Source organism: Deminuibacter soli, from assembly GCF_003412455.1.
In the GTDB taxonomy this organism is placed as follows: Bacteria; Bacteroidota; Bacteroidia; order Chitinophagales; family Chitinophagaceae; genus Deminuibacter; species Deminuibacter soli.
This window is the reverse complement of sequence record NZ_QTJU01000011.1, coordinates 1-57,671: the sequence shown is the minus strand read 5'-3', so window position 1 is coordinate 57,671 and position 57,671 is coordinate 1. Positions and strand designations below refer to the sequence as shown.

Sequence of the window (57,671 nt, the reverse complement as noted above, 5' to 3'; positions counted from 1 at the left end):
AACAACTCATAAAAAAGCCCTCCGTTTTTAAGCGGGGGGCTTTTTTATTTAGTGGCGGCCATGGCCGTGGTCATGATCATGATCATGATCATCACGATCCCAATGGTTGTTGTGATCGTTGCGGTCGTTGCGTACAACCGTACGGTTATACATCGGGTGACCTTTTACCACATAATACCTTTGATCGCGGCTATCGCGGATAACGGGCTGTCTTCCGTTCCAGTTCCTGTATCGTGCGTATTGTGCTTTGTACCTGTTATCGTGCAGGTAAGGTTCACGTTCATTGATCACCACTTTATAACCCCTGTACAAATCGTAGTTGCGATAAGCAGGAGGCAGGGCTGAAGCCCTTACCCAGCGGTTGTTTTCGTAATAAATAAAACGTCTTTCAGGTACATAATAATATGCATCGATATCGGGCATGTAGTAATAGTCTACATGATCATAACCCGTAGGTCCCCAAACAGGCTGGTTGCCTATATTTACATTTACGTTTACGCTAACCTGTGCAGCAGCAGTATTATAATACACCATTCCGCTCATCATTAATCCGGCTATCAGTATCATCTTTTTCATACAAACAGATTTATGCCTGTATAGATTCAAAACAGATGCCAGCAGCATTACAAAATGTTGCTGTAATGTGAAAGCGTGAAAGGCAGGGGCTTTTAGCGGTGAATGCGGGCAGAAGAGCGGTGAATTGGTGAGTGGGATCACTGGTGAATAGTGAATCGGCAATAGTGAATGAACGGAGCGGAGATTTTACTGTAGCGAATATCGTTGCGGTGAGGACACCCGCAACTGCTTTATAGGTTGGTATCCGCTAAGATGGTCTCGACTGTCGACTGTCGATTCTCGATGGCGGCTTTCTCACTCACCACTCACTACTGTCGATTTCTTTGTAAAACGTTGCTGTATGATCATGGCCAGGGAGGCCGACAGGATACCTATCACCATACCTGCACCTGCATCGAGCGGGAAATGTTGTGCCAGGTAGATGCGCGAGTAGGCTACCAGTATGGCGTATAAGAAGCCCACTGCTACCCACCAGGTGCCGGGTATCAGCAAACACAGGAACAGGTAAATGGTGAATGCAGTTCCGGTATGTCCGCTGGGGAAACTGGAAATGGTATGTACCTCTACAAACGGAACCGTATGTATCAGGTTGGTTTCATGAATAGCCCTGATGGGGCGCGCTTCGCCGGGGCGTATCCAGTGTTTGCCTATCTGCGTAAATGCAGTGCTTAATAAAAATGCGGCAATGGCCATGGGTAAGAACTGCTTTTTCTTAAGCACAAACAGCAGCACCAGTAATACGGCAATCCATACCAGTCCGTCACCCATGTAAGTCCATGCAGCAAAGAAATAATCTGCCACTATACCGAGGTTGGTATTCAGCCATAGAAAACATTCATTCTTGCCAAGTATGGCCGAGGCACTCAGGGTAAACATGGCCAGCATGGCTGTTAACTGAATGCCTTTTTTGAAAGCGGCTATATTAAGGTGTTGCATGTTGCTGCAAGATAACGGTTGTGGGTGATTCAAAAATATCGTGCGCCTCTGCCTTTATTTCCAGGTGCAGGTGCAGCTGCAGTGAATCGAAGAATTCCTTCCTGCTGATCACGAGCGCCGAGGGGTTTGCTTCCAGCGCTTTGCGCAACGAATCGATGGTATGATAACGCGGAATAACGCCAGGCATATAAAAGTTATAACCGGGATTGTACAGCTGGTAACTCAGCACCGGCTGGTGTTGTACCAGCGCCAGCGTTTTGCTTACCGGGTTTTGCCTGTACAACACAGGATACACAATATGCAGTCCCAGCATGTTGAATGCAAAAAAGGCAACAGCAAGTGCTTTTACCAGCTGTGTCCAGGTGGCATTGCGTTGTTTTATAATGAGCCATACTATAAAGCCAACCGGCACCACCAGCAGCAGCAATGCCACACTGCTAACCGATGCAGCAGCCGGTTCGCTGCGGATAGCAAGGTATCCTGCCACAGGCACAATGGCTAAAAACACGGCGATGATGTATACGGGGTATTTGCGTGAACTGATTTCACCCGTGAGCAATGCTGCTATAAAATGCCCGATCATCACCGCTGCAAAGGGATAACAGGGCATAGGATAATTAGGCAGTTTGGTGCTGGATATGCTGAAGAATATCACGAACACGGCAAACACAATTCCGCCAAACTGCGGCAGGCTGCTGTTAAAAACTGTGTGCCCCTTCTTTACCAGTTCACCTGCAAAGCTCATAAAGGGCAGCAATCCCACGGTAACGAACAATAAAGGCAGCAGGAAAAAGCCGCCATGCCCTTCCTGCGGATCAGCGAAGCGGTTAAGGTTATGGTCAATAAAAAAGCCTTTGGTCCATGCACCATCTGTAGCCCGGAATACGGCAATGTACCAGGGCAGTGCAATACAACACAGCAGTATAAATGCCGGCACCAGGTGCCAGGTGCGCAGTGGTGCCCATCGCTTTTTGATGATTACCCAGCTGCCGATACATAAGCCCGGCAAAGCCAGTGCTACCGGCCCTTTCGCCAGTGTGGCCAGTGCAAAGGCAATAGCTGCAATGTATAGCTGTTTGCTATTGTTTTCCTCTATCCAGGTGTAGGCGCTGAACAATCCGAGTGTGATGAATAAAATGAGGTAGGGATCCGGAACGGATAACCTGAACTCGAATAAGTAATGCGGACTGGCCACCAGCACCAATGCTGCACACAATGCGGTGAATGCATTGCTGTGGCGTTTGGTGTAACCGTAAGTAACTAACATGGTGGCAATGCCTGCCAGTGCGGAAAAAAAACGTGCTGCAAACGCGGTGTAGCCGAAGATGCTGTAAGCGGCCATCATAAAAAAATAGTGCAGCGGTGGTTTGTCTGTGCGCAGTGCGCCGTTAAAAGTGGGTACCACCCAATCGCCCCGTTGCAGCATTTCGCGTGCACATTGGGCGTTTTTAGCCTCATCTAATATATAGATGGGTGTTGCGCCAAGGTTAACCAATAATAGAAAAGTCAAAATTCCTGTCAGTAATAACCATTGCTTCTTTGATCTGTCCTCCCCCATTTCCTGTCTGTTTAAGAAGCAAAGTTACAAAACTGTTAGTTTTTCCCGCCCATGCCGGTGTTCCCACCGGCATGATGTGTTCAATGTTGGCTGTGAGGACACAGCCAACGGCAGTTGCTAACTCATCACCATTTCGCGTGCATTTTCCAGTGCAGCGGTGGTGGGTTTTTCGCCGCTGAGCATCTGGGCTATGGTGAGTATGCGCTCTTCTTGCGTAAGCTGGCGGATATTGGTGGTAATGGCGTCGCCCCTGGTGCCTTTGTACACAAAGAAATGCGCATCTGCCTTGCCGGCAATCTGCGGCTGATGCGTAATACAGATAACCTGGCGGGCATCAGCCAGCTTTTTCATGATAATACCCACCTGTTTGGCGGCTTCACCTGAAATGCCGGTATCAATTTCATCGAATATCATGGTGGGCAGGTCAATGGATTGCGCCACGAGCGATTTAATGCACAACATTAAACGACTTAATTCCCCACCGCTGGCCACTTTGCGGATAGGCTCAAAGCGGTTGCTTTTGTTGGCGTCGAACAGGAAGTCTACCTGGTCCATGCCATAAGCGTGCAGTGCGGTGTCGGTAACAGCCACTTTCAGGCGTGCATTGGGCATACCTACCTGTGCGAGCAGGGCATTCACCTGCTGTTCCAGGGAAGGTGTTTGCTGTTTGCGGGCGGCAGAGAGGGCGGTGGCCTGGCGCTGTGCTTCGGCGAGCAGGGTGGCTACTTCTTTTTCTTTCGCGGCAATGGCGTCGTCTATATTCAGTACAGCCTGTAATTTCTGCTGCAGTTCGTTTTGTAATTGCAGCAGTTCGGCAGTGGTTTTCAGTCCGTGTTTCTTGAGCAGCTTATAACCCAGGGCCAGCCTGTCGTTGATGGTCTCAATGCGTTTCTCGTCAAACTGCACGGCATCGTTCAGGCGGTCTACTTCACCGGCTATGTCCTGCAGTTCAATGTGCGCGCTTTGCAGGCGAACGGCAATGGCGGCTACATCGCTGTGGTAATCTTTAAACTGCAGCAGCTGGCTGCTCATTTGTTTAACCAGGGTGAGTATGGGCTGCTCGCTTTCTTTCAGGTCGTAGTACACGCGGTTGAGCGTGGTTTTGATGCCTTCTGCGTGGGTAAGCAGCTGCAGTTCCTGTTCAATGTTCTCCAGCTCGTTTTCTGCAAAGGCGGCTTCTTCCAGCTCGCTGTACTGGAACTGGAAATAGTCCAGCTCTTTGTTGAAGTTCTGCTTCTGTTCCTGCAAGCCAGCGAGCTGTTGCTGTTGCTGGTGCCATTGCTGGTAGGCGCGTTTATAGGTTTGTACTGCTGTTGCCTGTCCGGCCAGTGCATCCAGCACCGTACGTTGAAAATCGGCGTCGCCCAGTTCCAGGGTGTCGAACTGCTGGTGCAGATCAACCAGCAGGGAAGCCAGTGCGCGCAGCTGCTGAAGGGTAGCAGGCGTATCGTTGATAAAAGAACGTGATTTGCCGTTGGCAGCAATTTCCCTGCGTATGGTAAGTTCTGCTTCTTCTTCCAGGTCATTGCTTTGCAGGAAAGCGGCGATAGCAGGTTTACCGGCTACCATAAAAGTACCTTCAACAAAACATTTGCTGTCTGCCTGCATCAGTACCGAGGTGTCTGCACGGTCGCCCAGTATCAGGCTCAGTGCGCCCATCAAAATACTTTTACCTGCACCGGTTTCACCGGTTATGATATTCAAACGCCCGGAGAAGTCGATGTTGAGTTCATCGATAATGGCGTAATTTTTAATGTGCAAACTTTTGAGCATAACAATTTCAGTGGCCAAATATAAAGCATCGCGCATTCGCGCGATGCTAATTTGAAAATTTGAAAGTGTGGTAATGTGAAAATGGAAAGCCGGTGTGAAGGGATCATGGGTGAATAGTAATAGGCAATTGTGAATGACCAGGGCGAAGATTTTTTACCGGAGCGGAGTTAGTTGCCGGTGAGGACACCGGCAACGGCGTATTATGTCCGCGGCTGCTTGCGCAGCGCGGACGAGTTTGCTGCCGTTGGCTGTGTCCCCACAGCCAACCTGGTGAAGCCACATCATGCCGATGAGAACACCGGCACGGCCAGCAGCAATAAGATCCGCTTCCATCAACGGCTCGCTTAAATAGTCTCGATGTGTCGATGTCCCGATGATCGAAATAGTACCCGCTAAGTTTATTCACTATTGCCTATTCACTATTCACCGGCTTTTGTTACTCACGACTGACTATTCACGGCGTCATTGCCCCTTGCACCGCGCAATGCCTGCCTTGGCTTTCTGGTCGAGGGAATCTTTGTATTCGTGGTCATCCATGTCCAGGCATTGCTGGTAAAAAGCCATGGCCATGGCTTTTTTGCCCTGGCGCTCGTACATATAGCCCAGTTGCAGGGCGGCGCGGGCGGCGAAGTATTCGGGGCGGTGTTCGCCGAGTTTAATGGCTGCCAGGTAGGCTTGTATGGCGGCTGCATCATGACCCATATCGTCGTAAATGCGGGCGAGGCGGTAAGCGAATTCGAGTTGCTCTTCGGGTTTGGCGAAGTATTCGGTGTTTTTACCTTCCAGTATGGCCAGCGCTTCTTTGTTGTAACCGCCATCGCTCAGCAGGCGGGCTTTCAGCAACAGGGCATTGGGCCAGGTATTGTTTTTGGCTTCGCGCTGCGCCTGTTTGTCGGCATCGGTATCGGTAGCGCCTTTTTTCAGGATCAGTGCACGGGCGTTTTCTGCAGCTGCGGTATTGCCCTGCAGGTAGTAACACCAGCTTAATTTCTGGTATACATCTTTCACATAAAAGCGGCCCTTGAAATGGGTGAGGAATCTTTCAAACGAGCGAATGGCATCGGGCAGTTCCAGGTGGCGCATGCGTGCGTAGCCCAGTTCAAAATCCCATACGGAGGTGGCCATGTATTCGGCTGAGGGGTTGCGGAACAGGATTACCTGTTTGCCGTATTCATTTCTTTTGTTGTTGATGCCCAGGTTGGCGGCCATGTAGGCAAACAGGTGGTTGTTTACCACATCAAGTTTGTTGCCGGCGATATATTGTAACACCTCGTCGGGTTTGTTCTCGATGTAAAACACCAGGTAGCAGTAGTAAAACTGGGCTTCGTTTAGAAACTGTTTGGCCTGCGGATCGTTGCTGTTGAGGAAGCTGCGGAAAATCTGCATGCCGTCTTTAATGGAGCCCTTCATACCAAACAGGCTGGCGAGCCATTTGTACCCGTTGGGAATAGTGCCTACGGCTACCTGCAGGGGGCCATAAATAAGATCGTTGGGGGCAAAGGAGGGAAATGCCTTGCGGTTGTCTTTAATGAGCGAGAAACCACGCCTGAAGTCCCAGCCTGCGCTCCAGCGTTCGCCGAACTTGATGGCTACTGCTGCCTTTTGTAAGGTAACAATGGCGCGGCAATAGCGGTAGTAGGGGGAGCTGTCGGGCCCTTCGGCCAGTTTATCGAGCCTGGTATCGAAATGGGGTTTGCGTTGTTCGTACTGGGTGGGATCTTCATTAAAAAACAACTCGAAAAAGTCGATATAGTTTTCGAGGAAATCGGGGATGAGGTTATCGGGGTTCTGGCGGCGCGCTTCGGTGATGGTGGATTGCGCTGCGGACAGTTTAAGACTGGTGACTTCATTATACGCTTTCTGGCAGGTGCTGTTAAAGTCGAATACTTTCTCTGCCAGGCTATACAGCGGGGAGCAGAAAAGCAGCAGCACGCACAAAATCCTGGTCAGCTGTTGATTCATAGGCCGAAAATAAAAAAGGGCACTGTATTACAGCACCCTTTGAAGGAATTTTATCAATGATTATTTGATTTCAATTGCGTTGTTCAGCTCGTCGTCAACGAGGATACGTCCGCAGTTTTCGCAAACCATTACTTTTTTGCGCTGGCGGATTTCGCTCTGTTTCTGAGGAGGAATTGCATTGAAGCAACCACCGCAGGCATCCCTTTCAACAGGCACTACAGCGAGGCCGTTACGGTAGCTTTTGCGGATACGGTCGTACGAATATTGCAGGCGCTCATCCATAGCCTTGCGTGCTTCGGCAGCGAGATCGTTGAAATGGTTTTCTTCTTTCTCCGTGTCTGCAATAATTTTCTGCAGTTCACCTTTCTTGTGCGTCAGTACGCTTTCTTTGGAAGCGATCTGTTTTTTAGCATACTCCAGGGCCTTGGCTTTATCGGCCAGTTCTTCGTTTGCGTCGCGGATATGTTTTTCGGCCAGTTTACCTTCGAGCTGCTGCATCTCAATTTCTTTGTTGATGGCTTCAAACTCGCGGTTGTTTTTTACGGCCTGGCTTTGTTTCTCGTATTTCTTAACCAGTGCATCCGCATCTTTAATGGCATTTTTCTTTTGTTCAATGAACTCAGTAATACCATTGATCTCTTCCTCAATACGCGTTCTACGGCTGTTTAAACCAGCAATCTCATCTTCCAGGTCACTCACTTCCATTGGAAGCTCTCCCTTCAAAATCTGGATTTCGTCCAGTTTGCTGTCTATTTTCTGCAACCTAACAAGGGCTGAGAGTTTTTCTTCTACAGAAAAGTCTTTAACGGTAGCCATATATATGTTTCAAGTTTCAGGTTTCAAGTTACAGGATGGCGCTTGCATATGCAGCCACCTGAATTATCTGTTTGATTGCCAGGAGCACCTATACGAAATAGTGGACAGGGTTAGTGGCAATTTCGGATTTAAGGACGGCAAAGGTAGGGAATTTTGCCAGCAAAATGTCAAACAGTAAATCTATGGTAAATTGTTCGCTTTCCCAATGCCCGATATCTGCAATTACCAACCGGCTGTTGGCATCAAAAAATTCATGGTACTTAACATCAGCTGTAACGTATACCTGCGCACCTGCTGCCAGTGCCGCGCCTGTTAAAAAGCTGCCGGCCCCGCCGCACAGGGCTACTTTTAATACCGGGGTGCCCAGTAAGGGGGTATGGCGTATCACCTGCAGACCAAATGCCTGTTTCAGCTGCTGCAACAGCCCGGTTTCGGTGCTTACGACAGGCAGTTCGCCAATAAGGCCGCTGCCAATCTGCTGGTAATCATTGTTAAGCGCCACAATATCATAGGCCACTTCTTCGTAGGGGTGTGCGGTGAGCAGGGCCTGTATAATGGGTTGCTGCAACACCGCCGGGAACACCAGTTCCAGTTTCAGCTCTCGCTCGGTATGGCGCTGGCCCTGTTCACCCACAAAGGGGTGGGTGCCTTCGCCTGCCTTAAAAGTACCATCGCCTTCGGCAGAAAAGCTGCATTCGCTGTACTGGCCAATTTGTCCGCCCCCGGCTTTGAACAGTGCATTTTTCACCTGTTCGGCATGGGCTACCGGTACAAAAGTGTACAATTTTAACAGGGTGCCTTCCTTCGGCACCAGGATGCGGCGGTTGATAAGCCCTATTTTATCAGCAATACGGGCATTTACGCCATGCAGTACATTATCGAGATTGGTATGAATGGCGTAGATGGCCACATCGGCTTTGATAGCGGCAATAATGGTTTGCTCCACGTAATTTCTGCCGGTGATCTTTTTCAGTCCCTTAAAAATAATGGGATGGTGCGCCACCACAAGGTTGCAGCCGCGGCGAACAGCTTCGTTTACAACGGCTTCGGTAACATCGAGTGTGCAAAGTGCGCCGGTGCATTCCCAGCCGGCAGACCCGGTTAGCAGCCCGGCATTGTCGTACGATTCCTGGTAAGCCGGCGGGGCCAGCGTTTCCAGTTCCCTGATGATGTCAGCAATTTTCATGGAAGCAAGATAAGCAGCGATAGCGAGAATCGAGAGGCGACAGTCAAGATGACCGGAGCGGGTATTACTCGTGAGGCGTCAGTCGTGAGTGATTGAAGCGGGTCCAATTTTCGAGCATCGACAGTCGACACGTCGAGACTATCTAAGCGGGTATGTTTACTATTGCCGGAGGCGATTTTTTGCAAACAAGCTCGCAACCTGAAGCTGTCTCGCGCCGTGGTTAAAGTGTGCCGCCACGCCCGCCGCAGGCGGTATGCCCCCACAAGCTTGCAGCTATGCGCTTGCAGCTGTTTTTCTTTAGCTTTGGATCATGGATACAGGCCATTACATGATGCTTAACGGGAAAATACTGCCGGCTGAAACGGCTTGTATTTCAGCAGACAACCGGAGTTTTCGCTATGGTGATGGTTTTTTTGAAACCATGAAAATGCTCAATGGGGTGTTGGTGTTGGGGCGGCTGCATATGGAGCGGCTGTTTGCCTCGCTGGATACCCTGCTGTTTCAAAAGCCGCCATTGTTAACGGCCGAAAGCCTACAGGAAGAGGTGCTGCGGCTGGTACAAAAAAACAGGCACCAGCGTGCGGCGAGAATACGTATCACGGTTTTCAGGGGAGACGGCGGTTTGTACGATGCGGAGAACCTGCACCCGAATATATTAATCCAAAGCTGGGAGCTGCCGCCTGCAGCGGGGCGTTTTAACGAAAACGGCCTGGTAACCGGGGTGTACACCCGCGCACGCAAGGCTGCAGATGATTTTTCGCATGTAAAAAGCAATAACTACCTGTGTTATGTAATGGCTGCCCTGTGGGCCAAACAGCAGCAGCTGAATGATGCCTTGCTGCTGAATACCGGCGGCAGACTGGCAGATGCCACCATTGCCAATATTTTTGTAGTACACGAGGGGATCGTAAAAACCCCGGCCATTACAGAGGGGTGTGTGGGCGGGGTAATGCGCAGGCACCTGCTGGCGGCCATGCATGCGGCCGGTATACCGGCACAGGAAACCCGGCTGGAGCCGGAGGTGCTGCGTGAAGCTTCGGAGGTTTTTTTAACCAATTCCATCAATGGTATCAGGTGGGTGCATGCTGTGAACGACCAGCATTACCGGCATAAGGTATCTTTTATGCTGTACAACGAGCTGGTTTTGCCGGCTTGGGCGCACTGAATAAAACAATGGATTGTACCGGCAACCTGCAGGCATTCCCCGTTCACTGGAAAAATGGATGAATAACGGAAAAACAGGTGTGCCGGATTTTGCAATCATCTTTTCCTTACTTTTAGCCCGAAATGCTGCTTTAAATGGTTATAATCAATCGACTATTCATCATAATAATGTTTTGCGCAAGCCTGGTGACAGGGTATGCGCAAGCCCCTAAAACCGTTGCCGATTGTACCGTGCATTTTCAGGTGTCGGTAGGTGACGATGGTGCTACAGACACCCGCACCACCAAAACCGTTTACCTGCGTGGCCGCGATGTACGCATTGATATGCAAAGCCCCGAGTTTACGCAAACCACCCTGTACAATGCACTCAGGGGATCGGCGGTAATACTGCGCGAAATAGGCGGGCAGAAATACATGTCAACCCTGGATGCGGATAAATGGAAAAAGTTCAACCAGAAATACGATGGCATGTCTGTTTCGCTCACCAGCGAAACCAAAACCATACTGGGGTATGAATGTAAAAAAGCCGTGGCCACTTTAAAAAGCGGTACGGTGCTGAATATTTTTTATGCGCCGGCCATTGTGCCGTCCATCGCCGAGAACGATTACCAGTTTAAAGGCATCCCCGGCTTTGTGCTGGAGTACGAAACCCAGGGCGATAAAGACAAACAAAAGATCCGTTTTGTGGCCGTATCCATGAACCTTGACCCGGTACCGGCAGTGAAGTTCGAAGTGCCGAAGTCGGGGTATAGGATTTTGTAGTTTAACGTTCAACGTTTAACGTTTCACGTTTGAAGGTTTAATGTTTCAGGTGAACTGTAGTTCAATTGTTTCATAGTTTAAAAGGTTCAAGTACTGCAGGATATTTATGTGGCCTTCCTTTTCGGGGAGGCTTTTTTGTGTTCCCGGAATGGCATAACGAACAAGGGAGGTAAAACAGCCCAACGTTAATCTTTAAACGTTCAAACGTCGCCAAATTGAACTTTTGAACTCTTGAACAATGAAACAATACAGCTTGTGAGCGAGGGGGACAAGCAGGGTATACAGCCCAACGTTAAACGTTCAAACGCCGCCAAATTGAACTTTTGAACTCTTGAACAATGAAACAATACAGCTTTGTGAGGGAGGGACAAGCAGGGTAAACAGCCCAACGTTAAACGTTCAAACGTCGCCAAATTGAACTTTTGAACTCTTGAACAATGAAACAATACAGCTTATGAGCGAGGGGACAAGCAGGGTAAACAGCCCAACGTTAAACGTTAAACCTTAAACTTCAAACAGAAAAGATTTTCCACGAAAGTTTGTACTAACGAAAAGCCGGAGTAGAAGGCGTTTTAAATTTGGCCAGTGGCACTTTCACTTTGTATTTGTAAGGAAATACGTAAGTTGTGTTGCCGCGTTCAACGCGCATGAAGGAGGTAACTTCCTGTGAGGAAGGCGCGAGGGTAATGGTTTCTGGTTTGTCACCCTGGTTGTCGAAATCCTGGATGCTTTTAAAAGGAAAGCCGCTTACAGTCCGGAGAGAAGGAATGTTGTAAACTTTAGAATATTTGTTCAGGTTTTTTAGGCTCACCTTATTTTTGCTATCATCAGAAGAGCCTGAAAATGAGGCAACAGCAACTTTTGTAACGCACAGGAGCGCGATTACAGCAGTTATTAAAATCCGGTATGGTTGCTTTTGCTTCATATTCTACCTGCAAATTTAGTGATTTTCTCTAAAATATTTAACAACTTTTTATTGATTTTGTTAAAACGGATAAAATACGAAAAAGTTACGGCAGAATTGGAAATATGCGCGATTTGATTTACTTTACATAAACCTAAGGAACTATGAGAGAGAATCCCTTCCGTGAAGACAGAGAAGAATTGAAGGAGTTGCTGAAACAATACGAGAATTTGCGATCGGGCCGGGGACACGCTTTTCTTGAAGAAGATGCCTTTGAGCGTATCATCGACTATTTTGACGACCGTGACGATTTAACCAGCGCACTGGAAGCAGCCGAAACCGGCTTGCATTACTTCCCTTACTCCTCCCAGTTACTCATTAAAAAAGCCGATTTATTAATTGCCACACGCAAATACCAGGATGCCCTGGATGTGCTGGAGCACGCCGAACTGTTCGACAGCACCGATATCAACCTCTTTATTTTAAAAACCGATGCCTACCTGGCGCTCGACCAGCAGGAGAAGGCCGTTCAGCTGTTACAGGAAGCCCTGCTGCAGTTTGACGGGGAAGAACGCATTGACCTGCTGTTTGAGCTGGCCGATGTGTACGACGATTACGAAGAGTTTGACAAGGTGTTCGACTGCCTGAAACTGATACTGGAAGAAGAACCTTCCAATGAGGAGGCCCTGTATAAAATCTGTTTCTGGACCGATTTTACCGGTCGCAACGAAGAAAGCATCCGCCTGCACCATAAAATAATCGAAGACCTGCCGTACAACGAGCTGGCCTGGTTTAACCTGGCTGCCGCCTTCCAGGGCCTCAAACTGTACGAAAAAGCCATTGATGCTTACCAGTACGCCATTGCGATTGACGAGAAATTCGACTACGCCTACCGCAACATGGGCGATGCCTATATTCGCCTGCGCAAATACAAGGAGGCCATTGAAGCGCTGGAAAAGGTACTGGAGCTTACCCGCCCCGAAGAGGTGATTTACGAGGCCATCGGCCATTGTTACCACCGCATGGGCAACAACGCACAGGCCAGGTTTCACTACCGCAAGGCTTCGCACATGAACCCGGACGACAGTAAACTGCACTATAAAATTGCCCAGACTTACATTAACGAGAAACACTGGGAAAATGCCGTAAAACAGCTGGAAAATGCCATGCGCCTGCAGCGCAATGTGCCTGAATACAACCTGGCCATGGGCGAATGCAAAATGGAACAGGGCAAAATAAAAGAAGCCATCCAGTGTTTCGGGCTGGTGGTGCGCAGCAAACCAAAATTTGTAAATGGCTGGGAATCATTAATCCGTTGCCTGTACAAGGGCGAATTTTATGAGGAAGCAGCAGAACAAAGTCTGGCCGCGCTGGAAGCTACCGAAGGCAAACCCGTGTTCAGTTATTATTACAGCGCCGCGCTGTTTGGCATGGGCAAATCGAAAGAAGCCCTGTTACAGCTGGAAAAAGGACTGGAAACATCCCCCAAACTGCTCAAAAAGTTCCTGGAACTGCAACCGGTGGCTTTACAGAACAACCAGGTGGTAGATTTGATTGCCCGGTATAAAAAGGGTAAGAAAATGTAAAGGTCTGCTCATAGCAGGCTGATGAACTTATACCAATAACATTGCCGGTGGAGACGCCGGCAATTGCGTTTTTAGGGCAATTAAGAATCAAAAAAACGCAATTCCCCGGCGTTCCCTATTTTTGCTTCCGCAAAATGAATGATAATGATGAATTTTTTCTTATCGCAGATCCCTGAAAGAACAGCCCAGCCCCGCACGTACGGTTTAACAATGGTAATGGACAAAGGGTTAAGTTTAAATGAAGTGCAGAACTTTATGAGCGTATCCCACCCGCATGTTGATATAGTGAAGCTTGGATTCGGCACGTCATTCGTTACCCCTAACCTGCGTGAAAAAATTGAATTGTATCAGTCATACAATATTCCCATCTATTTTGGCGGCACCTTGTTTGAAGCATTTTTGATCCGTAACCAGTTTGAAGATTATATTGCCGTTTGTAAAGATTACGGTATTTCCTACATGGAAGTGAGTGATGGTTCTATTACCATTCCGCATGCAGAGAAATGCGGTTATATTGAAAAATTGACCAAATACGGCACTGTACTGAGCGAAGTGGGCAGCAAAGATGCGGCACACATTATTCCTCCCTACAAATGGATTGAACTGATGCGTGCTGAACTGGAAGCAGGCAGCTCGTATGTTATTGCCGAAGCACGTGAAGCCGGTAACGTAGGTATTTACCGCGGTTCGGGCGAAGTGCGTGAAGGTTTGGTAAATGAAATTCTCACCCAGATTCCCGGTGAAAAAATTATGTGGGAAGCACCGCAGAAAGCACAGCAGCTGTACTTCCTCGAACTGCTGGGTTGCAATGTAAACCTCGGCAATATTGCGCCTACTGAAGTTATCGCGCTTGAAACCATGCGTATCGGTTTACGCGGCGACACATTCGATCTGTATCTCGACAAAGAAAAAAACAAAATATAACCAATGCGTACATTCGGTATCATTGGATTCCCGCTGTCGCATTCTTTTTCGCAAAAATACTTTACGGAAAAGTTTGCGGCAGAAGGGATAACCGACGCCGTTTTCAATGCTTACCCGATGGAGCATATTGCGCAGTTAACGCAGCTGCTTGAATCGGAACAAACGCTGGAAGGCTTTTGCATTACCATTCCGCATAAACGCAATGTGTTGCCCTGGCTTAGCCATGTATCACCTGCTGCAGAGCAGATGAACGCATGCAACTGCGTACGTGTAAAAGGTGGCCGGCTGTTTGGCTACAATACCGATTGCACCGGATTTCAGCGCTCGTTTACACCACAGCTGCAGTCGCACCACACACAGGCCCTTATACTGGGCACAGGCGGCGCTGCGGCAGCTATTGAGTACACGCTGAAGCAACTGGGCATGCCTTACAAGTATGTATCGCGTACACCGCATGAAAACTATCTCACGTACGACATGCTTACAGCGGATATAATGGCTGCTTACCTGGTTATCATCAACTGTACACCGCTCGGCACCTATCCCGATGTAGAAACCGCACCCCCCATACCATACGAACTGGTTACCCCGCAACATTATTTGTACGATGTGGTGTACAACCCGCCGCTCACCCGCTTTTTACAACACGGCACTGAAAAGGGCGCAGTAGTAAAAAACGGCTATGATATGCTCACCATACAGGCAGAGGAAAACTGGAAGATATGGAATGATGTGGTGAGTGGTGAGTAGTGTCACGACTGTCGATTCACCACTCACGTTTCATGCTGAGCTCCGCTATCGCTGCTGCAGGCACGGGTACTTTTTTCTTCTGCGCATAATCGTAACACAGCATGCCTGTTTTGGCTTTGGCGGCAAGCTGGTTGCCACCGGCATGTACCAGCTCCATGCGATAATATAAATCGAAACCAATTTTATCAAAGCCCGTTGCTGCAACGGCAATTTCAACTACATCGCCGTGGGCGAGTTCGTGTTTGTATTCAATAGCTGCATCTGCCATAATAAGACCGCAGCCTTCAAAACTAAGTTCGGAATAACCGTGGTGCAGCAGAAACTGTTGCCTTGCTTCGTGCAATAATGATAAGAAAACATCATTGCCTACATGGCCGCCATAGTTTAAATCGGTGATGCGGATGGGAATGCGGGCGGTGAAATTAAACTGATCGGGCAACTGCACTTTTACTCTTTCCATACCTGGTTATTGATTGAGGATACACCGCAAAATACGGTAAACATTGTATTGCGCGCTGAATGCGATGAATGTTCACCCTGTTCACAATTCTGATTTGCCGGATTGCTGTTGAATAAAACTGCCTCTTTTAACTCAGCATTTACTTTCTACTTTTAATCAGGAATAGCGTTAAGCACCTGTTAATGTGCCCCCGGTTTTGCCCCACTGCCGTACGGCAGGAGAGTGTCAATGACAGCAAAAACACCGGGCTACTACAATCCCGATATAGCGCCCGATACGCTCGAAGCCCTGCTGCAGTTCCCGTTTATTGACGATGCACACAACCTGCATTTCGCATCTGACGGGCATGTGTGTTTTGGAGGGCTCGATATTTTTAAAGTATAGCAACGACGATATTTATATGTCCAGTTTTTAACTGGCAACGTCCAATACAGGAAGAGACACAGCCAAATCCTTACTTGACGTTGGTTTATTGAGCTTCAAAGGGCAATTGTTAGTAAAAGATCCGTTACGTCTGTAATGGATCTCTTTTTTGGGCTATACCGCTTTCTTCAAAAAGGCAATCAGCTGCTGCATGGCCTTTGCACGGTGACTGAATTGCTTTTTCTCTTCCACGGTCATTTCCCCAAAAGTGCGGGTATCGCCATCAGGTATAAAAACAGGATCGTAACCAAACCCGCCGTCACCCTTCGGTGCACGGGTAATGACGCCCGGGCAGATGCCTTCAAAAAAATATTCCCTGCCTTCCCACAGCAGCGATATCACTGTTCTGAAGCGTGCCCGGCGGTTGCTTTCACCTTCCAGCTTGTGCAGCAGCTTGTCTACATTGGCCGAAAAATCACGGCCTTCCCCGGCATAGCGGGCACTTTTTACGCCCGGCTCGCCATTCAGCGCCGTTACTTCCAGCCCGGTATCTTCACTAAAGCAATCCTGGTGAACCATGCGGTAAATGGTGGTCGATTTTTCGGTGGCATTGGCCTCCAGCGTATCGTGCGGCTCGGGAATATCAATGTCAATCCCTGCTTCCTTCAGGGTAATGATCGAAAAATCACTGCCTATCACATTGCGTATCTCGGTAACCTTGTTTTCATTGTTGGTGGCAAACACCAGCGTTTTCTGCATCATAAATTGAAGATCTTTTTCAGGCTCAGCCATAATTTGCTCTTTTCCAGCTTGGCTTCAGGAGTAGTGCCCAGCAGCGCGCGCAGGTCGGGCGCAGTTAAAAAAGTGCAGTTGTCAAACTGCTGCACCTGGTAGTGCGGTATATCAAACGCCAGCTTAACCGATGGCGCAGGCACATTAAACAGGAAAAAATAATTCGTTTTGGTTTGCTCCTTAATCTGTTGATAGGTAAAACCGATATGCGCGGTATTCACAATTGCTACATCGGCCAGGTTCAGCTTGCACGCGGCAAGTATCCCGCTTAACAACTGCAGGCTGTCATCGGCCAGGTATACATTTTCAGCATCGTTCACCAGTAAAACAATGCCGCGCGCATTATCGCCCAGGAACCATTTCGATGGCGTAGGCATGGCAACAGGCGGCTTTTCAGGTGCCGGAGCGGTATCGGTTTTCGCCTTGTCAGGGGCAATTTGTTTAAAATTGTCATGCGCTATTAGCGTATCTTTGTATAAAGCGGCCAACAAAGTATCAGGTATTTGAATATTGTCTAAACCGGGCATATTGCTGATATTAACGGTTGTTAGTTTTCTTTTTTTTGTTTCTTTGTACAAATTTATAGTGTTATGATCGATGCTTTAGAAATACCTGTAACCAGGGTGCAGACAAGTAAATTGAAAGATTTTAGTTTTGACAGTCTTCCTTTCGGTAAATATTTTACCGATCACATGCTCGTGGCCGATTGTATTAACGGCGAGTGGAAGAACATTGAAATTAAACCCTACCAGCCCCTGATGCTGGATCCGGCACTTGCGGCGCTGCACTATGGTCAGTCTATTTTTGAAGGCATCAAGGCCTATAAAGATGCTGCAGGCGAAGCGTTTATCTTCCGCCCTTACGATAATTTCAGGCGCTTTAACCAGTCGGCCAGCCGCATGGAAATGCCCGAAGTACCTGAAGAAATCTTCATCGAAGGCATGCGCCAGCTTGTTGAAGTGGAAAAAGACTGGATTCCTGCCAAAGCAGAACATTCACTCTACATCAGGCCATTTATGTTCGCTACCGACGCGGTACTAGGTGTAAAACCTTCTGATACCTATAAGTTCATGATCCTGTTAAGTCCTACAGGCCCTTACTATGCTGCGCCCATGCGTATTTACGTAGAAGAAGTATACACACGTGCCGCACCCGGTGGTGTGGGCAATGCTAAAAATGCCGGCAACTATGGCGGCAGCCTGCGTGCTGCGGTAGAAGCTAAAAATAAAGGCTACGACCAGGTGTTGTGGACAGATGCGCACGAACACAAATGGCTGCAGGAAGTAGGTACCATGAACGTGTTCTTTGTATTCAACGATAAAGTGGTAACCCCATCACTCGAAGAAGGCACCATTCTCGAAGGCGTAACCCGCGACAGCGCTATCACCGTGCTCGGCGAAATGGGCATTAAAGTAGAAGAACGCCGCATCAGCATCGATGAATTGATCGAAGCATACAAGGCAGGCAAACTGAAAGAAGCATTCGGTACCGGTACGGCCGCTACCATTTCTTTGATCAAAGAATTGCGCTACCAGGATTTTGTGATTGAAATCGATCCTGAAAAATGTACTACCGCACACGAACTCAAAGCCAGGCTCACAGCCATTCGCAACAACGAAGTGCCTGACCGGCATGGCTGGATGTTTAAAGTATAAATAACTGATTATTTTTTGTATAGAAAGTTCCGGTGTGCCAGCGCATCGGGACTTTTTTTATGTTGCAGGTGGTGCAATCGTAAGACTGCATTGGTTTTTGGCTAGCAAACGGGAACCGGAAAACAGAGGATATGGGACAATCGTACTTAATCACCAGGATCTATAAAAACTTACTCTTCGGGTAAAAGGAAAACGTTTCCTTCAGGTCGTAGTTAATTTTATCATCGTACTTGTGCGTAAACAACTCTTTGATCTTCTCGTCTGTTTCAAGCACTTTTTCTCTCAGGTTGTTGCTCGCATAAGCATCTTTCAGGATTTTAAAGGCCAGCAGTTTGTAAATGCGCAAACAGTTAAACTGCGATTCGCTGTATACTTCGTTGGCATACTGGATGGCAAGATTGCTGTTTTGTTTTTTCTCGTGCAGTTTCGCCAGTAAAAGTGCAGAGAAGGTGTTCAGCATACTGTCTGCCTCCTGGAAGCTGTTGTTTTTATGGTGCACCAGCTGCAGTATCGATTTTTCGGTAGCTGGCTGCAATCCTTTGCACATCAGTGATGCATACTCGTGCAGCAGCTGCAGGCTCCTGTTCAGGAACTGATAGGCATTGCCGCCGGCGTTAGACAGCTGTTGCTGCAGCATAGCCGATGCGCTGTACAGCCGTTCATAATCTTCAGTATACAATAATGCATGGGTAAGCAGTAACATGCTCAGGTAGTTCAGTTCTGTGTATGGCGCCTGTGTCAGTTGCAGTGCGGCCAGCTCATCAATCAATGCCTGAACAGAATCGTTTTTAAATGAATAACGCGCAAAATCAAGCGTGTACTCCATCAATTTTTCCTGAACAGTAATGGCCGCATTGTTTTCATGACGCGATAACTGCCTGTATTCACGCAGGTACATTTCTGCATTCTGCACTTTCAGCTGCAGCATCGAGTTTACAAACAGCAGGCACAGGAAATTGTGTTTGTATATCTTGTTGTCGCAAATGCGGGCCAGCGTGTACAGCACCTTTTCCTTGTCAACACCGCAGTAGTGATAGTAAATGCCCTGTTCAAAGAATGACTGTATAAAATGATGCTGGCGTTCAAGCGGCACCAGTATTTCATTGCGCTGCTTGTCTGTGTCGGTGAGTTCAACCAGGAATTCGAAATACACAAACTTGTCTTCTTCAGGCATGCGCTGCGCGCAGAAAATTTCTTCAATGGAAGAAAAGTTAAACGATTGCAACAGGTGCAGTAAAAACCATTTCACAATGGATTGCTTCATGTGTGAAAATTCCTCGCTCAGGTAAATACTGTCTATCAAATGCCTGGTTACATTGTACTGCTGTTCTTTCAGCAATACCCAGCTTACAAAATAATTCTCGAGGAACGGGTTGGTAAAATTAATCTTCGGAATAGGAAAGGCCGTGTTACCGTACTCCTTTTCTTCAGTTACGAGGTAATCATCAATCAGCTGGCAAAAAGAAGAGGCGGTAAGTGCATCTTTTACCAGGCTCCATTCTTTCAGTTCAATATTATTCTGTCCGTAAGGCGAAGCTTTCAGTTCCACCATTTTCTCGATAATCTTCGATTTGGTGGAAGTATGTGCATCAAACAGGAAATAATGTTTGATATCTGTTTCAATCAGCTTGTAAATAATCTGTTCCTGCGAACGCTTGCGGGTGAAATTGGTATTGATGAGCGTGCAGAAAATATCGAGGTAGCGCGGGAAGCTGATGAGGTTAATAAAATCGGTGGAGTAGCAGGCAATATCATTTTTATCTACCTGGTGCAGCTGCAGCACCTTCTCTATTTCCGAGAAATTGAATGGCAGCGTATGGTTCTGGTAATTTTCCTGCGGGTAAGAATCATCAATAAAGATACGGTTCATGAAAAACGAGGGATTAAAATAGGCCTGCACCAGCTTTGACCATGCGGTGGGCCGCAGCGACAGGATGATTTTAATCCAGCTGTATTCATTATTGTAGTTAATAAATTCAATGATGTTTGAATAAATCAGCTTCAGTTTGTCTGATGAAAAGGCGCGGTCATCAAAGCCATCGATAATCAGCACCAGCCTGTCTTCCTTGTTTTTTTCTGCTTCCAGCACGGCAATATCATTATACAACAGCCCGAGGTATTTATTAAACCATTCAAACAAAGAATGTTTGTAGGTGGCAATGGTGTGAATCTGGTGAATGTTGATAAAACAGCAAATGTCGTTCGGGTACACGGCTTTGTCATCCAGCCACAGTTTAAGCGCTGAATGCGCAAGACCAATAGACTTGCCTGCGCCCGAAGGGCCAACGATGGGGGCAATGGATTTGCCGGTAAGCAGGAATTTCTGGATAAAGGAGCTCAGTTTTTCGCGCTCGATGGTTTTGGTGAAATGAATACCGGATGAATTTTTCAGTCCCTGAAGTGTGTACTGTGAATGTTTTGTGCACAGCATTCGCAGTTCCTGCCACTTGTTCCCTCCATGCATCTGGCGTTCATTGGGTGCCTGGTTCAGTTCATAAAAGCTGTTCCAGTTCTCATACCCAAGATAAGTGGCAAGTGTGTCGAGTGTGTAAATGGAAAAGTCAAAACTGCGTTTCGCAAACCCAAAAAGCCGTTTCAATGTCGTTTCACTGATGGATTTTTCGGTCTTTGAATAGATGTCGCTCGATAGCACCTTACAATCGGCGGGTAAGAGGTTTTTTTTGCCGAATCGTTCTAAAATTTTGTCTACCAGTGTTTTAAGTAGGTTCTCGTCTAAAAACATTCTCATAATCCTAGGGTTTTTAAGGAAAAAATGATTGGTAATACAGCACTTGTTCAGAGTGAAAGAACTGAATAACGACCGAATAACCCAGTTCTGAATGAAATGAACAAAAACACGAACAGATTACATAGTGAATAGCCCAAATCGAAGGAATATAATGAATACTTATAATTTGTTTATCAGGTTAAATTTGTTAAAAATTCATAAAAAGCCAAGCGTGCAGGATGGAAGCAGGCTTAAAAAACAATGACCCTCTGGCTTTTCTTAATGAACCCTTAATCCAAACATCCTATCTCATACCATCCAATACTCCCATCTATTTGCCTTTTTGTATTAAAAAAATTGCTTATTCAAATAGCCTGGATAACGCTTGTTCAGTTAAAAACTGCTTATGATGAACATTTACCCTGGTCGCTCAAAAAACTTTCGCAAACTGATTGCCTGCGTTTTCATTGCATGCTGTTCATTTGCAGTGAACAACCTGGCGGCACAAACCCAATATCAGCGGGTGTATGCCACCACGCAAACCACCGGTAATTCGGCCTATATCGCCAATGCCGCGCTGGCCGCAGACGGTAACCCGCAAACAGCCTCTACCATTACCCCGCCGCTTCTTTTGTCCAGTGCCTACCAGCAGCTGCGGTTCGCCTCCAATGTACCGGCAGGCACACCTGTTCACTTCAAGGTAGAGCTGGATGGTTCGCTGCTTGCTTTACTGGGTAATTCCGTACTGCGTTTTTACAGCAACAATACTGCACAGGGCGCTGATATTCCGCTCAACAGCGGTCTGCTGGGCCTGCAGCTGCTGAAAGGTACCAACCAGTATGAAATTATTCTTACACCACCGGCGGGTTCAAATGGTATCCGGTTTACCATTAATTCGGTGATTACACTGTCCGGTTCAGTAAAAATATTTGATGCTTATTACAATACTGCTGCCGCCGGCCCGGTAAATTGTGCAGGTGTGGCAGATGAACTGCATGGCGTGGTTGACCCCCTGGGTATTGCAGGGGCCTTAAGCGGCGTAACCAATCCGGCCAATGCCATTGATGGTAATATAAACACTTACTCCACGCTGGCCCCGCTGGTCGGCGCTTTGGAGTATACGCAGCAAACCTTTATTTTCCCCGGTATATCTCAGGCCGGTGATTCAATACGCGTACGTATTTCCCAACCTGCAGCACTGCTCGATGCCAATCTTCTCAGCGATCTGAGCATCGTGGCCTATAACGGAGCAGATAGTGTTGGCGTGTTTAACAGCAGCAATGGCTTGCTGTCGCTCCGGTTACTGGCCGGCGCTACCAACCAGGCCACGTTAAGCTTTGCACCCACGGCTGTGTTCGATCGTGTTCAGGTGCGTTTTGGCGGCGTAGTACAGGCTTTGAACAGCCTGAATATTCATGAAGTGCAGCGCGTTATTCCTGTTCCGGTACTGGCTGCGGCCAGTGTAGCGCCGGTTATCTGCACAGGCGGTACGGTTGCGTTGAATGCCACGGTTCCTGCCGGTGAAACGGTGAACTGGTACAACCCGGATAAAACCCTGGCCACTACAGGCAACGCTTATACCACGCCTGCGCTCAGCGCATCTGCTACTTATTATACTTCCGCATCGCGTACAGGCTGTACCAATACTTCTGATACACTGCCTGTTTATATTGCCGTTAAAACCATACCTGCCGTGCCGGTAGTGGCGGCTGTGAGCACGGTTTGTGCAGGCAAAACCACTACTTTAACGGTTAGCAATCCTGTTGACAGTTTAACCTACAACTGGTATACTGTGCCTGCAGGCGGCGCGCCTGTTCAAACAGGCGTGTCGTTTACAACCCCGGTACTCACAGCAGGTACTACCTATTATGTAGAAGCTTCCAATGGTACCTGCACCAGTCCAACCCGTGCAGCGGTAACCGTGGATGTAAGTACATTGCCAGGCACTGTTGCGGTAGCGCAATCTACCGTTCAGATCTGTGCAGGCAGCACTGCAACCTTCACCGTTCAAACGCCCGGTACTGCCGTTACCTATAACTGGTACGATGCGGCTACAGGCGGCAATCTTGTTGGTACAGGTACCAGCTTTACCACGCCACAGCTTGCTGCCGGTACCACTTATTATGCCCAGGGTATTAATGCGGCCGGTTGCACCAGTACCACACGCACACAGGTGAATGTGGTGGTGAATGCGCTGCCCGTAACACCGGTATTAACCAATGCCAGTGTAAACATCAACCCGGGGCAAACGGCCACTTTTACGGTAAGCAACCCGGCAGACAGTATTTCCTATAAATGGTACAGCACAGCTACCGGTGGTTCTGTATTGCAAACTGGCAACAGTTTTACCACCCCTGCCTTAAGTGCTACTACCAGCTATTATGTAGAAGCTGTGAACAATAACAGCGGATGCACCAGCAGTGCACGTGCGCTGGTTACAGCCAATGTAATAAATGAGGTGGTGTGCGGATATGCTGCTTCGCAATCAGTTACCGGCCTTGGTGTTTGTTTGTTGTGTAATGTGGCAGATGGAGACAATGCCATCGGCAGCGACCTTACCAATTATTCTACCATCACCACTTCGGTAGGTGTGGGCGGTTATGGCCAGCTGTTTAAATTCGGCAATACTTTTTATCCCGGTGATAGTATGAGCTTTGTGCTCGAGGTGCCGGGACAGCTTATCAATGCCAACCTGCTGGGAGGTATTGGTGTGCAAACCTACAGCGGTAACAATGCCAACGGCGATTTCATTATACTCGACAGCGGTGTGGTGCACCTGCAGTTACTGAATGCAGGCAGCAGCAACCTGTTCAGGGCTACGTTGCCGGTTACCAAATCTTTCGACGGCGTAGCTGTTACGCTGCAGGGACTGAATGTATTAAGTCAGCTGAGGATATATGGTGTACAGGCTTATGTTGGTACACCGAAACTCGCTTCTGGTAATGGTTTGATCTATGCAAATGATCAGCAAAGTCCTGTTTATACCGGAGTGCTCTGTGCCTTGTGTGCGGTAGGCAACCCGGTGCTCGCGGTTGATGGTGATACAACTACTTATTCAACTATTACTTCAACGCTGGGTGTTGCCTCAACAGTTGGGCAGCTTCTCAAATTTCCTGGCAGCTTTAATGCAGGCGACAGCATACAGCTCGACCTGGAAATTCCCGGCCAGCTGATTGGTGCCAATGTATTGGGTGGACTTGAACTGGAGACCTATACCAATAATACACCCAATGGTAATCCTATCCGTTTAAATGCCAATACCGTTCGCCTGCAATTGCTGGGCGGTGGTAACAAATTTAAAATAACGGTTGCAGCCAATCATGCATTCAATGGCGCAGTGGTACGTATTGACGGTGTAGCGGCAGTGGCCGGTAACCTGCGGGTATATGATGCCGCAGTTTCCTATAGCAGCCAGAATGTAATAAACGTATGTAACGGCTCATCTGCAACGCTGAATGTCATTATTCCAACCAATGCAACCATTAACTGGTACACCGTTGCAAGCGGCGGTACGCCGGTATTTACAGGCAATAGTTACACAACGCCGCCTGTTACTGCCAATACTACTTTATATATTGAAGCATCACGTTATGGTTGTATAAATCCCAACCGTACACCGGTAAATATTGTGCCCAACGCCATACCGGCAGCACCAACACCCAATGTTACCAGCGCAACTATTTGTCCGGGTGATTCTGTTAAGTTGTATCCCACTGCACCGGCCGGTGTTATCTTCAAATGGTACAGCGCTGCAACCGGTGGTCAGCCAATATATACCGGCGACACCCTTATCGCAAAACCAGCCACAACTACTACTTACTATGTTGAGGCAGTAAACAGTGGTTGTTCAAGTCAAACGCGCACTGCGGTTACTGTTAATGTAAATGCACCTGCTGCCGATGTTGCAGTAAACCCTACTGCTGCCACCATTGGCGTAGGGCAGAGTGCGAGCTTTACGGCTACTTCTTCTACCACCGGAACCGTGTTTAACTGGTATGCACAGGCTACAGGCGGAACGCCGGTGTTTACAGGGCCTACATTTAATACGCCTGCATTAACGGTATCAACCACTTACTACCTCGAAGCGGTAACTCCGGGTAATTGTGTACTGGCAACGCGGCTGGTGGTTCCGGTAACTGTTGCAGGAAGCAATGGTAATCCTGTACCATGTGATGCGGCTACTACGCAAACCAATGGGGTTAGTGCCGGGTTGATTTGCGTTGGTTGCGGCGTGTTCAATCCGTTACTGGCGATAGACAATGATACTACCACCGGTTCTACACTGGCAATTGTTGCCGGTTTGGCCGGCAGTTATGTGCAGCAAACGCTGGGCTTCCCGTTTGCCGGTGATGCGGGTGATACGGTACTCATCAGCATTACATCTCCTGCATCTATTGCCAATGTAAGCGCATTGGGTGGTTTACAAGTGGGCAGCTTTAATGGCGCCACATTCAACAACGATCTAACTACGGTGGGCAGTGGTGCAGCGATTACTGTAAACCTGCTCTTCGGTGGAAATACAGCCATCATCAAATTTGTGCCGCAGCAGGCTTTTGATAAAGTACAGGTGCGGCTTAATTCTGGTCTTGCAGGGCTAATCAACACCGTACAGGTAAACTATGCGCAGCGTATTAAACCCGCAGCCGTGCCTTCTGTCAATAGTCCTGCCGTATGCCAGGGACAGGCGGTTGCGCTCAGTGTTACCGGCAGCCCCAACACAACTTTCAAATGGTATACACAGGCAAGCGGCGGATCTCCATTGTTTGTGGGAAGCAATTTCCAGACACCGGCACTGGACAGCACAACAACCTATTATGTTGAATCGGTAAGTGCTACAGGTTGTGCAGCTGCAAACCGTACACCGGTACAGGTAAGTGTGGGGGCTGCTCCGGCTGCGCCTGCAGTAACCAACAGCACTTTAAGTACCTGCGCGGGCAATACAGCTACTGCCGGTGTGCAGAATCCTGACAACAGCTTTACCTATACCTGGTACACTACAGCAACAGGCGGTACAGCCGTTGCTACCGGTGCATCGTTTACTACCGGTGCTTTAAATAACGATACTACTTTCTATGTACAGGCTTCCAATGCGGGTGGTTGCGTAAGCAGCAGCCGTACACCTGTTCATGTTACTGTAAACAGCCAGTTACCACCGCCGGTAGTGGTGAATGGTAACAGCGCAAATGCCTGCGCCAACAGTGCAGCAACTTTAAGCATACAAAATCCGCAAAGCGGAGTAACCTATAACTGGTACAGTGCTGCTACCGGTGGTGTACTTGTGGCTACAGGCGCCAATTTCACATCACCTGTGGTAACTGCAGATACTGCTTATTATGTAGAAGCAGTGAATGGTACCAATTGTGTAAGTCCGAGAACAGCCGTTGCGATAACCGTAATACCAGCCCCTGCTGCGCCAACCGTAGCAGTAACACCGTCAAGTGCCGCCGTCAATCCCGGCGATCCACTGTCTATGACTGCTACCTCTGTTACGCCCAATGTGTCGTACAACTGGTACCTGCAGCCATCAGGCGGCGTGCCTGTGTTTACGGGCGGCACTTATAGTCCGGCAGGTGGCATCAGCGCTACTACTACCTACTATGTGGAAGCGGTATCCAATACCGGCGGATGTGTGAGCGCCAGAACCCCGGTAACCATAACCGTAAACCCTGGTGTTAACCTTAGTTGTGATGTTGCCACTTCTGAATCTTCTACCAATATCGGCGTGTGCCTGCTGTGTGGTGTAAGCAATCCGGGCGGGGCTGTGGATACGGACAGTACCACATTCTCTACCATTAATGTTACTGCGGGACTGGGCGGTGGATATGAACAAACGCTCATCTTCCCAACGCCAAGCAATACAGGTGATTCCCTTGCCATTCTGCTTGAAGTGCCGCAGAACCTGCTGTCACTGGGCGTGCTCTCTAATATTTACCTGCACACTTTTAACGGTGCAACAGATAATAATGACCAGCTGAATGTTACAGACAATGCAATCATCCGTGTATCTGTAGTGCCGGCCGGAAATAAATTCCTGGTGAAATACAAACCTGCCAGCATATTCGACAGGGTACAGGTAGAATTAACAGGCCTTGCTACTGTAGCCGGTTCTGTGAATATTTACTATGCAAGCCGCCAGGTTGCGCAACCTGTAGTGACAGTGCCAAGCGTTACCATCTGTAGCGGAACAACTGCTACCTTAAATGCTACTGTTTCGGCAGGTGCGCATGTAGAATGGTATGCTGCTCCTGTGGGTGGTACTGCATTGCCGGGTGCCAATACAGATGGTACTGTGTTTACAACACCCGTACTTACTGCCAATACTGTTTACTACGCACAGGCAGTACGTAATGTAAATGGTTGTTACAACCCGAACAGGGTGCCTGTAACCGTGCTCATTAATCCTGCACCAACTGCGCCACCGGTAGTTACAGCCAATGTGGCTGTATGTAGTGGTCAGGCAGCTACCCTGCAAGTGGCTAATGCCGACGCATCTGTTACCTATAATTGGTACACCACAGCAACCGGTGGTACACCTGTTGCTGCAGATACGAGTGTGTTTGTTACCGGTGCGCTTACTGCAAACGCCACTTATTATGTAGAAGCCGTAAACGGTACGGGTTGTTTCAGTCTCACACGCACAGCGGTAAATGTAACCGTGAACGCCCTGCCGGTAACACCTGTGGTGGCTAACAACAATACTGTTATCTGTTCGGGCAGTGTTACACTTGCCATCAGCAATCCCGATCCTGCGGTTACATACAACTGGTACAATGTAGCAAACGGCGGAAGTATTATCGCCACCGGGTCTTCATTTGTTACTCCTGTATTAACGGATACCACTACTTATTATGTTGAAGCCATAAATGCAAGTCAGTGCAGTGCCGGTGCACGCACCATGGTAACTGTAAATGTAAACCCGCTGTTGCCGCCGCCTGCTGTTATCAGCAATGCAGTTGCAGTATGTTCAGGTACTGCGGCCTCGCTGGCTGTGCAGAACCCTGCCGCAGGCACCATCTATAACTGGTATACTACTGCAACCGGCGGAACAGCTGTGCTGGTTGGTGAACAGGTTACAACAGGTCCGTTAACTGCTAATGCTACCTATTATGTTGAAGCCGTGTCTTCAGCTACAGGTTGTGTGAGCAGCAGCCGCACTGCCGTGAACGTTACGGTAAATGCATTACCTGTTTCTCCTGTATTGGCCAATGCCAATGTAAGCACCTGCGCAGGCTCAGCCGTAACACTGAGCATACAGACCCCGGCAGCAGGCACGGTGTATAAATGGTATGATGCCGCCACCAGCGGTACATTGTTGTACACCGGTGAAAACTTTACAACACCGGCATTAACAGCCAGTGCCACTTATTATGTAGAAGCTGCCAATGGCAGCGGATGTATCAGCAGTACACGCACTGTGGCAACGGTTACAGTAAACCAGGTACCCAATATACCGGTAATTGCAACGGGCAGCACCACGTCCATCTGCGCCAACAGCAGCGCTACACTTAGCGTGGCTAACCCAGGCAATGGCGTTGTATACAATTGGTACGATGCAGCTACAGGCGGTAATATGGTTGCAACAGGCAGCACTTTTGCAACTGGTCCGTTAATGCAAACTACCACCTATTATGTTGAAGCAGTTGGCGAAAGCGGCTGTATCAGCGGTGCACGCGCAAGTGTTACGGTAACAGTAAATGCTGTGCCGCTGCCGCCAATAGTAACCGGTAATACCACGGTGTGTGCAAACAGCACAGCTACGCTGGGTATTTTGCTGCCGCAGCCCGGCATTACTTATAACTGGTACGATGTAGCAACCGGCGGTACGCCGCTGTTCTCCGGAACCAGCATTACAACCGGTCCGTTAACAACCAGTGTAACCTATTATGTAGAACCGGTTAATGGTGCCTGCGCTGCGGCTACCCGCACACAGGTTACTGTAACAGTGAATACAAGGCCGGATGCGCCTGTTATTGTCAATACGCCTGTAAGCGTGTGCTCGGGTAAAACAGCTGCGCTGACAGTCTCCAATGTACAGGCCGGCGTTATTTATACCTGGTACGATGCAGCCAGCGGCGGCAATGTGGTAGGTGAAGGGTCTTCATTCACCACCCTGCCGCTCACTGCAAATGTGACCTATTATGCAGAAGCAGGAAACGGTACCTGTACAGCATCTGCACGTACTTCGGTTGACGTTACTGTGAACCCGCTCCCTGCTGTACCGGTAATCGCTTCAGGCAGCACGCTTACTGTATGTAGCGGCACTACTGCCAGCCTGCAGATCAGCAATGCGCAGCCGGGCGTTGTTTACAACTGGTATGATGCGCCGGTTGGCGGCAACCAGGTGTATACCGGTGCCAGTATCACCACGGGTGTATTAAATGCCGATGTGACTTACTATGCAGAAGCAGTAAGTGCTGCCGGATGCACAGGCAGTGCACGCACTGCGGTGGCCATCACGGTGACCACTAAACCAGGTGCGCCTGTTATTGCTTCGGGCAACAATACCAGTGTGTGCAGTGACGCAACTGCGGCCCTTGCTATCAGCGCACCGCAGGCAGGTTATACCTATAACTGGTACGATGCTGCAACCGGCGGCAACCTGGTATTCTCAGGTACGCAGGTAACTACACCTGCACTTACTGCCAACACAACTTATTATGCTGAAGCCGTGAATGGCGCCTGCCAGAGCGATACCCGCTCACAGGTTACCATCACTGTTTCTCCAAGACCGGATATACCTGTTGTAGCAGATGGCGGATCTGTTACCTGTGTACAACAGGCCGGTACCCTTAGCGTAAGTAATGCCCAGTCAGGGTTAACCTATAACTGGTACGATGCTGCCAGCGGCGGTAACCTGGTGGGTACAGGCTCTTCGTTAACTATACCGGGCTTAACGGCAACTGCTACTTATTTTGTTGAAGCATACAATGGTACCTGCCCCAGTGCATCGCGCACCAGCGGTACCATAACCGTAGTGAGCCAGCCGGCACAACCGGTGGTTGCTGCAGGTGGAACCAGTGTGTGCACAGGTGCTCCTACTGTGTTAAATGTCAGCAACCCGCAAACAGGTATCACCTACAACTGGTACGATGCGGCTGCAGGCGGCAACCTGCTGTCCAGTGGCAGCAGTTTTACCACAGGTGCTATTACAGCGGCTGCCAGTTACTATGTTGAGGCCAGCGTAAACAGCGGTTGCCGTTCTGCAAGAACAGAAGCACAGATCACTGTTACGCCGCCGCCTGCCGTACCTGCTGTTGCAGCTGCTGATGTGAATACCTGTGCAAATGCAGGTGCACTGGTTCAGGTGGAAAATCCGCAGTCTGGTTATACGTATAACTGGTACAATGTGGCCATGGGTGGCACACCTTTGTACACCGGGCCTAACTACGCTGTTACTGCTGTAACCGGCAATACGGTGTACTATGTAGAAGCTGTGAATCCGAATGGTTGTGCCAGCGTGGCGCGTGCTTCGGTGAATGTAAATATTGTTCCTGCGCTTGCAACACCGGTAGTGAGCAACAGTTCGCCCATTGTTTGTCCGGGTTCAACGGTTACGTTAACAGCCAGCAGTCCGGGTGCCACAGGGTATAGCTGGTACGCATCTGCGGCCGGCGGTACTGTTATTGCGTCGGGCAGCAGCTTTACTACGGGTGCTATTACTTCAGATACTTCTTTCTATGTGGTGGCCAACAACAGCAACGGTTGCAACAGTGCAGTGGCACAAGCTGCCGTTACGGTAAGAAAACCATTGCCAGTGCCTGTGATCAGCGTTGCGGGTACTACGGCTACTTCAGTAATATTCGCGTGGACAGCAGTACCGGGTGCAACAGGCTACCAGGTATCAACAGACAGCGGTGCCACTTTCACACAGCCCAGCTCAGGGCCCAACGGGTTAACCCATACCATCAGCGGTTTGCAGCCTAACCAGTCTGTTTACCTCACCGTGCGTGCATTGGGCAATACCGATTGTGAAACAGGTGTGTGGGCAACGCCGCTGAAAGGCACAGCTGCCAACCCGCTGGGTGATGATGTGTTTATGCCAAACTCATTTACACCGAACAGCGATGGTAAAAACGACTATTTCAAACCATACGGTAACAATATTGCCAGCTTTGAACTCTACATTTTCACCCAGTTTGGCTCCGAAGTATACCATTCATCTGATACACGGGGATGGGATGGCAGAGGCAATGGCCAGATAGAACCTGTTGGTGTGTACATCTATGTTGTGAAAATCAAACTCAACAACGGTACCACTATCAGCAAAAAAGGTGACGTCAACTTAATAAGATAATACTATGAAAAAAATTGCAACATCCTGGATACTGTCATTGTGCTGTATCCTGTCAGCTTCCCACGTGAGTGCCCAGGTTGACCCGCATTTTACGCAATACTTTGCCTACCCGTTGTGGTTAAACCCGGCGCTGGCAGGCGTTATGGATGGTGACTACAGGGTATCGGCCAACTACCGTAACCAATGGAGTAATATCGGCAGCGGCTATTCATCAGTAGGTGCTTCAGGTGAGTTTGCCACTGATAAAAACATGAACCTCGGTTTGAATATCATGAACCAGACTGCAGGTAACGGCGGTTACAATTACCTGAACGCCTATGCAAGTTTTGCTTACACCGGTATCCGCTTCGGCTCGCAGGGTTACCAGCGTTTGTCGCTGGGTATACAGGCCGGTTTGCTGAACAGGCGTATCGATCCTTCCAAGCTGCAGTTTGGTGACCAATGGAACCCGGTAACAGGGTACAATCCCAATAACCCCACCAGCGAGGTGATCACCAATTCCAATTATTCGCATTTTGATGCAGGTGCGGGTGCAGTGTTTTATGATGGCGACCCCAACAAAAAGGTCAATGCCTATATCGGTGGCTCTGCTTTTCATTTAACACGCCCTGATGATCCGTTCCTGTCTGAAAGTAAAGAGAAACAAAAACTACCCATCCGCTGGGATATACATGGCGGCTTGCGTATCGCAGTGTCTGACAATATCAGCCTGTCGCCCAACTTCCTGTACATGCGCCAGGGTGGTGCAGATGCCTCATCTGTAGGTTTGTACAGTGCTATCAAGGCCAATACATTTACCGATCTGTTCCTCGGCTGCGATGTGCGTTTTCACGATGCAGTGGCGCCGTATGTGGGCTTTCGTTACCAGAACCTGCAGCTGGGCATGAACTATGATATCAGCACTACCAAACTTGGTTCGCTGGCAGGTTCTACCCACTCGTTTGAAATATCGATTTCTTTCATCGGCCGCAAACCCAGGCAGTTTCCGCAGGAAAACTTTGTATGCCCGCGCCTGTAGCCCATTGCTGTTACGGCAGGCAGCTGCGCCGCGTTATGTATTCAACCACAGGCCGCTTTACTGAATGTACACATATGAAACCTATAAAATTGAAACCAACAGTCCAGTATCTGATGCTCGCATTGCTTATTGGTTGCGTACTGCCCGCAAGCGCGCAGTACGTGGTGGATTTTAAGCGCACAGCCGACATCTATTTTGAAAAAGGCGATTACTATACTGCTGCACAGTATTATGAAAAATACCTTACTGCAAGGCAGATTAACCTTGGGAGCTCGCAATTTCTGCCCTATACCTTTCACCAGAAAAAAGCGAAGCCTACTTCCAAAAAAGAAATAGGCGACAATACAGCTGTTATTTACCGTCTTGCAGAATCCTACCGCCTGTACAACGATTTCAGCAGCGCAGGTCACTGGTATGAAGAAGCACTGAAACGCGATTCAACCGGTGTGCCGCTGGCCAGGTACTGGTACGGGGTATGCCTGCGTGCCGATACCAAATATGCAGAAGCCGAAAAAGAACTGAACCGTTTTTTAACAGAATACAAGCAAAACGATGACTACGCCGACAAAGCCCGGAAAGAACTGGCCAACTGCCGGTTTATCCAGGAACAGTTTGCCAGCAAAAGCAAGAATAAATACAAGATGCGCAGGCTGAACAGTTTTATTAACCAGGGTGGCGCCAACTATGCACCCATCTGGGCCAATAACACTACGCTCATGTTTACTTCGTCGCGGCCCGACAGCGCAAAAGTGAAGGGCGCCAATAAAAATCCCTATGTTAATTCCCTGTATAAAACACTGATTGTTCGCGATACCATTATGGGTACTGTAGAAAAGGTAAAAGTGAAAGACACCCGCGAAACGCAGCAGGGTGTAGCGACCCTTTCGTACGACGGTAAAAAAATGTTCCTCACCCGCTGGGTAACGCAGGATGGCCGTAACATCGGCGCCCTGTACAGCAGCACCTGGAACGGTACCGAATGGGCTGAGCCTGAAAAACTCAGCGCCCTGATCAATGTACAGGGCTACAGCACAGAACAGCCCTTTGTTACCTCAGATGGCAAGTACCTCATATTTGCCTCTGACAGGCCCGGGGGCGCCGGCAAATATGATTTATGGTACTGTACCCTCGACGCATCGGGCAATCCCGGCGCGCCGGTTAATATGGGCACAACCATCAATACCCGGGATGATGAAAATGCACCCTACTATCACGAGGGTACCCAAACCCTGGTCTTCTCCAGCAATGGAAGGGTAGGTATGGGCGGGTACGATCTGTTTGCCAGTAAAGGCGATTTCTCTTCCTGGGAAGAACCCAGAAATCTCGGTTTCCCCGTAAATTCCACCAAAGACGATATTTATTTCACCAGCCACGATACCAAATACCTGCTGAAAGACGCCTATTTCAGCTCAGACAGGAGTTCGGTGTGCTGTCTCGAATTGTTTAACCTGCGCAGGCCTAACCGCGAAGTGAGCGGCAAAGTGTTGGACTGTGCTACCCAGGCACCGCTGGTAGGCGCGAGCGTTAACGTGGTAGATACCGTGCAGAACAAGATCATTTATACCCAGAGCATCGATGCAACCGGCAGCTACACTTTCGAGCTGGAAGATGTGCGGCCACTGAAGGTAGTGGCTACCAAAAACCACTATCTTACCGGTTATGTAATGCTGACCAATCCGGGGGAAGAGTTGGGAATGGATACGCTGATCAGCCCCACTTTATGCCTGAATCATGAAGATACCGCCAAGCCTTACCCGGTTAACCGGCCGGTGGTAATGAAAAATATCTTCTATGATTTTAATAAATCCACCCTGCGGCCCGAATCGTACCCGGTGCTTGATACCCTGGCTGCTGTAATGCGCATGTATCCCAATATGGAAATTGAAATGAGTGCCCATACCGACAGCAAGGGAACCGACCAGTACAACCTGAAACTGTCTGCCGCCAGGGCACAGTCGTGCGTGGATTACCTGGTTAAAACAGCCAAAATAGAGGAAGCCCGTATTCACAGCAAGGGATTTGGCGAGTGCTGCCCCATAGCGCCCAATACCAAACCGAATGGTGCCGACAACCCCGACGGAAGGGCCCTGAACAGGCGAACCGAGCTAAAAGTGCTGCATTATTAAAAATAATTGCCGGGCGCCGGCAATACCTGCAAGTATCCCGCGGGCGTTCGCCCGCGGGATACTTTTTAGATTGAAAAACAGATCATTATATAAAATCGGGGATAAATCCCGGAAGAAAACTTATTTTTGAACATTCGCGCAAAGTGTTGGTTGATAAACCGGCAGACATTAAATTTTTCAGGAAAAGACAGGTTTTTTTATATTTTTTTGGAATTTGTTGCAGCCAGTGCTACCTTTGCCGTCCCAAAATTTTAATCGGTTCATAATGCCTACAATACAGCAATTAGTAAGAAAAGGTCGTGAGATCATCAAGGCAAAAAGCAAATCAAGGGCTTTGGATGCTTGTCCGCAACGTCGCGGCGTTTGTACAAGGGTGTATACAACTACTCCTAAAAAGCCTAACTCAGCTTTGCGTAAAGTTGCCAAAGTGCGTTTGACAAACAAAGTGGAAGTTATCGCTTATATCCCTGGTGAAGGTCACAACCTGCAGGAACACTCAATCGTGTTAATCCGTGGTGGTCGTGTTAAAGACTTACCCGGTGTACGTTATCATATCGTTCGTGGTAGCCTGGATACCGCTGGTGTGAAAGATCGTAAAAAGAGCCGTTCTAAATACGGTACTAAAAAAGAAAAACCGAAAAAATAGTCCGTTAATACTGCCTGTTTATTTCATTTGTAGTGTTACGGATGAAAGCGGGTTCGCCCGCAAAGCGGCAGCATAAAGGATCTTTACTATAAAATCTTTAATGCAAGAATACAATGCGTAAAGCACAAGCAAAAAAGCTTCCATTGGCTCCCGATGGTCGTTTCAACGATAAAGCAGTTACCCGTTTTGTGAACAACTTAATGTGGGACGGTAAAAAAAGTGCTGCTATCATCATCTTCTACGACGCAATTGACAAAGTGAGCAAAATCACTAACGAAGATGGTTATGAAATCTGGAAAAAAGCATTAAACAACGTTACACCTGCCGTAGAAGTACGCAGCCGTCGTATCGGTGGTGCTACCTTCCAGATCCCTACAGAAGTTCGTCCTGACCGTAAAATTTCACTGAGCATGAAATGGTTGATCCGTTACAGCCGTGAAAGAAATGGTCGTACAATGGCCGACAAACTGGCAAACGAAATCATCGCAGCCAGCAAAGGTGAAGGCGCTGCCTTCAAAAAGAAAGAAGATACGCACCGTATGGCTGAAGCCAACAAAGCGTTCTCTCACTTCAGAATCTAAGTCCTATAAGGTCTTACAACTTTACTATATTGCCAACAGCCCCGTTTCCGGGGCTGTTTTGTTATGTCCGGAGAAGCGCGCAGGAAGGTGGAGCCGCATTAACAGTAAACGTTAAACTTTTAACATAAAAGCGCCTTTCGCTACCCAACCGCGCCAACTTTGCAATGCGCTGCTTAATTTGGTTGCCTATGAACATCCTGCTGGTTGAAGACGAATCTGCTGTTGCCTCCTTTATTCAGCGTGGCCTGCTCGAAGCCGGTCACCAGGTAGCGCTGGCCATGGATGGCAACACCGGCCTTCAAATGGCGCTGGCACATACTTTTGACCTGCTGCTGCTCGATGTAATGCTTCCCGGCATCAATGGCATAGAACTGTGCCGCAGTTTCCGCACACAAAACACACAAACACCGGTGCTCATGCTCACCGCCCTTAGCGCTACAGAAAATGTGGTGAACGGGCTCGATAGCGGGGCCGATGATTACCTGGTAAAGCCCTTTAAGCTGGCTGAACTGCTGGCCCGCATCCGCTCACTTGCACGCAGAAGCGGACAGCCGGGCACACCAGCTGCCAATATGCTGCAACTGGCAGACCTGCAGGTTGATCTCGATGGCAAAACCGTACAGCGCAATGGCCGTTCCATCACCCTCACCGCCACTGAATTCCGCCTGCTGGTATACCTGCTGCAAAACAAAAAGCGTGTGCTCAACCGCATGGAAATCCTCGAAAATGTGTGGGATGTAAATTTTGACATGGGCACCAATGTGGTGGATGTATACGTGAATTATCTGCGCCGTAAAATTGACAAGCATTTCAGTCCCAAACTAATACACACCGTGGTAGGCATGGGCTATGTACTGAAAGAGGTATACGATCATGAAGATTCAAATTAAAATAACCCTGCTGTTTACCCTGCTGGCAGTTGCCATTATCCTGCTGCTGAGCGGGGCTGTATACTATTTCGCCAATCGTTACTCTTTCCGCGACTTTTATAAACGTCTCGAAATACGCGCCATTATAGCCGCCAAAGCCAATCTCGACAGCGATGTAAACAATGTGTCGCTGTACAACGAAATAAGGAAAGAGCACCTCGAACGCCTGCCGGCAGAGCAGGAATACATTGTGGCACTTGACAGCTTAACCAAACACTCCCTGCAGTTTCCGCAGCAGTTATACAAACAAACCCTTGCTGAGGAAAAGGCATTTTACCGCAAGGGCGACCTGTTTTATGCTTCCCTGCTGTATCCCGAGAAAAATCCCACGCACATGGTGGTGATTGCAGCCAAAAATGAATACAGCAGCCAGCAGCTGAGCAACCTGCGCAATATCCTGCTCACGGGATTGGGCGTAGCCATTATCGCCGCTGCCTCGGTAGGCTGGCTGTTTTCGAACGAGGTACTGAAGCCGATACGGAATATCAGCCGCCAGGTAAATGATATTAACACGCACAACCTGCACCTGCGCCTGGAAACAGACAATCGCAACCGCGACGAAATATGTGCGCTGGCCGAGACTTTTAACGACATGCTTAACCGCCTGGAGACTTCTTTTGATACGCAGCGCAATTTTGTGAGCAATGCCTCGCACGAGCTGCGAACGCCCCTGACAGCCATTATCGGCGAAACAGAGCTGGCCCTTGCCAAATCGCGCGATGAAGCGCAGTACAGGGCAGCTTTGGGCATTATTCTGAAAGAAGCCGAGCGCCTGAACCACATTACCACCTCGCTGTTAAGCCTGGCGCAAACCGGCTTTAATGGCCAGAAACTGCAGCTTGAACCGGTAAGGGTAGATGAACTGCTACTTTCGGTGCAGGAGGCCGTACACAAAATTTATCCCAACCGCCTGCATATTGATTACAGCCTGATGCCGGAAGATGATACCAAATTAACCACAGTGGGCAACCACCAGTTGCTGAACCTGGCCATCAGCAATATCGTGCTCAACGGCTGCAAATACTCCGGCAGCGGCAAGCCTGTAATGCTGGCGCTCACGGCCACGCGTGAAAATATCCTCATCATTGTAAAAGACCAGGGCATCGGTATTCCTGAAAAAGAATTGCGGTTTATTTTTGATCCGTTTTTCAGGGCATCTAATTCATTGTCATTCAAGGGTTATGGTATTGGTTTGCCGCTTACCCGCAACATTTTACGCATGCATCACGGCGATATAGCTGTAAGCTCGGTAGAAAACCAGGGCACCATTGTGCAGGTTACCCTGCCTATTGCATGAGGAACAGAAAAACTACATTCTAATCTCTTTCTAATCTCTCTCTAAAGCCATTCTAATAAGTGCGCCGGAAACTTGTATTCTAAAATAGAAACAGGATGAAACGCATTGTAATACCAACAGATTTTACCATTGGCTCGCTGCAGCTGGTGGGCGAGGTGGCAGCGCATTTTCCCGGCAGCCGGTTACACATTACGTTACTGCATGGCATGGAAATGCCTACAGGTATTCTCGACCTGCTGTTCCTGGGTAAACGCAACGAACACAACGAAATGGTAACCCCGGCATTTGCCAATGCCTGTCAAATCATAGAAAACAAATATGCATCAGTACTGGAGCAATTAACAGTGCAGTTTGTGTATGGCAACAACCGCAGGGTAGTGCAGCATTTTTTGGACGCAAACGATATCGGGCTGGTGGTGTTGCCTTCGGATGGTCTGAAACCTATGGCCGATCCGCAAAGCGTTGACCTGGCTGCATTGCTGAAAAAATGCCGCGTACCGGTGTTGGAACTGCCTGTAAAAACCGCAGCCGCAAAAGAAAAAGTATTGCTGGCCGATTTGCTGCTGGCCGGCTAATTCATTGAACACGAAATAAAGAAAAGGAGTAGTTATGCTGCTGAAAGAAAGAATTCCATGGAAATATGTGCTCGGTAAAATACGTTACGAGCTGCTGATCATCCTGGTGTATACAGGCATTATCGCTTTTTTATACGAGGATTATCACATCAAACACTTTACCATTCCCCTGGCTGTGCCCATGATATTGGGTACAGTGCTCTCACTGCTGCTGGCCTTCCGCAGTAACCAGTCGTACGACCGTTGGTGGGAAGCGCGCATTATCTGGGGCGCTATCGTGAACGATTCGCGCACGCTTACCCGCCAGTTGTTGAGTTTTACCGGCAATGGTAATGTGGAAGAGCCAGTGGAAGTGTGGCGCAGGAAATTCATCCACCGGCAGATAGCCTGGTGTTACAGCCTGGGGCAATCACTGCGCAGGAAAGATGCGTTACAGGGGTTAGACAGGCTGCTATCGAAAAAAGAACTGGAGCACCTGAAACACTACGATAACAAGCCTTCGGCGATACTCGACCTGCATGGCCGCGACCTGGTAGCGTTGCTGCAGAACGGCTGGGTGAACGAATACCAGCAGGTGGCGCTGGACAGTACGTTAACAAGGCTGTGTGATTCGATGGGTAAAAGCGAACGCATTAAGAATACCGTGTTCCCGGCCACGTACAGCATGTACATTCATTTTGCGATGTTGTTCTTTATTGTGCTGCTGCCGTTTGGCTTCCTGGAAGTGTTTGGCTATGTAACCATTCCCATGGTAACCATGATTGCAGCTTCGTTCCTGCTCATTGAAAAAATGGCGATTCACCTGCAGGATCCGTTTGAAAACAAGCCTACAGATACACCGGTAACCACGATTGCACGCGGTATTGAAAAGGATCTGAAACAATTGCTGCGCGACCAGCAGGTAACACTGCCCGAGCTGCCGGCTACAGAAAAATATTACGTTTTGTAAGAAGAGGGTAAAGTTGAATGATTGCTGAAAACACGAAGGCTAATGCCGGGTGTCAGGGTTTACCGGCGGCCTTCGGGGCTTACCAACTGTATTAGGTATGCACTGCTCCTGCACCGTTTCCACGGACGCAGGGGCAGTTTTTTTACGATCAGTGCTGCCGCTTCGCGTGCAGGCTTTCCCAGAGGGAGAATGCGCCGGCTCCTTCCAGCAGGAAGAATAGCAGCAATATGTTCATGGTTACCACAATCCAGAGGTCAGAGTAGGGAATAAGCACCCGGTTGTTTTGTTGTACGGTAATCACAAAAGCGCCGATCAGTACAGGCAGCATCAGCAGGCAGGATAGCCGTGTGCACAAGCCTACAATGATGAGCAGCCCGCACAGCAGGTGGCCGATCACGATATACAGCATAACGTGGTTGGAAGGCAAAAAAGGCAGTAAACCGCTCTGTTCAATCACATCGCTTACGGCCTGGTTAAAGCGGATAAATTCGAGGCCTTTGGCAAAGAGTGCAACCCCTAAAAAAATGCGGAGCAGGTCAAAAATGGTGGGTCCATCGCTGTTATCCCACCGGTCGGTATGGTTCAGGAGTTTCATATGGCATTATATTTTACAGTATATAAGTTACGTCATTTTTTTGCTAAGGGCTTCAAATTGTGCCGGTTGCATCATATTTTAAGGGCCTTTAAATGTTTTTACGGTGAAATGCTGTGTGAAATTATTCTTAAGCATTTTTTATTCCGGGGGTAATTCTGTACAATCTGTAATAATTAGTACCTTTGCCGCTCGAAAATTTAAAAACATAAAATTTTTATGGCGGACTTGAGATTTCAACGCAATTTTGGTATTGCCGCTCACATTGATGCCGGTAAAACCACAACTACCGAGCGTATCCTGCGCTATACCGGTATGATTCACAAAATTGGAGAGGTGCATGATGGTGCCGCTACCACAGACTGGATGGAGCAGGAGAAAGAAAGGGGTATCACCATCACTTCAGCTGCCGTTAGCTGCCAGTGGAACTTCCCTACAGTAAAAGGTAAAGCCGACGCCAATACTAAAAAATACTATTTCAATATCATCGATACTCCGGGTCACGTGGACTTCACTGTAGAAGTAGAACGTTCAATGCGTGTTCTGGATGGTCTGATTGCCCTGTTTTCTGCGGTTGACGGTGTTGAGCCCCAGTCAGAAACAGTTTGGCGCCAGGCTAACCGTTACAAAGTTCCCCGTATTGGTTTCGTTAACAAAATGGACCGTTCCGGTGCTGACTTTCTGATGGTGGTTAACCAGGTTAAAGAAATGCTGGGTGCCAAAGCGGTTCCCCTGCAGCTGCCTATCGGTGCAGAAGATAACTTCACCGGTGTGGTTGACCTGATTAAAATGAAAGGTATCATCTGGCACATGGAAACAGAAGGTATGACATTCGATGAGATCGATGTACCTGCTGACATGGTAGACGAAGCCAATGAATGGAGAGCGAACCTGGTAGAAGCCGTAGCTGAATACGACGATACCCTGATGGAGAAATTCTTTGAAGATCCTAACAGCATTACAGAAGCTGAAATGCATGAAGCGATTCGCAAAGCAACCATCGACCTGAGCATCGTTCCGATGATGTGTGGTTCTTCTTTCAAAAACAAAGGTGTACAAACTGCACTGGATGCGGTTTGCCGTTACCTGCCTTCACCTGTTGATATCGAAGATACCGTTGGTACCGATCCCAGCACCGGTGAGCCTATCACACGTAAAGCTGATGCAAAAGAACCATTCTCTGCACTGGCTTTCAAAATTATGACCGATCCATTCGTGGGTCGCCTGGCATTCTTCAGGTGTTATAGCGGTCACCTCGACGCTGGTTCTTATGTACTCAACGTAAGAAGCGGTAAAAAAGAGCGTATCAGCCGTATCATGAAGATGTTTGCGAACAAACAGAACCCTATCGATTTCATCGAAGCCGGTGATATCGCTGCGGCTGTAGGTTTCAAAGAAATTAAAACCGGTGACACCCTGTGTGACGAAGATCATCCTATCACCCTCGAAAACATGTTCATCCCTGAGCCTGTAATCGCTATCGCTGTTGAGCCTAAAACACAGGCCGACGTTGATAAAATGGGTATGGCTATTGCTAAACTGGTAGAAGAAGATCCTACACTGCGTGTAAATACCGATGAAGATACCGGCCAAACCATCCTGCGTGGCATGGGTGAGCTGCACCTTGAAATCATCATTGACCGTATGCGTCGTGAGTTTAAGGTAGAAGTTAACCAGGGTGCGCCCCAGGTTGCTTACAAAGAATCTTTCGGTACTACTATCGAACACCGTGAAGTGTTGAAAAAACAGTCTGGTGGCCGTGGTAAATTCGCCGACATCCAGTTCTCAATTGGTCCTGCTGACGCAGAATGGCTGAAAGAAAACGAAGGCAAAAGCTTCCAGTTTGTGAACGATATCTTTGGTGGTTCTATCCCTAAAGAGTTTGTTCCTGCTATCCAGAAAGGTTTTGAAACATCAATGAGCACCGGTGTACTGGCAGGTTACCCTGTTAACAACATGAAAGTGCGTGTATTTGATGGTAGCTACCATGATGTGGATTCTGATTCTATGAGCTTTGAGTTGTGTGCCAAATCCGGTTTCCGTGAAGCTGGCCGCAAAGCAAAACCCACACTGCTTGAGCCTATCATGAAAGTGGAAGTACTGACGCCTGACCAGTATATGGGTGATGTAACAGGTGACCTTAACCGTCGCCGCGGTATGCTGGAAGGTATGGACAGCCGTGCCAACCTGCAGGTGATTAAAGCCAAAGTTCCATTGAGCGAAATGTTTGGTTATGTAACACAGCTGCGTTCACTGTCATCTGGCCGTGCAACTTCAACCATGGAGTTCAGCCATTACAACCCTGCTCCTAACAACATCGCTGAAGAAGTGATTTCTAAGAGCAAAGGCAAAGTAAAAGTAGAAGACTAATTCCCTCCATACTTTTAAACGGCCCCCCGCATCAAACGGGGGGCTGTTTGTTTTTAGGATGGCCGGGTGCCTGCCTCAAGACCGGCATGCCAGGGAAGGGGCCTTAAAATGTGTTTGCGGGCGGGCTTGTTCATGGGTGCTAACGAACCATTAATAGCTAACCGGCAACAAGGGAGGGGATGTCTTAAATCCACCTCTTCCTAAAGAATTTGACGCAGTGCGGAAAAATAGTTCACCGGTTTTTCATCGATGTTGCTGCGGCGAAGTAAATGCTGCATAAGTTATTGATAAACAATAATATTTCGCTGTAAATTGTACCCCGGTTTTTCCGCTGAAATACTTGTCAGATCTGCATTTTCGGGAGAAATGTGCATATTTTAAGGCTTTTTATAAAAATTAGTCACAGAAAATCTTGAATAATCCAATTCATAAACATACCTTTGCGCTCCCAAAAGGAAATACTGGGTAAAGGTTATGTCTCAAAGAATCCGAATCAAATTACAGTCATACGACCACAACTTGGTAGACAAATCTGCCGAGAAAATTGTTAAGACAGTACGCAGTACTGGTGCAGTAGTTACAGGTCCAATTCCTTTGCCTACGCACAAGAAAATTTTTACCGTGTTGCGTTCACCGCACGTTAACAAGAAGAGCCGTGAGCAGTTCCAGCTTTGTACGCACAAGCGTTTGCTGGATATCTACACATCTTCTTCAAGAACAGTAGATGCGCTGAGCAAGCTCGACCTGCCTTCAGGTGTTGAGGTAGAAATTAAAGCATGATGAGTTGCCATACGGTGTATGGCTTTCAACAGGCAAGTTCTTTTGAAGTAAATTATATTGTCATCTCTCAATCAACCTGCCCGTGGGGTTGGGAAAAGAGCTCTGATGTAAGATAGTATCACGCTGTTATGGTGCCAACACCATGGCAGGATATAAATATAAACAAGCCCTTCGAGGTTTGTTTACCACCGGTACTTCCCCCGGCTTCGTTTACCTCATGAATGGTAAACATTGCGTTTCAAAAGTGAGATGCAGGCTGAACAAAGGAAAAGGTCGGTGGCAAACAGGGGATTGAACCCTTTGAATCTGCCCAAGGATTGAGTGGCAGCAAATGAAAAGGGATGTCCTTCCAACCTTGCGGGGCAAAAACCGCAAAACAAGATGAAAGGAATTATTGGAAAAAAAATTGGGATGACCAGCATCTTCAGTCCCGATGGCAAGCAGACAGCCTGCACCATCATTGAAGCTGGCCCAAACGTTGTAACCCAGGTAAAATCTCAGGATACAGACGGTTACACTGCATTACAGTTAGCTTTCGGCGACAAGAAAGAAAAGCATGCTACCAAGGGCGACATTAATCACTTCTCCAAAGCCCAGACTGCTCCTAAGCAATTCGTAAAAGAATTCCGCGATTATTCTCTGGATAAAAATTTAGGCGAAACCGTTACCGTTGACATTTTCACTGAAGGTGAAAAAGTTGATGTGGTAGGTACCTCAAAAGGTAAAGGTTTTCAGGGTGTTGTTAAACGTCACGGCTTTAGCGGTGTAGGCGAACAGTCACACGGCCAGCACGACCGTCAGCGCGCTCCGGGTTCAATCGGTGGTTCTTCTTATCCTTCACGTGTATTCAAAGGTATGAGAATGGCCGGCCGCATGGGTAACGACCGCGTTAAAATCAAAGGTCTGAAAGTGGTGAAAATCTTCCCTGAAAAGAATTACATCTTAATCAGCGGTTCTATCCCGGGACATAACGGTTCCATCGTTTTAATCCAGAAATAAATCTTAATCTGATCACGATGCAAGTAGAAGTTTTAAATACAAAAGGACAAAAAACCGGTAGGTCAATTGAGCTGCCGGACGATATATTCGGTATTGAGCCCAATGATCATGTGATCTACCTGGCTGTAAAACAATACCAGGCTGCTCAGCGCCAGGGTACACATAAAGTGAAAACCCGTGCTGAAGTACACGGTGCGAGCCGCAAACTGCACCGCCAGAAAGGTACCGGTGGTTCTCGTAAAGGTAATATCCGTAACCCTTTGTATAAAGGTGGTGGTACTATCTTCGGACCTAAACCACACGGTTATGGCTTTAAGCTGAACAAGAAAGTGAAAGACCTTGCTAAAATGTCTGCACTGGCTTACAAAGCAAAAGAAAACGCCATCGTTGTTGTAGAAGACATTAACTACGATGCTCCTAAAACCAAAGTATTTACTGAAGTATTGAAGAGCCTCAATGTTAACGGTAAAAAAACCTTGTTTGTTTTACCTGAATACAACGACAACCTGTACCTGAGCCTCCGCAACATTTCAGCTGTAAACAGCACATTACTGGCCGACATCAGCACGTACGATATTGTAAACGCCGATGTTCTGGTAATCACTGAAAACGCAGCGAAAGTATTTGTTGATGAAGCTGCTGCAGAAGCCTAGTAAACGTGCCGGTTTGGAAATGTGCAGATGAACTTGAAGCCATCAGAAATTTCCGGAACGCCAATTTTCAAAATTCTCAAATTGAGATAAGATGAAACTGAACGAAGTTTTAGTAAAACCAATCCTGACAGAAAAAGCAAACGCCCAGCAGGAAAAACTGCACAGGTATGCTTTTAAAGTAAGCCGCAAAGCCAACAAACTGGAAATTAAAAAAGCAGTTGAAACTTTTTATGGCGTATCTGTAACGGAGGTAAATACCGTGGTTGTGCCTGGTAAAAACAAAACCCGCTTTACAAAAGCCGGTTTTATCCAGGGTGTTAAGCCTGCTTATAAAAAGGCTTACGTAACCGTAGCAGAAGGTGAAGCAATTGACCTGTACGCTAACATTTAACCCCCTTGCCGCAGGGCAGGGAAGGAAGGCTGATTCAACCGCCGCAAAGTGTTGAAGATTTTAATCAAATTTCCCTGAAAGGGGATAGGGGTAAAAAGAACCAAAAATGGCATTAAAGAAGTACAAACCAATGACCGCAGGCACACGCTGGAGAATCGGCAATGCCTACGCTGAAATCACTACCAACGAACCTGAGAAGAGCTTGTTGGAGCCAATCAGCGGCACAGGTGGTCGTAACGCTCAGGGCCGTCGTGCTATGCGTTATATCGGTGGTGGTAACAAAAAACACTATCGTATCATTGATTTCAAACGTAACAAACGTGATATCGCTGCGAAAGTAGTGTCTATCGAATACGATCCAAACCGTACCGCTTTCATCGCACTGTTGCAATATGCAGATGGTGAAAAACGCTACATCATTGCCCCCCAGGGTCTGCAGGTTGGCGCCACTGTAACAGCCGGCGACGCGGTAGCTCCTGAAATCGGCAACGCATTAATGATGAAGAACATGCCTTTGGGTACCAATGTTCACAACATTGAAATGCAGCCTGGTCAGGGTGGTAAATTGGCCCGCAGCGCCGGTGCTTCTGCACAACTTGCGAACAAGGAAGAAAAATATGCAGTATTGAAAATGCCAAGCGGTGAACTCCGTAAAGTATTGATCAGCTGTTATGCAACTGTAGGTGTGGCCAGCAACAGCGACCATAACCTGGAGACTGCAGGTAAAGCCGGTGTAAACCGCTGGAAAGGTATCCGCCCACGTAACCGTGGTGTTGCGATGAACCCCGTGGATCACCCAATGGGTGGTGGTGAAGGTAAATCTTCAGGTGGCCATCCGAGAAGCAGAACCGGTAAATACGCTAAAGGTGAAATTACCCGTACACGTGGTAAAGGATCTGACAAACTGATCATCCAGCGCAGGAACGGTAAAAAATTAAGCAAATAATCAACTTGTTAAAATGGCCCCGGTGTAACAGCCGGGACAAATAAACAACTTACTATCAACTATGGCTCGTTCAATTAAAAAAGGTCCGTACGTAGACATTAAACTCGAAGGCAAAGTATTGGCCATTAACGAAGGCAAAGGCAAAAGAAGTGTTATCAAAACCTGGAGCCGCCGTTCAACCATTACGCCCGATTTTGTGGGACACACTTTCGCCGTACACAACGGTAACAAGTTCATCCCTGTTTACGTAACAGAATTCATGGTAGGTCACAAATTAGGTGAATTTGCCCCTACCAGGAACTTCAAAGGCCATTCAGGCGCTAAAAAATAAATCGTTTAACATTTAAAGTTTGAGGTTTAAGGTTATAGTTAACATTAGGCCTTAAAACCGAAACTTTGAAAGCATAATACAAATGGAAGCAGTAGCGAAACTTAACAACTATCCAACAGGCCCACGTAAAATGCGTTTGTTAGCCGATGTTATCCGCGGAATGCAGGTGGAGAAAGCCCTTGCTATTCTGGAATTTCATCCTCAGCACAATGCGGTGCCTTTGGCCAAATTGCTGAAAAGTGCTATCAGCAACTGGGAACAGAAGAACAATGGTGCCAGTGCAGCAGACAGCAACCTGGTGGTAAAAACAGTTTTTGTTGATGGTGGCCGTATTTTGAAACGCATGCGTCCTGCACCGCAGGGCCGTGGTTACAGGGTACGTAAACGCAGCAATCACGTAACTATAATAGTTGATTCAAATAATTAATAAAACCTATTAAACCATTATATGGGTCAGAAAGCAAATCCAATTGGTAACAGGTTAGGCATCATCCGCGGATGGGAAAGTAACTGGTATGGCAGCAAGAAAGATTTTGCAGCCAAATTAATCGAAGACAACAAAATCAGAACATACCTGAATGCCCGTATCAACAAAGGCGGTATCGCTAAAATTGTGATCGAGCGTACACTGGGTAAACTGATTGTTACTATCCATACGTCTAAACCTGGTATCATCATCGGTAAAGGTGGTAACGAGGTTGATCGCATCAAAGAAGAGCTGAAGAAATTGACAGGTAAGGAAGATGTACAGATCAACATCCTTGAAATCCGCCGTCCTGAGCTGGACGCTACTATTGTAGGCGATACCATTGCCAGGCAGATTGAAAACCGTATCAACTTCAAACGTGCTATTAAAATGGCGATTGCCTCTACACTCCGCATGGGTGCAGAAGGTATCAAAATTAAAGTAAGCGGTCGTTTGGGTGGCGCGGAAATCGCCCGCAGCGAAGAATTCAAACAAGGCCGTACGCCATTACATACCTTCCGTATGGATATTGATTACGCGAACGTGTTTGCACAAACCGTTTACGGTAAAATCGGTATCAAAGTATGGATCTGTAAAGGTGAAGTACTCGGTAAACGTGAACTGAACCCGAACCTGGTTAGCGGTGGTAAAAACGAAGCCGGTGGCGAGAGAAGGGAAAGAAGGGACGATGACCGCAGAGACGGTGACCGTCGCGGCGGCGGAGACAGAAGAGGCGGTGGTGATCGTGGCCGTGGCGGCGATCGTAACCGTGGTGGCGACAGAAGAAATTAACCTGAAGCGCCAATAGTAAACAATAACTAATCACTCTACGAAAATATTTGCTCCTTCAGGGGAGCACAGGAGGGTAAAATGTTACAGCCAAAAAGATCGAAACACAGGAAAATGCAGAAAGGCCGCATTCGTGAAGTTGCCAAAAGAGGCACTTACATTGCATTTGGCTCGTATGCTTTAAAAGCGATGGAACCCATCTGGTTGAATAACCGCCAGATTGAGGCTGCCCGCCAGTCTATGTCCCGCGCTATGAAACGTGAGGGAAATATCTGGATCAGGGTATTCCCTGACAAAGTAATTACCCGTAAGCCACTTGAGGTGAGGATGGGTAAAGGTAAAGGTAACCCTGAGTTCTGGGCTGCCGTAGTAGAACCAGGACGCATTTTATTTGAATGCGACGGTGTTACACCGGAAGTTGCGCAGGAAGCAATGTTGCTGGCTGCACAGAAACTGCCGATCAGAACCAAATTCATTGTAAGAAGAGACTTACAGGGCTAACGTGATAATTTGAAGATGTGCCGGAGTGCATGTGCGAACAGGCACAACAGCTGAAGTGAACATTTTCAAATTTTCCAACTTTCAAATTTTCAAATTAGAACAATGGCTAAGAAAACTGTTGAATTCAATAACGGACTGAAAGATCTGAGCGAAGCGGATCTGAAAGCCCGCATCCAGGACGATGAATTGCGTTTGAAGAAGCTGGAGTTTGCACACGCAATTTCTCCGCTCGAGAACCCAATGACCATCCGCAACCTGAGAAGAGATGTTGCCCGTTTAAAAACGGAAGTATCTAAAAGGAAACTGGCAAAATAACTAAAGCTGTGAGCCTCGAGTGCAAGGCCGCTGGCTTATACACGAGGTGACGAACAACATTGCTCAGGGCATAAGCTCGGAGCTCAAAGCTAAAAATTATAACAATGGCTGAAAGAAATTTGCGAAAAACAAGGATCGGGGTGGTTAGCAGCAACAAAATGACAAAAACTGTCACTGTAGCTGTAGAAAGAAAAGTAAAACACCCTATCTACGGAAAATTCGTTAAAAAAACTACCAAGTTTCATGCACATGATGAAAAGAACGAGTGCACTATCGGTGACATCGTGAAAATCATGGAAACACGCCCGCTGAGCAAAACAAAGCGCTGGAGACTGGTAGAAGTAGTAGAAAAAGCGAAATAATTGCACTTAGTGCGCCAAGCTGCTTGCAATGGCCTTAGCCGGCAGCAGCCTCTGAAACCATATTCTTTTAATTGCTCATAGCTCGAAGCTAAGGGCTCAAAGCTAATAAAGATGATTCAGCAAGAAAGCAGACTCAATGTAGCTGATAACAGCGGCGCTAAAGAAGTGCTTTGTATCAGGGTACTGGGTAACTCTGGCCAGGACTACGCCAAAATTGGTGATAAAATCGTGGTAACCGTTAAGGATGCCATTCCTGCCGGCGGTGTTAAAAAAGGTACTGTATCTAAAGCAGTTATCGTACGCACCAAAAACAAATTACGCAGGAAAGACGGTTCATATATCCGTTTCGACGACAATGCAGTGGTACTGCTCAACAACTCTGACGAGCCAAGAGGTACCCGTATTTTCGGGCCAGTAGCCAGGGAACTGCGTGATAAAGGTTACATGAAAATCATCTCTCTGGCACCTGAGGTATTATAGTATGAGTGGTGAATGGGAAAATTATTTACCTTTGCCGCCCCAAATCTAAGCCCTCAACTCCGCCTGAATACACGAGAACCAGGTGGAAAATGAGAGATAGTAAACAGAATTAAGCAACAGGGTTGACCATAAACAACAACAAATGAGCAACAGATTTAAACCTAAATACAATATCAAAAAAGGTGACTCCGTAGTGGTGATCACCGGCGATGATAAAGATTTGAAGAAACCACGTACGGTTTTGGAAGTTATCATCGAAAAAGGCCGTGTGGTTGTAGAAGGTGTAAACATCATCACTAAACACACCAAGCCTTCTGCCCAGAATACCAAGGGTGGTATTGTAAAAAAGGAAGCTCCTATCCATATCAGCAACGTAATGCTGTGGGATGCCAAAGCCGGTGCAGCAGCTAAAGTAAAGCGCACCAGGGAGAATGGTAAATTAGTTCGTATATCAAAAAAATCCGGGGAGGCCATTAAATAATGAGTACCGTAAAATACACTCCGAGATTGGCAGACAAGTACAAAAATGAAGTTGTACCTGCCTTAATGAAAAAGTTCGCCTACAAAAGCATAATGCAGGCTCCCAAGCTGGAGAAAATCTGCGTTAACCGCGGTGTAAACGGCGCTGTAGCGGACAAGAAAATGGTAGACGTGGCAGTTGAAGAACTGTCTAACATTACCGGTCAGAAAGCGGTAGCTACCCTGAGTAAAAAAGACATTTCTAACTTTAAGTTGCGTAAAGGAATGCCCATCGGCGCCCGCGTTACACTGCGTGGTGAAAAGATGTACGAATTCCTGGATCGTTTGATCTCCGTGTCTCTGCCACGTGTGCGTGACTTCAAAGGTATCAGCGACAAGGCATTTGATGGCCGTGGTAACTACACACTGGGTATTACCGAGCAAATCATCTTCCCTGAAATCGATATCGATAAAGTGAGCAAAATCACTGGTATGGATATCACTTTCGTAACTTCTGCCACAAGCAATGAAGAAGCTTACGAACTGCTGAAAGAAATGGGAATGCCTTTCAAAAACATCAAGAAAGACAATCAATAAAATTCCAAATACCAAATCCCAGATTCCACAGTATTGTTTGGGATTTGGCATTTGCCCGAAGGGCTCCTTCGGAGAAAACAGAAATCATAAATCATGGCAAAAGAATCAGTAAAAGCCAGACAGAGAAAGCGCGAAGCAATGGTTGCTAAATTCGCAGAGAAGCGCGCAGCTTTGAAAGAAGCAGGCGACTACGCCGCTTTGGATCAATTACCCCGCAATGCTTCTCCTGTTCGTTTAAAGAACCGTTGCCAGTTAACTGGTCGTCCTAAAGGATATATCCGTTACTTCGGCATTTCGAGGGTTACTTTCCGCGACATGGCACTGAATGGTAAAATTCCGGGTGTTAAAAAAGCCAGCTGGTAAGCCACCGGCTCCGGAAATGTGTTGAATGGCTTGTGAGGGCTATTGATATCAACTGATTGTAAATTTTAAATAACTTTTCCAATTATCCCGCTGGTTTGCGGGACGTAGGAGGGCAAATAATATGGTAACTGATCCTATAGCAGACTTCCTGACCAGGATTCGTAACGCGCAATTGGCAGGTCACAGAATAGTTGAGATTCCTGCTTCTAATCTGAAAAAGCGCATGACTGAAATCCTGTATGATCAGGGTTATATCCTGAAATACAAGTTTGAGGATGATAACAAACAGGGCTTAATCAAGATAGCCCTGAAATATGATCTCACTTCTAAACAGCCTGCTATCCGTTCCCTGGAACGTGTAAGCCGCCCGGGTTTGCGTCAATACGCAAAACCTGCTGACTTTAAAAGGGTAATCAACGGTTTGGGTATTGCCATTGTTAGTACATCGAAAGGTGTAATGACCGACAAACAGGCAAAAGCCGAGAACGTTGGTGGTGAGATTCTGTGCTATATCTACTAGTATTGAATCAGCGATTTGAAAACCGCAAGGTTTTCAAATCGCTTTTTATATAACGGTACTGCGACACTTAAGTTTTCTACGCGGAACTGAACACGCAGTATTGACGGGAATAATAAATTTTCAAATTTTTCAAATTAACTAATTATGTCACGTGTAGGTAAGAAGCCCATCACCGTTCCTGCTGGCGTTACCATTACAGTTGGTGCTGATAATGTTGTTAGCGTTAAAGGCCCGAAGGGCGAACTGAAACAGGCTGTTGACAGGGATATTGTTGTAGAAGTAAAAGATGGTCATGTAAACATTGGCCGTCCTACAGATCAGATCCGTCACAGGGCTTTACATGGTTTATACCGTGCATTGCTGGCTAACCTGGTAAAAGGTGTAACTGAAGGTTATACCAAAAACCTGGAGCTGGTGGGTGTAGGTTATAAAGCCGCAAACCAGGGCAATATGCTCGATTTGTCATTGGGTTATTCTCACAACATCCTTTTCGAAGTTCCCAAAGAACTGAAAGTAAGCACTACTACCGAAAAAGGTCAGAACCCCAAAATCTTCCTGGAAGGTATCGACAAACAACTGCTGGGCCAGGTAGCTGCGAAAATCCGCGGTCTGCGTAAACCCGAGCCGTACAAAGGTAAAGGTGTTAAATACAGCGATGAATTTATCCGTCGTAAGGCTGGTAAAGCTGCTGGTAAATAATAGCCAATTTGAAAATTTGAAAGTGTGTAAATGCGGCAATGCTTTCTTTACCATTTTCAAATTTTCTCCGAAAGGAGCCCGTTGGGTAAATTCACAAATTTTCAAATTATTCTCCGGCAGTATCGGGGAGTTTAAATAAACAACAATGGACGCTAAAGTTTTAAGAAGACAGAAGATCCGCTACAGAATCCGTAAGTCTGTTTCAGGTACACCTGAAAAGCCCCGTTTATCTGTTTTCCGCAGCAACACTGACATTTATGTTCAGCTGATTGATGACGTTAACGGTAAAACACTGGTTTCTGCCAGCACAAAAGATAAAGACATCAAGGCGCAAGCCGGTACCAAAAGCGATAAGGCGAAACTGGTTGGTGCAGCTGCTGCACGTAAAGCGGTTGAGCTGGGTGTAACCAAAATTGTATTTGACCGTAGTGGTTACCTGTATCATGGCCGTGTTAAATCGGTTGCTGATGGTGCAAGAGAAGGTGGTCTTCAATTCTAATCAACATCTAACATCGTATAAATCGATATAAATGTCTAAAGTAAACGTAAATAAGGTTAAAGCCGGCGGCGACATTGAACTGAAAGAGAAAGTTGTTGCCATTAACCGTGTAGTTAAAACTACTAAAGGCGGCCGTACTTTCAGCTTTTCTGCTCTGGTAGTGGTAGGCAATGAGAACGGTGTTGTAGGTCAGGGCCTGGGCAAAGCGAAAGAAGTACAGGAAGCTATTACCAAAGGCATTGAAGATGCTAAGAAAAACCTGGTAAAAGTGCCTGTAATGCACGGAACTATTCCCCACGAACAGCTGGGTAAAGCAGGTGCAGCGAAAGTATTGATTAAACCCGCCGCTCATGGTGCTGGTGTAATTGCCGGTGGCAGCATGCGTTCTGTACTGGAAAGCGCTGGCATCACCGACGTACTGGCAAAAAGCCTGGGTTCAGCCAATCCGCATAACGTGGTAAAAGCAACCATTAAAGCTTTAACGCTGGTGCGTGAGCCAATACAGGTAGCTAAAAACCGCAGCCTGCAGCTGAAGAAAGTATTTAACGGATAGTATGCTCCCCCTGCCCCGGGTAGGGGAAGCGTTCGTTCTGATAATTTTTTAAATTTTAAATATCCCCTTTCGGGGTTTGGGATATGGCAAAGATTAAGATTACACAAGTAAAAAGCGGCATCGACCGTCCTGAGCGCCAGAAGCTCACTTTAAAAGCGCTTGGTTTAAACAAGATGCACGCTTCTAAAGAAGTAGAAGCCACTCCACAGATCCTGGGTATGGTTGCCAAAGTAAACCACCTGGTTAAAGTGGAAGAGGTAAAATAAATGGTTGAATTGTTTGATGGTTTGATTGTTTACTTTGTAAGCCATCCAGCCATCTAACCATTAAGCCAGTATACAATATTTTCAAATTCATAAAGCGAGGGGAGATTCCCCGTTGAGTAAAAATCGATAAAATATGAAACTGCATAATTTACAACCTGCAGCAGGTTCTACACATAAAGAGAAACGTTTGGGCCGTGGTGAAGCGAGCGGTAAAGGTGGTACATCTACAAAAGGTAACAAAGGTGGTCAGAGCCGTGCCGGTTACCAGCGTAAAAATGCCCACGAAGGTGGTCAGATGCCTATCCAGAGAAGGATCCCTAAACGCGGTTTCAAAAACAACAACCGTGTAGCATACAAAGTATTTAACCTGGCGCAGGTTCAGCAGATCACTGAAAAATATGGTATCACTGAATTTTCTCTTGAAAATTTGTATATCAACGGTCTGGTTAGCCGTACCGATTTAGTTAAAGTGCTGGGTAACGGCGAGTTAACTGCAAAAATCGCCTTTAAGGTAAATGCCGTAAGCGCTGCTGCCAAAACAGCAATTGAAGCTGCCGGCGGAACAGTTGAAGTTTTGAATTAAATTTTGACGATATTTGCCAGACGCATCGATTAGGTGCGTCTTTTTTGGTTTTACAGAAACACACAATTTAACCACAGTTCAGTGAAAAAATTAGTTCAGACTTTAAAGAACATCTGGAGTATTGAGGAGTTGCGTAATAAAATTGTTGTAACTCTGGCACTGGTAGCCGTTTATCGTTTCGGCACTCATATCGTTTTGCCAGGTATCAATCCTAACTTGCTTGCAGCTGCTAAATCCAATACCTCTAAAAACGGGCTCTTAAACTTATTTGATTCCTTTGCAGGCGGCGCCTTTTCACAGGCTTCTATTCTTGCACTGGGTATCATGCCCTATATCTCTGCTTCCATTTTTATGCAGCTGATGACCATCCTTATTCCACAGATGGCCAAAGTGCAGAAAGAAGGTGAGAGCGGACGTAAAAAAATTAACCAGTGGACGCGTTACCTCACGGTAATCGTTACCCTTTTCCAGGCAGGCGCTTATGTGGCTTACCTGAAAAGCCCCGGTTATGCAGAAGCCATTATTCCCGCCTATGCACCCTACTTCCTGGTATCTACTGTAATCGTATTAACGGCCGGTACATTATTCGTAATGTGGCTGGGCGAAAAAATCCAGGACAAAGGTTTAGGTAACGGTACTTCTATCATCATCATGGTGGGCATTCTCGCACGTTTCCCGCAATCACTGGCGCAGGAATTTACCGCCAAGTTTGCAAAAGACGGTGGTGGTTTGCTCGTGTTCCTGATAGAAATGGCAGTATTGATCGCGATTATCATGGGGCTCATCATCCTGGTTCAGGGTGTTCGTAAAATCCCGGTTAACTACGCGAAACAGATTATCGGCAACCGCCAGTTCGGTGGGGCGCGCCAGTTTCTGCCTTTGAAAGTGAACAGCTCAGGTGTAATGCCTATCATCTTTGCACAGGCCATTATGTTCCTGCCTACCCTGTTCTCTTTCACTAACCTCGATTCAGCAAAAGGTATCGTACATATTTTCAGCGATCACAGCAATGCCTGGTACATGATTATCTATGCAGTAATGGTGATAGGTTTTACCTTCCTGTACACTGCCCTGATATTTAACCCCAAGCAAATGAGTGAAGACCTGAAACGCAACAACGGCTTTATCCCCGGCGTTAAACCTGGTCAGCCTACTGCTGATTACATTGGCGCCATCATGGATAAAATCACTTTGCCTGGTGCCATCTTCCTGGCGCTGGTGGGTATTTTACCCGGCTTTGCACAGCGTTTGATGGTTACACAGGGCTTCAGCACCTTTTTCGGCGGTACATCACTGCTGATTATGGTGGGCGTTATTCTCGACACACTGCAGCAGATTGAAACACACCTGCTGATGCGTGAATACGATGGCCTGATGAAAGGCGGCCGTTTACAGGGACGCCAGGCTATGACAACAGCCAGTTACTAGTTTCTACTAAACAATATTGATGAGTAACCTGTTGGGCCTACCCCCGGCAGGTTATTTTTTTAAGCGGCATAGCCGCAGGGGAATAAACACATTTGATAGTTTACTAATGAGCAGGGAGCGTAATATGATTATTTACAAAACAGAACCGGAAATTGCCATTATGAAAGAAAATGCAACACTGGTAAGCCAGATGCTTGCAGAAGTGGCAAAGGTGCTGAAACCCGGTATGACGACCTTACAGATTGACGAGTTGTGTAAAACCTTTATTGCCGACCATAAAGGCATTCCTACTTTTTATGGTTACAGCGGTTACCCCTACAATATCTGCGCATCGGTAAATGATGTAGTGGTACATGGTTTTCCCAACCACAAGCCTTTGCAGGATGGGGATGTGATATCCATTGACCTCGGTATTACCCGTAATGGCTTTGTGGGTGAACATGCGTATACCTTTATTATGGGAGAAGTAAGTCCGGAAGTGCTGCAGCTGGTAAAGGTGACCAAAGAATCACTTTATAAGGGCATTGAAAAGGCAACTGCCGGTCACCGTATTGGTGATATTGCTTACGCCATACAGGAACATACTGAACGCAAATACGGTTACGGGGTAGTACGTGAACTGGTAGGCCATGGTTTGGGCCGCCGCATGCACGAAGATCCGCAGGTGCCCAATTACGGCAAACGCGGCACCGGCCCCAAACTCAACGAAAACGTGGTACTGGCCATTGAACCCATGATTAACCTGGGTAAAAAAGAAATATACACCGAAGATGATGGCTGGACCATACGTACGGCCGACGGCAAACCTTCTGCGCATTTTGAACACGATGTGTGCGTGAAAAAAGGCAAAGCTTTGATTTTGTCTGACTACAGCATTATCGAGGCTGCGGAGAAAACCAATGCCAATCTCAATACGTCTTATTTCGCTTAAAAGCGGTTATATATAGTGCAGGCGTGGTGTGCAGAACGCCGCGCCTGTTTTGTTTTAAAGGATGCTTTGTATGCAACAGAACGCAAAAACACTGGTAGTAATAGGAGGCGGCGCAGCAGGTTTTTTCTGCGCCGTAAATGCGGCGCGTATGCAACCCGGTTTGAAAGTGGTGTTGCTGGAAAAGACCGCCAAGCTGCTGTCGAAAGTGCGGGTAAGCGGTGGCGGGCGTTGCAATGTTACCCATCATTGTTTTGAAATACCCGAGCTGGCGCAGCGTTACCCGCGCGGGCAGCAGTTTCTGAAAAAAGCCTTTCATTGGTTTAATGCAACGGATACCATCAGCTGGTTTGCCGAACGCGGCGTGCAGCTGAAAACCGAACCGGATGGCCGCATGTTCCCGGTGACCGACAGCTCGCAAACCATTATTGACTGCCTGCTGCGGGAAGCCAATGCGCACCAGGTAGATATACGGATGAATACTGATGTGAAATCTGTTACCTGCCTGCAACCGGGATTTGGCTTGCACACAGCTGCAGGCACTACCATACAGGCCGATTACTTATGTATTGCGGCAGGTGGTTTCCCGAAAGCGCTGCAATTTGACTGGCTGCAGGCCCTGGGCCATTCTATTGAAACACCGGTGCCATCGCTGTTTACGTTTAATATGCCGGGTAACCCCATTACCGGTTTAATGGGCGTAAGTGTGCCCGATGCGCTGGTAAAAATAACCGGTACCAAACTGCAGCAGCAGGGGCCGGTACTTATAACACATTGGGGATTAAGTGGTCCGGCGGTGTTGAAATTATCAGCCTGGGGCGCCAGGGCACTGGCAGACGTGCACTACAAATTCTCAGTCCAGGTAAACTGGCTGCCAGGGTATAATGAGCAAACCCTGAAGGATGCCTGGCCGGGTTACCGCCAGCAGCTGGCCACGCAGAAAACAGGCCATAAGAACCCCTTTGGGTTGCCTAACAGGCTTTGGCTGTACCTGCTTCAGCTGAGTGATATTGACGCCGAAATAAGGTGGGCAGAATTGCAGCAGAAGGCACAGAACAAGCTGATACAGCTGCTAACGGGGCAGACTTTCGCGGTAGATGGCAAAACGACATTTAAGGAAGAATTTGTAACCTGCGGTGGTATTAAACTGCAGGAGATTGATGTGAACACCATGCAAAGTAAAAAACAGGCCGGATTATTCTTTGCCGGTGAAGTAATGGATGTGGACGGGATAACCGGCGGGTTCAATTTCCAGAATGCCTGGACAAGCGGGTTTATGGTGGCGAAGACAGTAGCGGGACTGAGCAATACAGATGCTTGTTGATGGCTTTATGGTGTTATGGTTCAATGGTTTTATAAAAAATGAGGCCGTCTCAAAAGTATTTGGGGCGGCTTTTTCAATATTGGCCGGTATACCACGCTATATAGCGGAGACTTTGATTAAGTGAGGTAAAATTATAAGATCACAGGATTGTGTTAGTAGAAGGGCGT

54 protein-coding genes are annotated in these 57,671 nt (G+C 47.6%); 41 read left to right on the top strand and 13 right to left on the bottom strand.

From position 1 onward, the window contains the following. Window positions 1–48: 48 nt before the first annotated feature. The 7 genes from DXN05_RS21275 to DXN05_RS21240 form a co-directional block, all read right to left on the bottom strand. Entirely contained in the window at window positions 49–576 is a 528-nt protein-coding gene (locus DXN05_RS21275; RefSeq protein WP_116849405.1) for a hypothetical protein, read from the bottom strand. A 294-nt stretch (window positions 577–870) separates the two neighbouring features. Then, window positions 871–1,512: a phosphatase PAP2 family protein gene (locus DXN05_RS21270; protein WP_116849318.1), complete on the bottom strand. Its 642-nt coding sequence runs from the start codon at window positions 1,510–1,512 to the stop codon at window positions 871–873. Beyond that, a complete protein-coding gene (locus DXN05_RS21265; RefSeq protein ID WP_116849317.1) occupies window positions 1,499–3,070 on the bottom strand; it encodes an ArnT family glycosyltransferase in 1,572 nt (523 codons plus the stop codon). Before DXN05_RS21265 ends, DXN05_RS21270 begins: the two co-directional genes overlap by 14 nt. Before the next feature lie 117 nt (window positions 3,071–3,187). Then, window positions 3,188–4,843 (bottom strand): DNA repair protein RecN, encoded by a 1,656-nt coding sequence (gene recN / locus DXN05_RS21260; protein WP_116849404.1) that lies wholly within the window; start codon window positions 4,841–4,843, stop codon window positions 3,188–3,190. 462 nt (window positions 4,844–5,305) lie between these two features. Then, window positions 5,306–6,805: a tetratricopeptide repeat protein gene (locus DXN05_RS21250; RefSeq protein ID WP_116849315.1), complete on the bottom strand. Its 1,500-nt coding sequence runs from the start codon at window positions 6,803–6,805 to the stop codon at window positions 5,306–5,308. 60 nt (window positions 6,806–6,865) lie between these two features. Then, window positions 6,866–7,621 (bottom strand): zinc ribbon domain-containing protein, encoded by a 756-nt coding sequence (locus tag DXN05_RS21245; protein WP_116849314.1) that lies wholly within the window; start codon window positions 7,619–7,621, stop codon window positions 6,866–6,868. Window positions 7,622–7,709: 88 nt separating this feature from the next. After that, window positions 7,710–8,807: a Nif3-like dinuclear metal center hexameric protein gene (locus tag DXN05_RS21240; protein WP_116849313.1), complete on the bottom strand. Its 1,098-nt coding sequence runs from the start codon at window positions 8,805–8,807 to the stop codon at window positions 7,710–7,712. A 310-nt stretch (window positions 8,808–9,117) separates the two neighbouring features. Between DXN05_RS21240 and DXN05_RS21235 the strand changes: the two genes are divergently transcribed. Continuing rightward, window positions 9,118–9,972 (top strand): aminotransferase class IV, encoded by an 855-nt coding sequence (locus tag DXN05_RS21235; RefSeq protein WP_116849312.1) that lies wholly within the window; start codon window positions 9,118–9,120, stop codon window positions 9,970–9,972. A gap of 167 nt (window positions 9,973–10,139) precedes the next feature. Continuing rightward, complete coding sequence (locus DXN05_RS21230; RefSeq protein ID WP_116849311.1) at window positions 10,140–10,733, top strand: hypothetical protein; 594 nt, start codon at window positions 10,140–10,142, stop codon at window positions 10,731–10,733. Between the two features lie 544 nt (window positions 10,734–11,277). Here the strand turns inward: DXN05_RS21230 and DXN05_RS21225 are convergent. Beyond that, on the bottom strand, window positions 11,278–11,658 hold the full coding sequence (locus DXN05_RS21225) for a hypothetical protein (RefSeq protein WP_116849310.1): 381 nt from the start codon (window positions 11,656–11,658) through the stop codon (window positions 11,278–11,280). Between the two features lie 143 nt (window positions 11,659–11,801). On the opposite strand from DXN05_RS21225, the gene DXN05_RS21220 reads away from it, so the two are divergent. From DXN05_RS21220 to DXN05_RS21210, 3 genes are all read left to right on the top strand, one after another. Beyond that, on the top strand, window positions 11,802–13,223 hold the full coding sequence (locus DXN05_RS21220) for a tetratricopeptide repeat protein (RefSeq protein WP_116849309.1): 1,422 nt from the start codon (window positions 11,802–11,804) through the stop codon (window positions 13,221–13,223). A 147-nt stretch (window positions 13,224–13,370) separates the two neighbouring features. Further along, window positions 13,371–14,147 (top strand): phosphosulfolactate synthase, encoded by a 777-nt coding sequence (locus tag DXN05_RS21215; RefSeq protein ID WP_116849403.1) that lies wholly within the window; start codon window positions 13,371–13,373, stop codon window positions 14,145–14,147. Between the two features lie 3 nt (window positions 14,148–14,150). Further along, window positions 14,151–14,897 carry a shikimate dehydrogenase family protein gene (locus DXN05_RS21210; RefSeq protein WP_116849308.1) on the top strand — a complete coding sequence of 249 codons (747 nt, stop codon included), beginning with the start codon at window positions 14,151–14,153 and terminating at the stop codon, window positions 14,895–14,897. A gap of 16 nt (window positions 14,898–14,913) precedes the next feature. Here the strand turns inward: DXN05_RS21210 and DXN05_RS21205 are convergent, their stop codons facing one another. Next, window positions 14,914–15,357 carry an acyl-CoA thioesterase gene (locus DXN05_RS21205; RefSeq protein ID WP_116849307.1) on the bottom strand — a complete coding sequence of 148 codons (444 nt, stop codon included), beginning with the start codon at window positions 15,355–15,357 and terminating at the stop codon, window positions 14,914–14,916. Between the two features lie 228 nt (window positions 15,358–15,585). Between DXN05_RS21205 and DXN05_RS24775 the strand changes: the two genes are divergently transcribed. Beyond that, on the top strand, window positions 15,586–15,741 hold the full coding sequence (locus DXN05_RS24775) for a hypothetical protein (protein WP_158559382.1): 156 nt from the start codon (window positions 15,586–15,588) through the stop codon (window positions 15,739–15,741). Between the two features lie 153 nt (window positions 15,742–15,894). Here the strand turns inward: DXN05_RS24775 and rdgB are convergent, their stop codons facing one another. Continuing rightward, window positions 15,895–16,512, bottom strand: a complete 618-nt coding sequence (gene rdgB / locus DXN05_RS21200; RefSeq protein ID WP_245975268.1) for an RdgB/HAM1 family non-canonical purine NTP pyrophosphatase — start codon at window positions 16,510–16,512, stop codon at window positions 15,895–15,897. Then, window positions 16,479–17,090 (bottom strand): hypothetical protein, encoded by a 612-nt coding sequence (locus tag DXN05_RS21195; protein WP_116849306.1) that lies wholly within the window; start codon window positions 17,088–17,090, stop codon window positions 16,479–16,481. Before DXN05_RS21195 ends, rdgB begins: the two co-directional genes overlap by 34 nt. Window positions 17,091–17,102: 12 nt before the next feature. On the opposite strand from DXN05_RS21195, the gene DXN05_RS21190 reads away from it, so the two are divergent. Then, window positions 17,103–18,167, top strand: coding sequence for a branched-chain amino acid aminotransferase (locus DXN05_RS21190; RefSeq protein WP_116849305.1), 1,065 nt, complete (start codon window positions 17,103–17,105; stop codon window positions 18,165–18,167). 160 nt (window positions 18,168–18,327) lie between these two features. Here DXN05_RS21190 and DXN05_RS21185 read toward each other — a convergent pair whose 3' ends face one another. Continuing rightward, entirely contained in the window at window positions 18,328–20,916 is a 2,589-nt protein-coding gene (locus DXN05_RS21185; protein ID WP_147314022.1) for an NACHT domain-containing protein, read from the bottom strand. A 385-nt stretch (window positions 20,917–21,301) separates the two neighbouring features. Between DXN05_RS21185 and DXN05_RS21180 the strand changes: the two genes are divergently transcribed. From DXN05_RS21180 to DXN05_RS21140, 9 genes are all read left to right on the top strand, one after another. After that, window positions 21,302–31,189 carry an Ig-like domain-containing protein gene (locus DXN05_RS21180; RefSeq protein WP_147314020.1) on the top strand — a complete coding sequence of 3,296 codons (9,888 nt, stop codon included), beginning with the start codon at window positions 21,302–21,304 and terminating at the stop codon, window positions 31,187–31,189. A 4-nt stretch (window positions 31,190–31,193) separates the two neighbouring features. Further along, window positions 31,194–32,207, top strand: coding sequence for a PorP/SprF family type IX secretion system membrane protein (locus DXN05_RS21175; RefSeq protein ID WP_116849302.1), 1,014 nt, complete (start codon window positions 31,194–31,196; stop codon window positions 32,205–32,207). 89 nt (window positions 32,208–32,296) lie between these two features. Further along, window positions 32,297–34,333, top strand: a complete 2,037-nt coding sequence (locus tag DXN05_RS21170) for an OmpA family protein (protein WP_158559380.1) — start codon at window positions 32,297–32,299, stop codon at window positions 34,331–34,333. A 265-nt stretch (window positions 34,334–34,598) separates the two neighbouring features. Next, complete coding sequence (rpsL, locus tag DXN05_RS21165; protein WP_116849401.1) at window positions 34,599–34,979, top strand: 30S ribosomal protein S12; 381 nt, start codon at window positions 34,599–34,601, stop codon at window positions 34,977–34,979. 113 nt (window positions 34,980–35,092) lie between these two features. Further along, window positions 35,093–35,560: a 30S ribosomal protein S7 gene (gene rpsG / locus DXN05_RS21160; protein ID WP_116849300.1), complete on the top strand. Its 468-nt coding sequence runs from the start codon at window positions 35,093–35,095 to the stop codon at window positions 35,558–35,560. A gap of 188 nt (window positions 35,561–35,748) precedes the next feature. Next, window positions 35,749–36,450: a response regulator transcription factor gene (locus DXN05_RS21155; protein ID WP_116849299.1), complete on the top strand. Its 702-nt coding sequence runs from the start codon at window positions 35,749–35,751 to the stop codon at window positions 36,448–36,450. Next, on the top strand, window positions 36,434–37,786 hold the full coding sequence (locus DXN05_RS21150) for a sensor histidine kinase (protein ID WP_116849298.1): 1,353 nt from the start codon (window positions 36,434–36,436) through the stop codon (window positions 37,784–37,786). Before DXN05_RS21155 ends, DXN05_RS21150 begins: the two co-directional genes overlap by 17 nt. A gap of 95 nt (window positions 37,787–37,881) precedes the next feature. Beyond that, entirely contained in the window at window positions 37,882–38,361 is a 480-nt protein-coding gene (locus tag DXN05_RS21145; protein WP_116849297.1) for a hypothetical protein, read from the top strand. A gap of 34 nt (window positions 38,362–38,395) precedes the next feature. Next, complete coding sequence (locus tag DXN05_RS21140) at window positions 38,396–39,310, top strand: bestrophin family protein (protein ID WP_116849296.1); 915 nt, start codon at window positions 38,396–38,398, stop codon at window positions 39,308–39,310. 148 nt (window positions 39,311–39,458) lie between these two features. On the opposite strand, the gene DXN05_RS21135 is transcribed toward DXN05_RS21140, so the two are convergent. After that, on the bottom strand, window positions 39,459–39,905 hold the full coding sequence (locus DXN05_RS21135; RefSeq protein ID WP_116849295.1) for a DoxX family protein: 447 nt from the start codon (window positions 39,903–39,905) through the stop codon (window positions 39,459–39,461). Between the two features lie 216 nt (window positions 39,906–40,121). Here DXN05_RS21135 and fusA point away from each other — a divergent pair, with 216 nt between their 5' ends. From fusA to DXN05_RS21010, 25 genes are all read left to right on the top strand, one after another. Then, the gene (fusA, locus tag DXN05_RS21130) at window positions 40,122–42,272 is read left to right on the top strand and encodes an elongation factor G (protein ID WP_116849294.1); all 2,151 of its coding nucleotides are present in this window, start codon (window positions 40,122–40,124) and stop codon (window positions 42,270–42,272) included. A gap of 474 nt (window positions 42,273–42,746) precedes the next feature. Beyond that, window positions 42,747–43,052, top strand: a complete 306-nt coding sequence (gene rpsJ / locus DXN05_RS21125; protein WP_116849293.1) for a 30S ribosomal protein S10 — start codon at window positions 42,747–42,749, stop codon at window positions 43,050–43,052. Between the two features lie 381 nt (window positions 43,053–43,433). After that, complete coding sequence (gene rplC, locus DXN05_RS21120; RefSeq protein ID WP_116849292.1) at window positions 43,434–44,051, top strand: 50S ribosomal protein L3; 618 nt, start codon at window positions 43,434–43,436, stop codon at window positions 44,049–44,051. A gap of 17 nt (window positions 44,052–44,068) precedes the next feature. After that, window positions 44,069–44,704, top strand: a complete 636-nt coding sequence (rplD, locus tag DXN05_RS21115) for a 50S ribosomal protein L4 (protein ID WP_116849291.1) — start codon at window positions 44,069–44,071, stop codon at window positions 44,702–44,704. Window positions 44,705–44,795: 91 nt separating this feature from the next. Further along, on the top strand, window positions 44,796–45,095 hold the full coding sequence (gene rplW / locus DXN05_RS21110; RefSeq protein ID WP_116849290.1) for a 50S ribosomal protein L23: 300 nt from the start codon (window positions 44,796–44,798) through the stop codon (window positions 45,093–45,095). A 106-nt stretch (window positions 45,096–45,201) separates the two neighbouring features. After that, on the top strand, window positions 45,202–46,041 hold the full coding sequence (gene rplB / locus DXN05_RS21105) for a 50S ribosomal protein L2 (protein ID WP_116849289.1): 840 nt from the start codon (window positions 45,202–45,204) through the stop codon (window positions 46,039–46,041). Window positions 46,042–46,102: 61 nt separating this feature from the next. After that, a complete protein-coding gene (gene rpsS / locus DXN05_RS21100; RefSeq protein WP_116849288.1) occupies window positions 46,103–46,372 on the top strand; it encodes a 30S ribosomal protein S19 in 270 nt (89 codons plus the stop codon). Between the two features lie 82 nt (window positions 46,373–46,454). After that, the gene (gene rplV / locus DXN05_RS21095; protein ID WP_116849287.1) at window positions 46,455–46,799 is read left to right on the top strand and encodes a 50S ribosomal protein L22; all 345 of its coding nucleotides are present in this window, start codon (window positions 46,455–46,457) and stop codon (window positions 46,797–46,799) included. A gap of 21 nt (window positions 46,800–46,820) precedes the next feature. Next, window positions 46,821–47,630, top strand: coding sequence for a 30S ribosomal protein S3 (gene rpsC, locus DXN05_RS21090; RefSeq protein WP_116849286.1), 810 nt, complete (start codon window positions 46,821–46,823; stop codon window positions 47,628–47,630). Between the two features lie 78 nt (window positions 47,631–47,708). Next, a complete protein-coding gene (rplP, locus tag DXN05_RS21085; protein ID WP_116849285.1) occupies window positions 47,709–48,128 on the top strand; it encodes a 50S ribosomal protein L16 in 420 nt (139 codons plus the stop codon). A gap of 102 nt (window positions 48,129–48,230) precedes the next feature. Beyond that, window positions 48,231–48,443: a 50S ribosomal protein L29 gene (rpmC, locus tag DXN05_RS21080; protein ID WP_116849284.1), complete on the top strand. Its 213-nt coding sequence runs from the start codon at window positions 48,231–48,233 to the stop codon at window positions 48,441–48,443. A gap of 104 nt (window positions 48,444–48,547) precedes the next feature. Next, window positions 48,548–48,805, top strand: a complete 258-nt coding sequence (gene rpsQ / locus DXN05_RS21075) for a 30S ribosomal protein S17 (protein WP_116849283.1) — start codon at window positions 48,548–48,550, stop codon at window positions 48,803–48,805. Between the two features lie 111 nt (window positions 48,806–48,916). Then, window positions 48,917–49,285 carry a 50S ribosomal protein L14 gene (gene rplN / locus DXN05_RS21070; protein ID WP_116849282.1) on the top strand — a complete coding sequence of 123 codons (369 nt, stop codon included), beginning with the start codon at window positions 48,917–48,919 and terminating at the stop codon, window positions 49,283–49,285. Window positions 49,286–49,427: 142 nt separating this feature from the next. Continuing rightward, window positions 49,428–49,766 (top strand): 50S ribosomal protein L24, encoded by a 339-nt coding sequence (gene rplX, locus DXN05_RS21065; protein ID WP_116849281.1) that lies wholly within the window; start codon window positions 49,428–49,430, stop codon window positions 49,764–49,766. After that, window positions 49,766–50,341 carry a 50S ribosomal protein L5 gene (rplE, locus tag DXN05_RS21060; protein WP_116849280.1) on the top strand — a complete coding sequence of 192 codons (576 nt, stop codon included), beginning with the start codon at window positions 49,766–49,768 and terminating at the stop codon, window positions 50,339–50,341. Before rplX ends, rplE begins: the two co-directional genes overlap by 1 nt. A gap of 93 nt (window positions 50,342–50,434) precedes the next feature. Further along, window positions 50,435–50,704 carry a 30S ribosomal protein S14 gene (rpsN, locus tag DXN05_RS21055; RefSeq protein ID WP_116849279.1) on the top strand — a complete coding sequence of 90 codons (270 nt, stop codon included), beginning with the start codon at window positions 50,435–50,437 and terminating at the stop codon, window positions 50,702–50,704. Between the two features lie 121 nt (window positions 50,705–50,825). Further along, complete coding sequence (gene rpsH, locus DXN05_RS21050; protein WP_116849278.1) at window positions 50,826–51,224, top strand: 30S ribosomal protein S8; 399 nt, start codon at window positions 50,826–50,828, stop codon at window positions 51,222–51,224. Window positions 51,225–51,368: 144 nt separating this feature from the next. Next, complete coding sequence (gene rplF / locus DXN05_RS21045; RefSeq protein WP_116849277.1) at window positions 51,369–51,923, top strand: 50S ribosomal protein L6; 555 nt, start codon at window positions 51,369–51,371, stop codon at window positions 51,921–51,923. 145 nt (window positions 51,924–52,068) lie between these two features. Continuing rightward, on the top strand, window positions 52,069–52,422 hold the full coding sequence (gene rplR / locus DXN05_RS21040) for a 50S ribosomal protein L18 (protein ID WP_116849276.1): 354 nt from the start codon (window positions 52,069–52,071) through the stop codon (window positions 52,420–52,422). Window positions 52,423–52,453: 31 nt separating this feature from the next. Then, window positions 52,454–52,975: a 30S ribosomal protein S5 gene (gene rpsE / locus DXN05_RS21035; protein WP_116849275.1), complete on the top strand. Its 522-nt coding sequence runs from the start codon at window positions 52,454–52,456 to the stop codon at window positions 52,973–52,975. 83 nt (window positions 52,976–53,058) lie between these two features. After that, entirely contained in the window at window positions 53,059–53,241 is a 183-nt protein-coding gene (gene rpmD, locus DXN05_RS21030) for a 50S ribosomal protein L30 (protein ID WP_116849274.1), read from the top strand. A gap of 133 nt (window positions 53,242–53,374) precedes the next feature. Beyond that, entirely contained in the window at window positions 53,375–53,824 is a 450-nt protein-coding gene (gene rplO / locus DXN05_RS21025) for a 50S ribosomal protein L15 (RefSeq protein ID WP_116849273.1), read from the top strand. A gap of 81 nt (window positions 53,825–53,905) precedes the next feature. Beyond that, window positions 53,906–55,252: a preprotein translocase subunit SecY gene (gene secY / locus DXN05_RS21020; protein ID WP_116849272.1), complete on the top strand. Its 1,347-nt coding sequence runs from the start codon at window positions 53,906–53,908 to the stop codon at window positions 55,250–55,252. 106 nt (window positions 55,253–55,358) lie between these two features. Beyond that, window positions 55,359–56,183, top strand: a complete 825-nt coding sequence (map, locus tag DXN05_RS21015; RefSeq protein WP_317125883.1) for a type I methionyl aminopeptidase — start codon at window positions 55,359–55,361, stop codon at window positions 56,181–56,183. 70 nt (window positions 56,184–56,253) lie between these two features. Continuing rightward, window positions 56,254–57,504, top strand: a complete 1,251-nt coding sequence (locus DXN05_RS21010) for a BaiN/RdsA family NAD(P)/FAD-dependent oxidoreductase (protein ID WP_116849271.1) — start codon at window positions 56,254–56,256, stop codon at window positions 57,502–57,504. The last annotated feature ends 167 nt before the right edge of the window (window positions 57,505–57,671 follow it).

What these genes read in the sequence shown, in the direction of transcription:
- DXN05_RS21275 (WP_116849405.1), bottom strand. Translation starts at nt 576, where the DNA reads ATGAAAAAGATGATACTGATAGCCGGATTAATGATGAGCGGAATGGTG.
- DXN05_RS21270 (WP_116849318.1), bottom strand. Translation starts at nt 1,512, where the DNA reads ATGCAACACCTTAATATAGCCGCTTTCAAAAAAGGCATTCAGTTAACA.
- DXN05_RS21265 (WP_116849317.1), bottom strand. Translation starts at nt 3,070, where the DNA reads ATGGGGGAGGACAGATCAAAGAAGCAATGGTTATTACTGACAGGAATT.
- recN (WP_116849404.1), bottom strand. Translation starts at nt 4,843, where the DNA reads ATGCTCAAAAGTTTGCACATTAAAAATTACGCCATTATCGATGAACTC.
- DXN05_RS21250 (WP_116849315.1), bottom strand. Translation starts at nt 6,805, where the DNA reads ATGAATCAACAGCTGACCAGGATTTTGTGCGTGCTGCTGCTTTTCTGC.
- DXN05_RS21245 (WP_116849314.1), bottom strand. Translation starts at nt 7,621, where the DNA reads ATGGCTACCGTTAAAGACTTTTCTGTAGAAGAAAAACTCTCAGCCCTT.
- DXN05_RS21240 (WP_116849313.1), bottom strand. Translation starts at nt 8,807, where the DNA reads ATGAAAATTGCTGACATCATCAGGGAACTGGAAACGCTGGCCCCGCCG.
- DXN05_RS21235 (WP_116849312.1), top strand. Translation starts at nt 9,118, where the DNA reads ATGGATACAGGCCATTACATGATGCTTAACGGGAAAATACTGCCGGCT.
- DXN05_RS21230 (WP_116849311.1), top strand. Translation starts at nt 10,140, where the DNA reads ATGTTTTGCGCAAGCCTGGTGACAGGGTATGCGCAAGCCCCTAAAACC.
- DXN05_RS21225 (WP_116849310.1), bottom strand. Translation starts at nt 11,658, where the DNA reads ATGAAGCAAAAGCAACCATACCGGATTTTAATAACTGCTGTAATCGCG.
- DXN05_RS21220 (WP_116849309.1), top strand. Translation starts at nt 11,802, where the DNA reads ATGAGAGAGAATCCCTTCCGTGAAGACAGAGAAGAATTGAAGGAGTTG.
- DXN05_RS21215 (WP_116849403.1), top strand. Translation starts at nt 13,371, where the DNA reads ATGAATTTTTTCTTATCGCAGATCCCTGAAAGAACAGCCCAGCCCCGC.
- DXN05_RS21210 (WP_116849308.1), top strand. Translation starts at nt 14,151, where the DNA reads ATGCGTACATTCGGTATCATTGGATTCCCGCTGTCGCATTCTTTTTCG.
- DXN05_RS21205 (WP_116849307.1), bottom strand. Translation starts at nt 15,357, where the DNA reads ATGGAAAGAGTAAAAGTGCAGTTGCCCGATCAGTTTAATTTCACCGCC.
- DXN05_RS24775 (WP_158559382.1), top strand. Translation starts at nt 15,586, where the DNA reads ATGACAGCAAAAACACCGGGCTACTACAATCCCGATATAGCGCCCGAT.
- rdgB (WP_245975268.1), bottom strand. Translation starts at nt 16,512, where the DNA reads ATGGCTGAGCCTGAAAAAGATCTTCAATTTATGATGCAGAAAACGCTG.
- DXN05_RS21190 (WP_116849305.1), top strand. Translation starts at nt 17,103, where the DNA reads ATGATCGATGCTTTAGAAATACCTGTAACCAGGGTGCAGACAAGTAAA.
- DXN05_RS21185 (WP_147314022.1), bottom strand. Translation starts at nt 20,916, where the DNA reads ATGAGAATGTTTTTAGACGAGAACCTACTTAAAACACTGGTAGACAAA.
- DXN05_RS21180 (WP_147314020.1), top strand. Translation starts at nt 21,302, where the DNA reads ATGATGAACATTTACCCTGGTCGCTCAAAAAACTTTCGCAAACTGATT.
- DXN05_RS21175 (WP_116849302.1), top strand. Translation starts at nt 31,194, where the DNA reads ATGAAAAAAATTGCAACATCCTGGATACTGTCATTGTGCTGTATCCTG.
- rpsL (WP_116849401.1), top strand. Translation starts at nt 34,599, where the DNA reads ATGCCTACAATACAGCAATTAGTAAGAAAAGGTCGTGAGATCATCAAG.
- rpsG (WP_116849300.1), top strand. Translation starts at nt 35,093, where the DNA reads ATGCGTAAAGCACAAGCAAAAAAGCTTCCATTGGCTCCCGATGGTCGT.
- DXN05_RS21155 (WP_116849299.1), top strand. Translation starts at nt 35,749, where the DNA reads ATGAACATCCTGCTGGTTGAAGACGAATCTGCTGTTGCCTCCTTTATT.
- DXN05_RS21150 (WP_116849298.1), top strand. Translation starts at nt 36,434, where the DNA reads ATGAAGATTCAAATTAAAATAACCCTGCTGTTTACCCTGCTGGCAGTT.
- DXN05_RS21145 (WP_116849297.1), top strand. Translation starts at nt 37,882, where the DNA reads ATGAAACGCATTGTAATACCAACAGATTTTACCATTGGCTCGCTGCAG.
- DXN05_RS21140 (WP_116849296.1), top strand. Translation starts at nt 38,396, where the DNA reads ATGCTGCTGAAAGAAAGAATTCCATGGAAATATGTGCTCGGTAAAATA.
- DXN05_RS21135 (WP_116849295.1), bottom strand. Translation starts at nt 39,905, where the DNA reads ATGAAACTCCTGAACCATACCGACCGGTGGGATAACAGCGATGGACCC.
- fusA (WP_116849294.1), top strand. Translation starts at nt 40,122, where the DNA reads ATGGCGGACTTGAGATTTCAACGCAATTTTGGTATTGCCGCTCACATT.
- rpsJ (WP_116849293.1), top strand. Translation starts at nt 42,747, where the DNA reads ATGTCTCAAAGAATCCGAATCAAATTACAGTCATACGACCACAACTTG.
- rplC (WP_116849292.1), top strand. Translation starts at nt 43,434, where the DNA reads ATGAAAGGAATTATTGGAAAAAAAATTGGGATGACCAGCATCTTCAGT.
- rplD (WP_116849291.1), top strand. Translation starts at nt 44,069, where the DNA reads ATGCAAGTAGAAGTTTTAAATACAAAAGGACAAAAAACCGGTAGGTCA.
- rplW (WP_116849290.1), top strand. Translation starts at nt 44,796, where the DNA reads ATGAAACTGAACGAAGTTTTAGTAAAACCAATCCTGACAGAAAAAGCA.
- rplB (WP_116849289.1), top strand. Translation starts at nt 45,202, where the DNA reads ATGGCATTAAAGAAGTACAAACCAATGACCGCAGGCACACGCTGGAGA.
- rpsS (WP_116849288.1), top strand. Translation starts at nt 46,103, where the DNA reads ATGGCTCGTTCAATTAAAAAAGGTCCGTACGTAGACATTAAACTCGAA.
- rplV (WP_116849287.1), top strand. Translation starts at nt 46,455, where the DNA reads ATGGAAGCAGTAGCGAAACTTAACAACTATCCAACAGGCCCACGTAAA.
- rpsC (WP_116849286.1), top strand. Translation starts at nt 46,821, where the DNA reads ATGGGTCAGAAAGCAAATCCAATTGGTAACAGGTTAGGCATCATCCGC.
- rplP (WP_116849285.1), top strand. Translation starts at nt 47,709, where the DNA reads ATGTTACAGCCAAAAAGATCGAAACACAGGAAAATGCAGAAAGGCCGC.
- rpmC (WP_116849284.1), top strand. Translation starts at nt 48,231, where the DNA reads ATGGCTAAGAAAACTGTTGAATTCAATAACGGACTGAAAGATCTGAGC.
- rpsQ (WP_116849283.1), top strand. Translation starts at nt 48,548, where the DNA reads ATGGCTGAAAGAAATTTGCGAAAAACAAGGATCGGGGTGGTTAGCAGC.
- rplN (WP_116849282.1), top strand. Translation starts at nt 48,917, where the DNA reads ATGATTCAGCAAGAAAGCAGACTCAATGTAGCTGATAACAGCGGCGCT.
- rplX (WP_116849281.1), top strand. Translation starts at nt 49,428, where the DNA reads ATGAGCAACAGATTTAAACCTAAATACAATATCAAAAAAGGTGACTCC.
- rplE (WP_116849280.1), top strand. Translation starts at nt 49,766, where the DNA reads ATGAGTACCGTAAAATACACTCCGAGATTGGCAGACAAGTACAAAAAT.
- rpsN (WP_116849279.1), top strand. Translation starts at nt 50,435, where the DNA reads ATGGCAAAAGAATCAGTAAAAGCCAGACAGAGAAAGCGCGAAGCAATG.
- rpsH (WP_116849278.1), top strand. Translation starts at nt 50,826, where the DNA reads ATGGTAACTGATCCTATAGCAGACTTCCTGACCAGGATTCGTAACGCG.
- rplF (WP_116849277.1), top strand. Translation starts at nt 51,369, where the DNA reads ATGTCACGTGTAGGTAAGAAGCCCATCACCGTTCCTGCTGGCGTTACC.
- rplR (WP_116849276.1), top strand. Translation starts at nt 52,069, where the DNA reads ATGGACGCTAAAGTTTTAAGAAGACAGAAGATCCGCTACAGAATCCGT.
- rpsE (WP_116849275.1), top strand. Translation starts at nt 52,454, where the DNA reads ATGTCTAAAGTAAACGTAAATAAGGTTAAAGCCGGCGGCGACATTGAA.
- rpmD (WP_116849274.1), top strand. Translation starts at nt 53,059, where the DNA reads ATGGCAAAGATTAAGATTACACAAGTAAAAAGCGGCATCGACCGTCCT.
- rplO (WP_116849273.1), top strand. Translation starts at nt 53,375, where the DNA reads ATGAAACTGCATAATTTACAACCTGCAGCAGGTTCTACACATAAAGAG.
- map (WP_317125883.1), top strand. Translation starts at nt 55,359, where the DNA reads ATGAGCAGGGAGCGTAATATGATTATTTACAAAACAGAACCGGAAATT.
- DXN05_RS21010 (WP_116849271.1), top strand. Translation starts at nt 56,254, where the DNA reads ATGCAACAGAACGCAAAAACACTGGTAGTAATAGGAGGCGGCGCAGCA.